This is a genomic window from Pseudovibrio sp. Tun.PSC04-5.I4 (assembly GCF_900104145.1).
In the GTDB taxonomy this organism is placed as follows: Bacteria; Pseudomonadota; Alphaproteobacteria; order Rhizobiales; family Stappiaceae; genus Pseudovibrio.
In genome coordinates this window covers 288,357-346,027 of record NZ_FNLB01000008.1, presented here as the reverse complement: position 1 = coordinate 346,027, position 57,671 = coordinate 288,357, and the positions used below count along the sequence as shown (strand labels likewise).

The following is a 57,671-nucleotide window of genomic DNA, read 5'->3' as shown; positions in this document are numbered from 1 at the left end:
GTCGGCGTTCCAAATTTGAATTTGTTCCATAACTTCCAGATTGCACAATTGCTCCCGTTGGTCCGCAGGATCAAACAAAACGAGTGAATCCAGCAGTTCCTTGTTCTCCGGTTCCGCCAATATTCTACCAAGTTGGAATTTGCGGGCGACGACCCGTTGTGGTGCCTGGTCTGTCTCGATCGGTGGGACGGGAGAGGGCAGTTGCTTTGGCTCCACCTGAGGAACAATCGGTCCTGAGATAGAGGCCGTCGGAATGTCCTCAACCACAGGCTTTGCAAAGAGCTGATCTAACTGTCGGCCGGTAATAAACTCGACCCCAATGCTTTTGATGGGAAGTGCACGGCGACCACGTGGCAAACTGGTCATAAAGAGAAACCAGTAGGCAACTAGGTGTATCGCAATAGAAGACACAAGCAAAACAGCATAAAACCGACTTGATCCAGCCTCCGAAAACTCAACTCTTTCTGCCTTTGATATTTGCAGTGAATCGCCCACGTCCATGTCTTTCAAAAACCCGGAGTTTTGAGGTAGAAAACGGCAAAAATCAGACATCCGGACAATGTCCTTCACTTTACCCGCAGCTCTTTTCAGCTGGCAGCTCCAAAGGTACGTGGGGGCGCTTAACTGCCTCGTCTGCTCACGAAACCGTGACCCGATAATTACAAAATGCTTGTCCTGCGACAATTATGAGTTTTATTCTCATGTTTATAAGGAGTAATAGGTTGGAATAATTCTTCTCGTAACTAGGAGAGTAACGAGATCGAAATTCGACAAACGCTATAAGAATAGATGAGTGAAGGCTGAGCCTTTGCCGACTGAGATGAGTTAGATGCAGCAGTCACAAACGATGCCGAACCTTCCAAAGCCCAAGGCTGGCTTTTCCTGGGAAGCGTTTTTATCCCTCGGATTTCGCCCGTTTTACATTGCCGGTGCTGCTTATGCTGCCATCAGCGTTCCTCTATGGGTTGCCTCCATCTTCGGCCTTGTCGAAATCAACGGCCCGTTAGAAGGCGTGCTTTGGCACTCTCATGAGCTGATCTTCGGGTTTGCCGCGGTCATACTCGTCGGGTTCCTCTTCACTGCCGTTCAAAACTGGACAGGCCGAAAAACTCCAAATGGCCTTGCTCTTGGCGGACTGCTAGCGCTGTGGCTGGCTGCTCGTGTTCTGTTGTTTGTGGGCGGTGGACCTGTTGGGCAGGTTCTGGATCTTCTTTTCTTGCCACTGGCCGCAATTGGCATTGCAGTTCCGCTGTATCAGGCAAAAAACACACGTAACTACTTCACCGTTGGCTTGCTGCTGGTTTTGACGGTTGGAAATGGCGTATTCCATGCCATCGCGCTGGACCTGATCAACGTAGACCCAGCTGATATTTTCCTGTGGTCCGTTGATGTGTTTGCCATTTTCATCAGCGTCATTGGTGGTCGTATTATTCCGCTTTTCACCAACGGGGCATTGGGCGGAAAGCGGGCGCAACGAAACCCGCAACTGGAAAATGTCATTGCAGCTGGCATGGTACTTCTGCTCGTCAGCGATATTTACTTCGGCATGAGTTATGAGGTTGCAACTCTGCGCGCCGTTGGCATGCTGGTTTTGGCAGGTTTGCATATTGTAAAAATTGGGCTGTGGCGTCCACAAATGACTTGGGGCAAGCCGATCCTATGGATCCTGCCTGTGTCTTATGCGTGGATCCCCATTGCACTACTGCTCCGGGCTGCCGCCTTGCTGGACGCTCCGGTGGATCAGGTGCTTGCCATTCATGCCATCACCGTTGGTTCCATAGCAGGAATGATGCTTGCGATGATGACCCGCAGCGCTCTTGGGCACTCCGGTCGTCCGCTGAAACCAACCATCGTTGAAGTGGCGATTTACTACCTCATTGTGTTGAGCGCCGTGGTCCGGGTGTTTGGCGTACTGCTCTACCCACAAGCCTACTTCGCCATCCTCGCCATCTCCGCTCTGTGTTGGGTCGGCGCGTTCGGGCTCTTTACCGGCAAATACTGGAACATTGTCACACGCCCTCGCATAGACCAATAGAGGCATCCTTATGGACAGTTCGCGTGCCGGAACATCTCCCTTTGCACGCGAACGCAGTCCCTCTACCCCATGGCCTGTAGTGAGATCCATAGGGGGAGGCTGATGCAGGACAACAGGGTTGATTGGGCGATGAGCGTGGCGGGTTGGCGGCAATCTGCGCCGAAGGCGGCGGCAAGAATGTGTGCGGCTGATGCGGTGGGCAAAGCTGCAAACAGCACCAGAACAGAGGCTTGTTCCTTTGGGATGTCCAGCATGTCAACGGTTGCCCATGCAAAGAAGGGCAGAGCGAGCAGTTTGATGACGTTCAGCCCACCTGTGTAAATATCCAACTTCATCAATCCTTGCCAATCCAGCGTCGCTCCGATTGCTAAGAGAGCCAGCGGTATGGCAGCCAGTGCCAGTTGATTGAGACCTTGCATTAGGAGTGATGGGAGCGAAAAGCCGCTTAAACCCACTGAGACACCGGCGAACGCGGCAAGAAAAAACGGGTTCAGGACCACTTTGAGAATGATCCCCTTAAACCCAAGCTCTTTGCCCATGGATAGGGCTGTGACCGCCATGAGGTTGGCCAGCGGAACGGCAAAGCCGATTGCAATTGCCATCAGCGATGCGCTGTCTTTGTCCAGTGCATTGATGGCAACAAATGCAATTGCGGTATTGAAACGCCAAGCGGTTTGCCATCCCGCGGCAAAGTCCAGAAATTTGGCCGGGCCGAACGGACGAAGAAACCAACCCAGTACTAATCCCAGCCCAAGAATGCCCCAGACCCCAAAACCGATGATTGCTGCATCCTCAAATTGAATGGGTCGGGAAGCCGCTGCAGAAAACATAAGCGCGGGGAAAAGAAGCTGGAAGTTGAGCGTATCAATCCCGCGCCATGTGGCTGGGTCCATGCGTTTTCCAAACACACCACCGAGCGCAAGCAGGCCCAAGCTTGGCAGCAAAGCCATTAAAATCCCCAAATATCCTTCTCCTCAAAGTCCTGCTGGTTTTTCCTGAGGAGAACCTCTAAACTAATGGCTATCAATAGAATAATAAGCTCAGCTTATGCGAGCAGGATACCTTGCACCCATGCCGAAGACTGATCCATTCCCTTGGGGTGGGTTGAGGATACATGTGAATGCCGGTCATAAGGCCCTGTGTGCCAGTGAACGGACCAATTTAATTGTCATTACCGATGATGCCTCTGCTTGCTTTTTCCTTAATTTTCCCTTCGATTTGATGGACGCTGTGGGCTGTTTTTGCGCCAAGACGTTCGATTTCTGTGAGAATATGGGGTGAGACGGGTGGGTGACCGAGCTGATGCCCCGGGACTTGCAGACGCGCATTCCGGCAGTCACGCGCTCGCTGATAAGCGAAGGTTCAAGTTCTGCCATTGCCCCGTTGATTGTGAGCATGGCAGGGCTCATGGGGCTTGCTGTGTCGATTTGATCCTAGACGCTGATGAAGCGCACACCAAAATGATCGAATTCCTCCAGGGCATTCAGAAGGTGGCGGGTTGAGCGAGCAAAACGGTCGCATTTCCAAACGAGGCTCTTGGTGCCGTCGGTATCGATTTGCCCCCGTTCCGCACCTTGGATAGGCTGGCTGGTCATGTGCGCATGCAGATGTATGAAGCTGTGATGGAAGTCAATGATCTTCTGGATGTGAGCTAGCTTGGTAAGCGCTACACCCAGTTGCTCAATCTGATCCGACAGGCTCGCGCAAAGTGTCGCGACGAGTTGACGGAACCGTTGCTGCAAAAGGTGCGGGGGAAGCAGGCTGCGGCAAGGAGGAAGTTGAAGGAGCTTCAGGAAAGCCAGCGCGATTTGGAAGAGAGGCTGATCGCAGTACTGGTGAGAGCTCTCCAAGCGAGCTGCATCGAGGAGCCCGATGCAATAGTCGGACACCGGATCCGCACGGTATTTGCACAAATAGGCGGGATCGAAACTTTGGTGGAGCAGTGCGAGACGGCTCTCAGCCGTGCACCAAAACAATGACCTGCCGCTCCTCTGGCCAATCCATGCCAGGACCCGTGGTCTGCTGTTTAACGTGCTCGAGATGATTGATATCCGTTCGGCGACGCAGGACGTCAGCCTGCTGGACGCTCTGGAAATAGTGATAGCTCATCGCAACGTGCGGCGCACTGAATTGAAAGACGAGGTCAACTTTGACTTTGCGTCCCAACGCTGGCAGAACTTTGTTATCAAACGCTGCTCCGGCCGTGACCTTATCGATCGGCGGGCTTTCGAGGTCTGCTTTTTTATCCACTTGGCGGCTGCCTTGTAGTCGGGCGATCTCTACGTCGTGGGTGCCGAAAGCTTTGACGATTATCGTTCCCAACTCCTGCCCTGGGCGGATTGCTTGCCGCGATTGCAGGACTATTGCTGCGCCGTCGGCATGCCGGAAGGAGGCGCGGCGTTTGTAGCCGGATTGCAAGCTCAACTCTCTCAAGCCGCTGAGGAGGTTGATGCCGGTTTCCTAGACAATGCGATTTGACGTTTGCCGCCACCGGGCAACCCCATCCCAAACAAACACTTAGTAAACCGCAGTCTGAAGGGTTGGGTGCCTTTGAAAAAGAGGTTCACAGCCGTATGGGTGAACGGCATTTGCTCGATATTCTTAAAAATGCCACGTGCGAGACCAGCTACACCCGTCATTTTAGACCGCCATCTGGCACGAGTCCAAAACCTTCCAACGCGGAACAACGCTATGTTCTCACGGTCTTCGGCTATGGCTGCAACCTTGGTCCCGGGCAAACCGCGCGTCACGCACCCGATATAGCAAGCTGTCAGTGCTGGATGTATTCTCCCCAAAAGCGCTGGTTGAAAATTCCCCACTTTTTCAGCTTTGACTTTTGTTTGAAGGGGCATGCCCCTTCAAACAAAAGTTGGCCAAACTCTCCTCTACGTTCCTGTTGGAAAGAAGGGGTGTGGAGGAGTGGTCAATCTAGGGAAGATCGTAATGATCCATAATTTGAAGCAGCAGGGACTGTCTGTAAGTGCCATAGCGCGCAAAGCCGGGCTGGATAGAAAGACGGTCAGCAAATACTTACACCAAGGCCTTGAAGCTCCTGTCTACGGCCCCCGCCAGCGTGACGGGCGTGTACTGGAGGAATACAAAGGCTATTTACTTGAGCGACTGGAGCGGTTTCCCGGTCTATCTGCCCGGCGCTTGCTTCGTGAGCTGAAGACACTGGGGTTTAAGGGCGGTTACTCCACTGTAACGGAATATCTTCGCCTGATCCGTCCAGCTCCTCCGCATGCATTTGAACGGCGCTTTGAGACAGCACCAGGCCAGCAGGCACAGGTAGATTTTGCTGAGTTTCAGGTGGAGTTCACCAGTGAACCAGATGTGGTGCGAAAAGTCTTTTTGTTTTCAATGGTGCTGAGTAATTCACGGTTTTTGTGGGGGCGCTATTGTGCCAATCAAAAACTAGAGACAGTCCTGCGTTGTCATATCGCGGCCTTTGAGGTCTTCGGCGGAGCGACACTGGAAGTCCTGTATGATCGCATGAAGACAGCCGTTCTGGGAGAGGAGCCAGATGGCACTGTTCTTTTTAATCCTGCTCTTGTCGCTCTTCTGGACCATTATGGCGCTCAGCCGGATGCCTGCCAGCCCTACCGGGCCAAAACCAAGGGCAAGGTGGAGCGGCCATTTCGTTACATCCGGCAGGATTTCTTCCTTGGTCGTACGTTCCGCGATCTGGACGATCTTAATGCCCAGTTCACACGCTGGTGCAAGGAAATTGCCAATGCCCGTGTTCATGCCACCACCAACCGTGTGGTGGGCGAGGTCTTTGGAGAGGAACAGCCCGCTCTGATCCCTTTGCCAGCGCACCCTTATGATGCTGTTTTACTGGTGGAGCGGCGGGTCACGCGTGATGGCATGGTCTCCGTTGGAGGTAATCTTTATTCAGTGCCGGACACCGTTAAGAAACGGATGGTCGAAGTCCAGCATCACCCGCAAGAGGTGCGCATCTATGAAAACGGTCAGCTCATCGCCACCCATCCGGTCATGGAGGGAAAGAACCAGCGCCGGGTTGATCCATGCCATCGCAAGGCTCCTCCACGGGCAACACAGCGCCGTCGTCTGGCTGCGGAGCCAACCAAACACAGCGGTGTAAACCAACGCCCACTGGAGTTCTATGAAGCGGTAGGCCAACGACTTGCCAGTACTGGAGGTAAGCCATGAGTTCGCTCAGTAAACGCATTCAGTCTTCACTGGTAGGCTTAAAAATGCCGCGGGCTTTAGAGGTGCTCGACCACACGCTGAGCCAATTGGAACAAGGGGAACTCACGGCACTGGAGGCCCTGGATTCTCTGCTCAATGAAGAATATTCAACACGCGAGGGCCGCCGTATCGGCGTCGCCCTGACGACAGCGCGGCTTACTCCGATAAAAACACTGGAAAGCTTCGACTTTACCTTCCAGCCCTCGCTGGACAGGGATCGCATCATGGCTCTAGCCGAACTGGAGTTCATCACTCGCAATGAAGTGGTACACTTTCTCGGTCCACCTGGTACAGGAAAGAGCCATCTGGCAACTGCTCTTGGGGTTGCAGCCGTTAAAGCGGGTAAACGGGTGTATCGCATTGCTTTAGCTCACCTCATCGAAGCCTTGGCAAAAGCTGAAAAAGAAGGGCGGTTGACTGAGAAACTACGCTTCTTTGCACGAACTTCACTGCTAATCGTCGATGAAATCGGTTATCTGCCAATTACCAATGGGGGAGCAAACTTGTTCTTCCAGCTCGTCAATGCCAAATATGAAAAGGGATCCATGATCCTCACCTCAAACCGTGGCTTTGCGGAATGGGGTGAGATCTTTGGTGATCGCGTTATTGCCACAGCCCTTCTCGATCGGCTTTTGCATCATGCCGTCGTCATCCAGATCGAAGGTGCTAGTTATCGGTTGCGCAGCCATGCGGACCTCATGCCAGAGCACGTACGGGCTAACGCTTCAATAGCTCCACCTCCACCACCAAAACGACGCGGCAGGCCACCCAAAAAGGAGAGTTAGACCCACAGACAAGGCTGGTCACCAAATACTCAAACTGAGGACTTTCCGTCCAGCACATGTGGGGAAATTTGACTCAGCATTGACACAAGCGCCGGGGCGCTTCGTCGTATCAATGCTAAGCATATCGATGCGCCCAAGCTAGAGGCCGCCGCCACCGATCTGGTCAACGCATATAGCCGCTTTACATTGCTGCGACTTCGGGGCGCCGGCAGCGCCGCGATCACCAACAAGCTCATTCTCGCCTGCTCCACAGTTGCTGGCTGGCTACAATAAGCTGAGATTGGCAAGCAGACTACAATTCTCAACGACCACATTCATCCTTGGGAAACATAACACTAGCGGTATTCTCAGCGAAAAATGGGTTGGAAAAACTGGCCGCACAATTACTATCGACGGATCCACTTAACCACCGGGGGTGAAGTTGGGGGCCAGGCCAGAATTATTCAATCAAAATCCACAGGAAAATAAATCCTATGGGATTAAATTGGTTTGAGTCTCTTTAGATATTCCTAAATCGGCCGTTTTGAAAAGCGAGAACGAATTGATAAATCTGCAGTAAATTCCGTTCACAGATTAATGATAAGTTTTGCATACAAAACCCTACGGGAAATTCGATAGGCTTTGTACTCTTGCATCCTCGGAATTACGAAGTATCTATGAGAGAGAAAAAGTAGACGGTTTTTTCGCATAGTTTGAGTGCAGAGAATATTTCTTCGAATATAGACGGATTGAGAATGACAAAACTGAGTAAAGCCACGCTGGAGCTACTAACCGATAGCGACGCTTGTAAAGGCCTTGCTGAACTACGTGTGGGCATCGAAAAAGAAGCCCTGCGCGTGGGCGCTGACAATTATATTTCATTGCGTGACCACCCAAAAGCGCTCGGGAAAACTCTCACGCACAAATTCATTACCACTGACTTTTCCGAGGCTCAGTTGGAGTTCATCACTCCTCCACTTCACTCTGTGAAGGAGAGTCTTGATTTCCTGAAAGAGCTGCATGCCTTTACTGCGCGCAACGCGGCAGCTGGCGAGTACATGTGGAATGCTTCCATGCCACCAGAAATTGCGGGGGATGAAAGCATTCGGATTGCCGAATACGGCAGCTCCAACGCTGCGCAGATTAAAACGCTTTATCGCAAGGGATTGGCGCACCGCTATGGAAAGCGGATGCAGACAATCTCGGGCATCCACTACAATTTCTCGCTCGCTGATAACATGTGGCAAGTCTTTCATAAGCAGTGCACAGCCGGTGTAAGCCTTCAGGATTTCCGCAGTGCAGGATACTTGGGTCTGATCCGGAATTTGCAGCGCCATGGCTGGTTAATTTTGTATCTGTTTGGTGCATCCCCAGCTGTTGACCAGAGTTATATGTCTGGCGCGCATCCAACCCTTTCCATGTTGGGTGAGGACACTTACTTTGGTGAGTACGCCACATCTTTGCGTATGAGTGATCTGGGTTATACCAGTGTCGTGCAAAGCGAGCTGGACATCCATTACAATTCCATTTGTGACTATCTGGAGGGGTTACGCACCGCACTTGCAACCTCTGAGCGTCAATACGAGCAGATTGGTGTGTTTGAGGAAGGCGACTACAAACAGATCAACACGCACCAGCTCCAGTTGGAAAACGAGCTTTACGGCTCCGCTCGCCCAAAGCGGAACACGAGAGAAGGCGAGCGTCCAATCGCGGCACTTTGTCGGCGCGGTGTTGAATACATCGAGCTTCGCTCTCTTGATATCAATCCACTCAATCCAATTGGGATCTGTGAGCAGCAAGCCTACTTCCTGAATACCTACCTCACCCATATGGCACTGGCCCCTTCTCCCTGCATCTCCTCAGATGAACAGCAGGCATTGAATGAGCAGCAACGTCTTGTTGCCTGGCAAGGCCGGTTGCCAAACCTTGTGTTGCCGACCTACGGCCCGGAAGGGAAAGAGCTGAAGCAGGTTGGGCTTGAAATTCTTGAAGATATGCGTGCAACGGCAACAATTATGGATGGTGTTTACGGCTGTACAGGCCATACCGATGCCCTGAATGCGCAAGCGGCCAAGTTTGAAGACACGAGCCTTACACCATCTGCAAAAGTGCTGGAAGGCGTTAAGAAAAGCGGCTCCTTTACCGGGTTCATTTCGGAGCTGTCCCGTAATCAGACAGATCATCTGATAGCAACACCATTGTCGGCAGATCGGGTGAAATTCCTGGAGGCTATGGTGTCACAATCCAACGCTGCCTATGAGCAGGTGGAATCTCTGCAAGGCTCTCACAGCTTTGATCATTTTCTGGACACACAAAACACAGAGGTGCTGCCTCCAGAGTGTCGTGACGATCAATAAGCCGAAGGCTCGGAGTTGAGCCAAGCGACTTTTCAGCCAGCACATCATGGTGTGCTGGCTGGCGGAATGTATGGGGTTATCTAGCATCCACCCAACAAGGCGACCTAGGTTGATTTGGCGGGTTTTTCTCTATCCTTAGTCCCTTTAGTTTCAATCATCTGGAATTTGAGGGACAACAGTTGATAGGCAGAACAGCTAGAATCACATTTGCTCTGTGTGCATTTACACTTGCTGGGTGTTTATCTAACGAAGAGCGACTGCCCAAGGCCTACACACCCACCGTTGAGATCCCGGAAGGTGCGACGCTGATTACGGTGAATACAACGCCGGATGGTGCTCTTTGCTATCTGCAGGGTCACCGCTCTTCTATATTCGTGACGCACACACCGGGACCGATGGTCGTTCCGGCTGGCTATGAGAAGAAATCCCTAATTTGCAAACTGGAAGGCTTTAAGACCACACGCGGTGCTGTATTGCCCGGCACACCTTCGCCCGATAGTCGGGAAATTATCATTCAACGCGTGTTTATTCCCGTTGGCGTTCAAGATCCTAACTCCGGCCCTTCAGGCGCACTGGTACCAGATGGATTTGTCGGCACCTACCGCCGTTAACGCAAAATTTCCTGATAAAGCCTGCCAAAATTTGAAGCCAGAAAATTCATCAGCTCACGCACACGATGGAGCTGGTGGCGCGTGGGAGGACTGACCAACCACAGGGGCGTTGTCTGGTTCCACCCAGCGAGAACCTCCGTCAAATCTCCATGTTTAATCGCAGAGTCCGTGTAAACGTCAGAGAGCCGGGCAATTCCCAGCCCGGCGCAAGCAGCCCGGCACATCACACGCCCATTTGAGATCTGGAAACCACTGTCCGCCTGTACAACAACCTCTTCATCAGCGCGCACAAATATCCAATCCTGCACACTGCCGGAGATGAACGCCAGCTTCTTCAAATCGGAGGGATGTTTGATCTTGGGGTGAGCCTTCACAAAACTTGGAGAGGCTACATATCGCGTGGTGATGGTGTGTAATTTCCGCGCAATGAGCGTGCTGTCCTCCAGATCTCCCATTCTCAACACCAGATCATAATCACTCTCCAACAAATCGACCCGGATACTGGAGAAATCCAGTTTGACCTCAATGCCAGGATTTTCCTTCTGATACTGAATAACCAGTGGGGCAATGAGGTCTTCACCAATCATCCCGCCAACGGCATTCATTTTGATGGAACCGGTAAGACTATCAGTTGCTTGTGACGCTAGGTCAGAGGCATCCTGGATCTGCTTCACTCCGGTTTTGCACATCTCATAATACCGCTCTCCAATTTCGGTGAGCCGTAATTTGCGTGTGGTCCGGTAGAGCAACTGCACATCCAAATGCGCCTCAAGCTGGCTGACTTGTTGACTTAAACTCGCTTTTGACAAGCCTGTTTCATCCGACGCTAAGGTGAAACTGCCATGTTCCGCTACGGCCAAAAACGAACGCAAACCATTCCAATAGATATTGTTCATTTAAACCTAACAATCATTTCGAATTACCCCCATTTATCAGAACGATCCTTCTCGTACAATTGCTGCAACACAACGCAAGGCAAACTTGCTCAACGAAATTTTAGCTAGGCAGGATAATAAAATGACAAAGCCACTCATCGTCGTCACAGGTGCAAGTTCTGGTATTGGTGCGGCAATCGCGAAATCATTCAGCGATGCAGGTCATCCCCTGTTGCTCGTTGCACGTCGTGTGGAACAGATGGAAGCACTTGGCCTTCCAAACGCTTTGTGCCGCGGTGTTGACGTAACCCACCGCGACCAGCTGGTTGCTGCCGTCAAAGAAGCCGAAGAAAAATTCGGACCAGCAGATGCAATCGTCAACAATGCAGGCTGTATGCTGCTGGGTGAGCTTGCAACTCAGGACCCATCCGAGTGGGATCGCATGATCGACCTGAACATCAAAGGTGTTCTCAATGGCATCCATTCCGTTTTGCCTGGCATGAAAGCCCGCCGTGGTGGTTCCATCATCAACGTCAGCTCCATTGCTGGCCGTAAAACGTTCCCGGCCCATGCTGCATATTGCGGAACAAAGTTTGCTGTTCACGCAATCAGTGAAAACCTGCGTGAAGAAGTTGCTGCTGATGGCGTCCGCGTCATGACCATTGCTCCCGGCGCAGTGGAAACTGAACTGCTGTCTCACACCACATCGCAGGACATCAAAGATGGCTACGACCAGTGGAAAAAAGAGATGGGTGGTGTGCTGAACCCACAGGACGTCGCAAATGCAGTGATGTTTGTTTACCAGCAGCCGCAGAACGTCAACATCCGTGAAGTTCTTCTGGCAGCAACTGGTCAACCAGCATAATCACAGCTTTCATTTTCAAGAAGAGGGTTGGCTTCCCAGCTGGAGCCAACTTACCGAACGAAGAGGCTGGAACACCAAGTTCCAGTCTATCAGCACAAAAAAGGCGATGTTGGCAAGCATCGCTTTTTTTGTGGTTCCAGACTAAAAATTATAAGCTACGCCGAGAGAAAATAGATCTTGGCGGCCATCAACGCGGAAAGGGGTGAAACCATCAAACTGATAAGTTTCCTCGCTCATTTCTAAATGCTTGTAGTCAATGCGTGCTGAAATGTAGTCCGTGATCTTGGCTTCCAACCCTGCGCCCGCGACGAATCCGACATGTGTATTATCTGCTTCCTGTCCATCAGCGAAGCGTGTTATTTCATAGCCAGCAAGCCAATACCAATAGAGAGATAAGGCAAGATACCACCAACATCGTAGCCAATGCGAGCTGTACCGATCGCGTTCCACTGTGCTTTTGATCGGGAAGCATTCGTTGAACTTGTGAAGTTGGAAAGGTTTACATCCGCTTCCAAGCCGACGACTACGCGATTAAATGAATGGCTATATCCCGCAAATACACCTGCGATGCCAGAACTAAGCGACTGCTCATTTCCGATGTCATCACTGCCCGACATAATCCCGATGCCGCCGCTTATACCGAGTTGAAATCCGTCCCAATTTCCATTGCCTGTGCCATCATCAGCAAAAGAAGTAGTTGGGGCAAGCAGTGTGCATACAAAAATTATATACTTGAGCATTTCAAGTCTCGATCATCTCTAGTAATGAATGTGTGTATTGTTATAATTACCAATTACTTTATTTTAACAATTTATTAAATTCATTAACTTGGATCAATCAGCGAAATATATTAATTCAACAGATTAGTTACTTGAGAATTAGCTTGAACATTTAGGGTGGTATTTCTAATCTGATGCCTGCTCGCACCGAGCTGTGTTGTGCGAACAGGTCTTGAGATCTAATACCGACTGGAGTCAGCCTTCTTTAAGAATTCGGCACATCACTCAAATGTCGGGCGATCGCCTGAAACAAGGCAATTGACTTCAGCTTGATCATTTCTTTGTTGCCCTGATAGTCTGGGAACGTGGAGGTTTTTGCAATCACGACGTTTCGGGCGGGATTGACGTAGATGAATTGCCCATGGATACCGATTGCAACAAAGTCGCCTTGATCAGATTCCAACGGTAACCACCATTGATATTTGTAGCCGAGCGGTGACTCGCTTTGCGGGTTGTTAAAGCCCGGCATCAAACGTGGATCATCCGGCGTTACAGAGGTCTTGATCCACTCTTGGGAAACGATACGCTCGCCTTTGTGGTTCATGCCGCCACGTGCCAGAACCATTCCAACCCGAAGCATATCTCTGAGGCGAATATTAACACCACCGAAAACAACAGGCTGGTCTTCCTGATCAACCATGATTTCCGCAGGCGCTTCTGGACCAATCTTTGACCAGAGCTTTTCGCGGAACCATTCTTCATAGGGCTTGCCAGTCGCCCCCCTCAGCACCCAGCCAACGACGTGCGTGTCAATTGAGGAGTAACGATTGTAGGTTCCCGGTTCAAATTCACGCGGAACGTCCTTCGTGAACTTATCTTGAGAGCCAAGCAGAATGGCAACAACAGATTGAACAATGTCTGACTTCAGATCAGCGTAATCTTCGTTCCAGCGCACACCGGAGGACATCTCAAGGACATCCTTCAATCGAACCCCGTCATAGGCGGTGCCTTTGAGTTCTGGAACATATTTCACCACCTGGTCATCGACGCTTTCAATGAGCCCTTCATCCAGCGCAACACCTACTAGAATGGATGCCATCGATTTGGAAACAGACATTTGAATGGCGTGGGTTTCCGCAGTATTACCTCGATCATAATACTCGTGGATCAGCCTACCATTCTGCATGATCGCTAAACCTGTGGTGTGGGAATCGAGAATAAAATCTGAGGTAGATGCCATATTTCCCTTGTAAGCAAAGGACGCTGGCATCGGGTCCGCCCGAAATTTGCGCGGCAGTTCATAAACCGGGCTTTCTGGCTTTACAGAAACACTGGCGTATTCTTTATAAAGACTGCGGAATTTCTGATCGATATTTTCCGGTTTAAAAGCATCAGCGTATGCCATCACCGCTCTAATTTCGGCTATATCCTGCCGAAAGTAAAAAGCCCCAGCTGCTAACAAAACAACAACAGCTAATACCCCATAACCAATCTTTTTCAGCATGCCCCCTCCGTTTCTCGCCTGATAGGTGTACCCATCTTCCCGTGGCGAAAGCCAAACTTACGCATAGGTTAACTAGTTGTAAAGGACGCAGCACACCATCTGGCGCATGTATATCTTACTTTGTTACGGGGAATTGAAAGTATCGTACACACTCTACCTTACGAATTTTGTTGTTTAATCAATGCATTATGATTACTGCACAAAAAATCGGAGTGAAAGTCATGCGCGGCAAGTTTCGAATACTTATACTAACGAGCCTTAGTTTTATGCTGATGGCCGGTCTTGTTTATGCCCAGACAGACAACTCTGCCGACGTTTTGGGAGCTGACGCAGATGCTGATCCGCTAAAAGGTGACTACCCGGATATCGTAAGTCCCATGACTGATTGCCCGGATATTGCAGAGAAATACCGTTCAGGTGGCGCGAATGCTGATCCGCTCGGATATGCACCCAATTTTGGTTTTTCAAGTTTATCTGCAGCAGACCAACAGGCATGTATCAAAGAGATCAACAAAGACGGCGACATAAATGAAAAGCAAGAGACGCAGGAAGAAGGTAATATTCTTCAAAACTAGTTTGTCTTGCAAAGCACCAGCGCGAATGACATTTAGTCATTCGCCAGCAGCTCTAATTATGCCAATTGCAGACAGACGTCGACGATAAGGTCTTCCGGGGCAGTGTTGGTTGGGCTGTTGTGAAAGATGTCGTAACAAGGAGTATTTGCCGCCTCCTCGCCTGAGGACGGGAGCCATTCTCCGAATAAATACATGTAAGCAACTTTGAGGCCCGCATAGGGTCCTTTGTGTCTTAACACTGCAAAACGGCCAGCTGGAATACGCAGAGTTTCAAACCCGTCATGCGTTTCCGGCAGTGTTTGGAAAATAGCGCCAGCATGTGAGCGCAGCTCCTCAGCTGGCACGATGCCCGGGTCATCATAGTAGATACCGGCAAATGGTCCTGCTTGACCGATGAGCCCACGAGAAACCAGCATCGCGACAAGATTCCCAAACGTCATGCCGAGATCGTGGTAGGGCCCTTTATTGGCCAGTGCGAGCATTGTTTGCTCTGGCATTTCTTTTATGTGAATCTGGTGCATTGAAAATACGCCTTCATCCTTGGGGGCAAAAACAATAGGTGCATTCCCGTTATCTCGGAACCCTCCCGGAGCCAAACCATATTCGGCTTTAAACGCCCGCGTGAAGCTCTGAGCAGTTGGATACCCATAGCGAACCGAGATTTCTGCAATCGCATCATTCGTTTGCAGGAGATCAACTGACGCACGGCTCAATCTGATCCGGCGGATAGCAGCAGCAAGTGGTTCTCCTGTCATTGACTGGAAAACACGGTGCCAATGGAAGCGAGACATGCACGCGACATCTGCCAGTGTATCCAGACTCAAATCTCCATCTAGATTGTTGAAGATGTATCTAAAAACCCGTTGTATTCGCTTTTCATAGGCCGCTTTATTCTGGTCCGCTCTCACTTGGAGATTCCTTGTTTCATCTTCTGCGTTCCATTCTTAATCACAGGAGGACTGAACATGTCTTGCTCTCCTGCAACTTATATGTACGTAAAAACCCAGTAAACCAAAGCTGGTATTGGCGCCAAATAGCGCTCTTTGTATCAAATTTCAGATAATTTACTTACAAGCCTGTTGCCATCCCTCCACTTGCTCGGATAAAGCGAAGGCAACAATTGGCCAAGCATCGGGACTTTGGCCCAATCAAACATTCTAGGGATTGCAAATGAGCGACACAGTGTTGGCCCCAGCTCCTGCGCTTGAGCAGGACGTTAAGACCGATTTCCCCACTCCTGCAGGTGTTTTCGCCGAGAAAGTTGTCTCGGTAAAGCATTACACGGACCGCCTGTTCAAGTTTCGCATTACGCGTCCAAGCTCTTTCCGGTTCCGGTCCGGCGAGTTTGTGATGATTGGCCTGCCGAATGCTGAAAAGCCTGTTTACCGCGCGTATTCAATTGCCAGCCCGTCTTGGGATGAGGAGCTTGAATTTTTCTCCATCAAGGTGCAGGACGGTCCTCTGACTGAACACCTGCAGAAGATCCAGCCGGGCGACACTGTTTTGATGCGCAAAAAATCTACCGGCACGCTGGTTAATGATGCCTTGATCCCTGGGAAACGCCTTTACATGTTCTCCACGGGCACAGGTATTGCACCGTTTGCATCCCTGATCCGCGACCCAGAAACCTACGAGAAGTTTGAGGAAGTCATCCTCACGCAGACTTGCCGCGAAGTGGGCGAACTGGCCTACGCAAAAGAGCTGGTGGAAGAAGTAAAAAACGATCCGCTCGTGGGCGAATTCGCGGCTGGTAAGCTCCGTTTGCACACGGCTGCGACGCGTGAGCCATACCCCTGTCAGGAACGCATCACGACCCTGATTGAAAGCGGTAAGCTTTTTGAAGATCTGGGCATTCCAGCTCTGGACCCAGCTGTTGACCGCGGTATGATCTGTGGTTCCATGCATATGATCAACGATACCAAAGCAATTTTGGAAAAGCACGGCCTTGAAGAAGGCTCAAATGCATCCCCATCCACATTCGTGGTTGAGCGCGCATTTGTTGGCTAAGCCATTGCTGGTCTAACGAACTTTGAAAGCCCGCTGCATTTTCAGCGGGCTTTTTTGTTCCATCTTTTGGGGGGCGTCAGGCATCAAGATCAAGCGCCTCTTGGATGCGCGAGATCTCATTGGTCCAACTCGCTTGAAGGTGAGGGGATTGCCGATTAAGGCGCCGAGCCAAATCAGCCTCCATCAGCTCTTCCAACTCAATCAACCGCTCCAGCATATCATCTTCATTCGAAGGGACGGGCACAGAGACCTCGTCTTGCGCAGGCGCGGTCTTAGCCGGCAGCTTGGTTCCCCGTTTTGGGGCTTGCACCGGTTCCGCAGTGATCAACTCATAGGCCGCATCTACATCGTTGACTTCTTGCAAGCGGCCTTTTTGCACCACCCAGAAGCGATTGCAGGTTGCTTCCACCAAATGCCGATCATGCGAGACCAGAAGAAACGCCCCATTAAAGGAGCTGAGCTGGTTTGAGAGCTCATTCCGCCCGTAAAGGTCCAAATGGTTGGTGGGTTCATCCAGCATCATCAGGTTGGACTGCACGCGAGACAAAGACAGCAACAACAGCCGAGCCCGTTCACCGCCGCTAAGCTGCGAGACCTTCTGGCTCAGCTGGTTGTATTTGAAACCCGCGCCCAAAATGGTTTTCTCACAATCAGATGGCAGGAGGTCCAGTCCAAGTGATTCTCCAACGGCAACCATCCCGTCTGTGAGGTTAACAGCACCCGGAAGCTGTTGCAGGGTCTGATCGTAAAACGCGATGCGGCAGCGAGGGTGAACACGAACACCGCCTTCTTCGCTGGTTCGCTTTTCCCAACAACACCGCAGAAGGCTTGATTTACCGGTCCCGTTTGCGCCCATGATCGCGATGCGGTCTCCGGGCCGCACTGTCATATCCTCAACATTGTAGAGGAACACATCAGCTACCGGCGGCGTCACATCAAGGTCCGTCAGCCGAACCAAGCGGTCAGCCTGAATGGTTTGTCCGGCAATGGACAAGTTCCATGGATAAGCTTCAACGGCATCGGTCTGATCGTCCTTCATCCGATCAACCATTTTCTCCATGGACTTTGCCTTACGGGATAAGTCCTCGTTGTCGAAAGTTCGGCCCCATTCAGCGATCCGCTTTGCACTTGCCTCGACGCGTTTGATTTCTTTTTCTTCTGTCTCGCGACGTGCAATGCGGGCTTGCTTCAGCTCTTCATGCGCTTTAAGCGCGGCGGTGCAGGGCAGGTCAAAACAATGTAGCTTACGATCCTGCATGATCCATGTGCGGTTGGTTACGTGATCCAGCAGTGTTGCATCATGCGAAATCATCAAAAAGCTGCCCTTCCAATTTTTCAGGAAGGTTTCAAGCCACAGAATAGTCGGAAGATCCAGATGGTTGCTCGGTTCATCAAGCAGTAGCAAGTTTGGCTCATTCATCAACGCCCGCGCCAACATCAGTCGCGTCATTTGTCCGCCGCTCAGGTCCTTGCAAAGCACTTCGGCTTGATGTGCCTCGAACCCCATCTCGGGAAGAGTGACGTCAACCTTCCAACCCATCCAGTCCCGTTTGTCTTCAGGCAGAGCGTCACGCACGGCTTGCGCCAGTGTTAGATCCATCAAGCGCTTTGGCAGATGCTGCTCAACGCAGGAGACAACCGCAGCTCGTGATACAGATATACCGCCTTCACTTGCCTCAGCCCGGCCAGCGAGAATATTCAGAAAAGTAGATTTTCCGCAGCCATTGTGGCCAACAAGGCCGATCCGGTCGCCTGCGTTCAGGCCAAGCGAGATGTTTTCAAACAAGACACGTTCAGGCGATTGCTGCCATAAACCACTACCGGTGATCAGGGGCGAACTGCTGGGTTTAGCCATGATAGCGGGTACTCCGGAACAAACTCAACTTTAACTGTCCGAAACTCATAGATGTAAACTGCAAAAGCTCCAGTGGTCATTCTACTGTGGGACCCAAACCCCAATATTTTTGTGAGGTCCGAGGGTTTTAAGTCACAATATATTCGTAAAAACCAGCAGAATCCCTTTGATAACATCGTATCTCTAAGGGGTTGCACGCATAACACTGCATCCAGCTATAGGTTAGATTGCGCAGGAATTGGGCAATTGTAGAATTGGCCCTCACCGCACCACCTACTCAAATCAGAAGTTATTCAAAGCCAGATGCATAATAATAAAGGGGCGACCCCTAATACCACACGTGATGCCATCACCTATCTTTGCATAATGGCATCGGCCTTCGGCCTCCTAGCAGTTGTTGGTATTGCATATTTCACCCGCACCGAGCCGGTACAACTGATCCGCACTGCAAAGGTGGAAATCTCACACTGCACTATTGAGGGCGCAATTGCAGTAAAAGGGCAACGCGGCAGCTGGAACTGCTACGCACCTAAATAGCGGTGAGCAGGCAACGTCTTTGTCTTTGCTCACATCACCATACCAGCTATTTGCTGTTTTGAGCCAACATCTCGTTATAGGCTTTTGTAAAGCCAGTTGCTGAAAAGTTGATGGCAACTTTTTTGCCTGCTCGGGACATCATGACAAAGCGGCCTTGATCTGTAGCAACTTTCATAGCATTGATGAATCCGTCTTCTGTTTTGCCTTCAACAATGCATCCCTGCGCTGTACAGCGATTAACGCGCGCAACAGACTGATAGTCTCCAACATTAACGCCGACGCCCGGGCCCAAAAGAAAATCCAGCGGCAAGACATATTGAACGATGTCGCTCTTGTCTTTCGGATTATGGGCCAGAGTCATCATCAAAATATTTTGCCCGCTTTCATTATGAACAACACGCTGCTTAATCTGACAGCTGATACCGTTGACAGCAGGATCATAACATTCCAGCAACCAGTCGCCATGTTGCTGGGTGGTTACTTTAGGGCTGCTTTGAACAGCTGCCTCCGTATTCGCTGACTGCGCAAAAGCCGAAATAGGACTTGCCAGAGCGAGCACACCTGAGGCACTAGCAAAAAGTACATTACTCAAAAAACTTTGTTTCATCATATCAATATCTTGAACTTCATAAAAACAACGGTTGAACTGGGTCTAGATATCTCACCAATCCAATGTGGTTGCAATAATCAACTTCTACAGTCTATCGAAGACTATCCAATATCTTAGTTTTGATTTTTTGAGTTATTCTCAAGATCGAACTTTTCTTCGGCGGTTTTTTGTTCTATTTTTGTTCTAATGCTCAAAGGAGAGACCATATGAACAAATCTGGCACCATTAATTACATTGAACTACCTGCTGTTGATCTAGAAGCGGTCAAATCATTTTATAGCAAAGCTTTAGGCTGGACCTTTGAAGATTACGGCCCGGATTATGTCGCCTTTAACGATGGTTCGTTTAACGGAGGCTTCTTCAAGTCGGCGCAATCCTCGTCCACAGCAAACGGCGCGGCGCTCATAGTGCTATATGCAGATGAGCTAGAGGCCCTGCAGGGAAAACTCGTTGAACAGGGAGCTAAGGTTTGTCGGGAAATATTTTCGTTCCCCGGTGGACGCCGGTTCCACTTTCTGGATCCAAACAACAATGAACTGGCAGTCTGGTCTGACAAATAACGTAGGAAGGGCACCAGCGTGATGCTCGTGCCCTCTACCGACATCTTATTCAGCTCACACACTCTGAACTCGGTTCAGGAAACTCTCCGTTTCCAGATTGAGCTGATTGATGTGCTCAGAAATTGCATCGGCGTTTTTGTGAAGTTCTTCTGCTTGAGTACGGGACTGCCCGGCTGCATTTGCAACTGTTTCAAAATTCGCAGTCGCAGCTTCAGCCCCCTGAGCAGAGACCTGCGAGCTTCTGCTGATTTCTTCGGTTGAGGCCTGTTGCTGCTCAATGGAACAACTAATTGCGGTCATGAAGCTCACCACCTGCTCGACTTCCTCGCCAATTTTTTCAAGGGAAGCCACGTTGCTTTCTGTACGGCTGGATGCTGACATTACATGCGCTTCGAGCTCACCCGCCGCCTTCTCGGTCTGCTCAGCAAGGTCTTTCACCTCCGATGCCACAATAGCAAATCCAGCTCCATGCGATCCTGCACGCGCGGCCTCAATGGTCGCGTTTAGCGCCAACAACTTAGTCTTGTTGGAGATACCTTTAATCTGATCAAGGAACTCACTCACATCCATGTTCAACTTCTGCAACACAACAGCATCTTCCTGACAGGTCGCAGCGCTGGATTTGGTGTTGTCAACAAAACCAACTGTTCGGTTCACTTGATCGCGGATCTCTTGGATTGATGCGGAAAGCTCTTCAGACGCGGCTGCTACACTTTGCACACTCGCAGAGGCTTGCTGCGCACCAGCGGACGCTGATACCGCGCCTTGTTCAGAGTCCTTTGCAAAGGTTTGGAACGATTCAGCAGTTCCTCGCATTTTCTCTGCAAGGCTATTCAAAACAGTGACAGCACCTTCGTAAGTGTTGCGGAATTGGGTGACGGCTCCCATCACAGCCTTCTCACGCTCAAGGTTCGCCTCATAATTTTTACGAGTTTCGGCTTCCATCTCCTGCTGCTTTTGCGCCTGATCTCGGAATTTTGTTAGTGCGCGAGACACATCACCAAGTTCATCCTGAGAATTGTTGTAGGCACTTTCAAAATTCAGATCTCCTGCTGAAAGTTTAAGCAGGCTGGAACAGAGCCAATCAACAGCGGTAGCTACGCGTTTTCCCAACACCAAACCGATGAGAAGAGATAGTAAAAGTAAGGGGCCAAGAATGAGGAGCGGCTTGGAGAGTGCATCTCCCAGATTAGCGAAAAGCTTACTCTTTAAAACACCGGTGCCAATCACCCACTTCCACTCTGGAAAGCTCTCAACATAACTAAGCTTTGGGCTCGCTTCACCGTTTTCGTTGATGTAGTTGTAGGTTACGTAACCATTCCCATCACGTTTTGCCGCATCCACCATAGTGCGGATGAAGGGCACACCGTCACCGTCTTTGGTATTGCGTTGATCAGAGCCAATAAAGGAGGCATTGAATGGATGCATGACCCCTTTGTAGTTATAGTCGAAAACGAAAACGTACTCTTCGCCATCATAACGAAGAGCCTTGAGAGCTTTTGAGGCCGCCGTTTGCGCTTGTTCACGACTGAGAGAACCGTCTACTTCACCTTGATAAAATTGACGGACGACTGAGTTAGCAGCCGTGATAATAGATGTAAGTTCACTGTTTTTCGCGCTCAGTAAACTTTGATAGAGTACATAGGATTGGAATGAAGTTCCGATCAGGAAACTCATAAACAAAATTCCTATGGCACCCCAAATTCTTACCCTTAGGGTACGCGGCATTAACGAGGCCATTACTAGCTCCCTCAGTCTCGTGAAGATCCGAAGAATACTGTAGGCTTTTGATATTATTCTGAAATTAATGAAATTGTCGCAGCCATTTACAACACAAAACTAAGTAAAGTGACGCTAGATTTCATGAGGTTGAATACTTAATTTTTGCAATAATAATATGAACTGCCGCTGTAGTCCAATCTTCCGAGCAAGCCTAATTGAGGCGCATTCCTCTTTCTTCAACGGCAGTCCTGACAAGATAATCTACATATAAAAATCGATAGAGTTTATCGATTTTGCCAATATAAGAAATTGAACCTCTATAACCTTAAAATCGATTTTTCAAATCTTCCTCTGACCTTGAAATATTACAACTAAAAGTTGCTGATAAGATAATTGCCCAAGCAATAATTTGTATTCCATACAGCGGCCTGAATAGATTAACTAAAGGATTGTGAGAATTTGCATAAAATTGTAATGTTAATTTCAGAGAACCTGCATTGATAGCGAAGAGGTGTAGCCTCCTGTAGAGTCTGCATTTAGGGAGATCCTTGTGCAGCGCTCCAATACAATACGTAGGTTCTTAGTCGGAGGTGGCTTCAGCTATAAAGCACTCACGTCTAGAGCCTGAGGGAGCTGTTTATTCATGAAGAATATAAGATGCACAGATTTCATGGGTAAGGGTACTACCAAAAAAACAGTAGGTCTGTCGGAAGGCGCATAAATGAGCCTTCCTCATCACAGTCCAAACTCTTTAGAGGACTGCTTCTACAGCAGGCCTATTTGCTGCTGCCCGCTTTTCTGCCTTTTGCGCACGGGAGCCAATTATCACCAGAACTAATGCAACGCTCCCAAACACGCAGAACGCAAACGAAAGCGGTAGAACTGTCTGATTATAGAATCGCCCTACAAGCACGGAAAGAATAAGTGCGATGAACGTTGTTGAAGCCCCGATGAAGGTCGCAGCCAGACCCGCAATATGCCCGAGTGGTTCCATAGAGAGTGCATTGAGATTACCGTTCAACATTGGCTGGCAGAAGAAAGCCAAGGTCAGATAGGTCATGAACAACCACAGTGCAGGAGTTGTGTCCACAAACCGCATATACATGGCAAATACCAGGCTAACGACAATTTGAATAATCAGGGCGCCGCGACACATGTTTTGCAGGCCGACCGTCCTGACAATACGACCATTCACAACAGACGAGATGCCGAAAACAACTGCAATTCCTGAGAAATACAACGGGAAGGTCTCGTGAATATCATAGACATCTGCAAACATGGGCTGGGCAGTACTTAGATACGTCATCATAGTGCCAAATACGAAACCAGAAGCAGCTGTGTAATACAGCGTTGCCTTGTGTCCGGTCACATCCTTAAAACCGTCCCAAAGAAGTTCTCGGGTGATTGCCCGGCGATTTTCCGGCTTCAACGTCTCTGGCTGACGGATACCAAGCCAGCAACATCCTGCCAACGCCATCACAAGCATGATGACAAAAATTGCACGCCAGCCGGCTGTGAACAGGATGCCCTGACCGATCAGCGGTGCAAACGTTGGCACCGTAATAAAGACGGCTGTGACAAATGACAGAATTCGCGCCATATCCGCACCAGCGTATTTATCGCGAACAATTGCCATTACAACAGTCCGGTGCGCTGATGCGCCCACGCCTTGCAAAAACCGGCCAAAAATCATCACCGGAAGCGATGTTGCGGTTGCGGCGAGAACCGCACCAATAGCAAAAACGACTGAGCCAGCATAAACAGCTGGTTTGCGGCCAAAGCGGTCCGAGACAGGCCCGAAGATAAACTGACCAAGGCTCAACCCCAAAAACAATGCAGAAATAATCAACTGCGTGTTGTTTAAGTTGATGACGTTCAGGTCTCTACCAATCTGCGAAAAAGCTGGCAGCACGGCATCGATTGAAAGGGCGGTCAAGCTTGTGAGCGCAGCCATGAGGGCAACAAATTCAACCGTTCCCAGGCCATCACCTGCGGTTTTGGAAGAGTCCGACATTGGGGTATTCCTGTTTCAATCTCAGCAGCATCCGGGCCAATAAGGAAGCCTAAGCGCTAAAGATCGTCCGTGTATTACGGTTAGTCCAGAGGGAGCAACATCTTCCACCTAACAGGCATATCCTTCGAAATCAAGAAATTACATAAGCTCCGAAATGCTGTTCGCCAATGGTTTGGTCGCAGCAGTTATTCAGTGCATGACAATCCAGAAGAGGTTGTGGGAGCTGTTGTTACAACTTTTATTCTGTTCTAGGGCAAACTTAATAAGACACTAGGATGCAAAGTGTTATTACTCCGCTATATTTGACGGGGGCATAATGTATTTGATTGAACGGGTAAGAGGCACCTTATTGCCTCTGTTATTAACTGGCTTGGTATTCATCCTGTTGGCAGCAATAGCTTTTCGGCTGCTGGGAGAACAAGCAGGCAGCAATTCCTACGCTTTACTGGCAGACGCATTTTTGAATGGCCGCTTTGATGCGGCACGTTGTTTTGATCAGGATTGCGCACTTTACCAGAAGAAGATCTTTGTCATCTTCCCACCTGTTCCTGCGTTGATCGCATTGCCGTTTGTTGCAGTGTTTGGAGAAGAGTTCCATCACTTCATCGCGCTTGGGGTTCTCTGTTTTGCAATTACCGGGGTGGTGTGGTGGCAAATCACACGAGAGTATCAACCTGACTTCAAGCTGGCGTTGTTGCTGGTTGTTGCCTTTTTGTTTGCGACACCCCTGCAATACACAGTGCTTCGCTCAGATGGTGTCTGGTTCTTTGCGCAAGCGGTGGCTGCTATGCTTACCTCTTTCGCGATTTGGTCGGCGCTCATTAAACGCAATGCTTGGTTGGTCGGGCTCTTTATCGGTCTGGCGTTTCTGACACGGCAAATGAGCATTCTTTACATGCCGTTCTTCTTTGTATTGATGACGCCGGCAGATCAGTCAATTTTCGCGGTGAATTCAACGAGCTTGAAGCGGCTTTTCAGACTGGCGATTTTCCCGGCTATCGCCATAATAATCTACTTTGTCTATAACTACGCCCGCTTTGGCGATCCTATGCAAACCGGGTACGCCTATATCTTCCCGCCGGAATGGGAGACCGGCCTTACAACTTCAGGAGATTGGCTTGCCTTCCGAGTACGTGAACTGGGGTTATTCCATCGCGATTACTATCTCTTCAACCTGCTGCATTTCTTCGTGCAGGGACCAGATGTGCAGTTTGCCGGGAAGTACCTGACAGAACTCAGCGGGTTTGGGGACAAAGGCATTGCGTTGTTTATCGGCGCGCCATTCTTGCTGTTCTTCTTTCTGGCAGGGTGGAGCAGAGCCTATCTCTTTGCCATACTCACCATCCTTGTGATCGCCGGTATCACACTGTTCTACCACTCCAACGGATTCTCTCAGTACTCCGTACAAAGATACGTTTTGGACTGGTTACCGTTGATGATGCTGTTTGTGGTGAGAACAGTGAAGAAGGAAAACCTTGGGATCTTTGCACTTCTGGTCGCTCAGGCCTTGTTTCTGAACGTTGCTATGCAAGCGCTCGCCTTCGCGGCGAACTCCTAGGCTTTGCGAAACGTGATTGCCTTGTGGCCGAGATAGTTTGTCACGGCTCCAATGGCAATCGCGGTTCCATGTGCCAGAGCTTGTGCAAAAAAGAGTGGAAGCACTCCAAGCAGAAGTTCCCTTAGACCAACCGAAAGACCCAGCACGATCATTGCAGACAATAAATTGACGCCGAGAAATATGACAATTTGTCGTTTAACGCTGTCCGGCTCTTCTGCACCAACAAACACAAAGCGCTTGTAGAGCGTGTAGCCAATGCTCATGCCGATGAAATAGGCTAGGAGGACCGCCAACCAAAACGGCAGGAAGACGGATAGACCTATGCGCAGAACCCAGTTCACAAAGGCGGCAAATCCTCCAGCGAACAAAAACCGTACGATCTGGCGAAATTCTGCGCTGGTCTCATAGGACTGGCGCAAAGCGGCGATACGTGCAGCAACCATTAGACCAACCTCCCGCCGAACCATGCTCCAACAAACAGAAGAACCAAAAACCCGCCCAGCATCAAGCTTTGTTTATCCTTGAGCGCGAACACGACCGGGTCATCATTCAGTTCCAACCGCTGACATTTGAGCCAAATGCGCCCAAGCCACAAGAACAGGATAAGCGGCATCCCCCAAAGAACGGCGGGAGCAGAATAGAACTGCGCATTGAAGGCTTCATTGGTTAGATAAAGCACCATCACCAAGGTTGCGGCCAATCCGCTTGCAGAGCCGAGCGATAGGAGAACAGGCAAATCGGTATCACGGTAACCTCGACCAGACATATTACCATCCCCACCGGCTTCAAGATATCGCCCTAGTTCTGTGTGCCGCTTCGCGAGGGAGAGAGACAAAAATAGATACATGGAGAATACGAATAGCCAAGGGGAGGGAGGAACACTAACCAGTGTCACACCAATGCCGAGGCGCATTGTAAACAGTGCCGCAAGAACTGCGGTATCAAGCAGCGGAATACGCTTCAGGTAGAACGAATAGGAAACCGTCACCACAAGATAGACCAGAAAGCCAGCCAATACGAAGGGCCCGAGAGTGGCCGCAATCACGAGCGAAAGCCCAATGCCCAAAGGGATCGCCATAATAGCATGTACGATCTTCAACCGGCCAGAAGCCAGAGGCCGCTTCTTTTTGCTCCAGTGGTTGCGATCAGCTTCAATATCCCAGAGGTCATTGAACAGATAGGTTGAAGACGCCAGAATTCCCAGCGCAACGAAACCAATAAGCGCAGTAAACCATGCGCTGGCATCAAGAGCTTGCCCGCCAAGGATAAGCGGAACAAACACTAAGGTATTTTTAGCCCACTGATGTAAACGCAAGCTCTTTACTAAGGGCGCTGCCACTCCTTCAGGGCGTTCAAAAGTCATTTCAATTGCGCCGCATTCTTCTGCCCGTCGTAACAGGCTGGAAGAGGGATGCACAAGGAGCGACTGAACAGCACTGGTAAACACCGGCAGATCTGAACTGCTGTCGCCAGCGTAGGCAAATCCGTTTGGAAACCGCTTTTCAAGATGACTGGCTTTGTTGCCAGCTTTCAGATTTGTATGGCCATTGCTCGCATGCACCTCATCAATAAACCCTAGACGCTTTGAAATTCCGATTGCCAGACTCTCATCTGCTGCAGTTGCCATATGAACTTCACGACCGCTCGCAGCTTGTTGCCGAGCGTAAGCAACAACGTCCTCATTGAGCGGAATTTAATCGATAGTCAGTTCAACACTGTGTGCAAGCTGTCGTTTTAAAAAGGCTCGACCGCGTAACAACCAAATAAATACCACAAAGATATTCAATGGGTTTGCTTTGAGAAACAAAACCAGAGCTTCGAAAAATAAATCTGTTTTTATAAGTGTGTGATCAAGATCTAAAACAAGCGGAAGCTGTATAGTCTCGCTGTCCAATGATCGTTCTTCCTGAATAGTGTCCATTTCCCCACCCAAAGACTCTGCCCAATATACTATGGGGTACCAATACCTAATCAATTACTCGCTAAATTGATTAATATTGAAACTATGGGATTGAGATATTTTTTCTTGGATATCTAATACAACAACGAACTGCTGTAATACCTTGTAATCCGTCGGGTTGTGTAAGACTCATGCTGTTTCTGCCCGCAAGATTTCCCCCACCATATTCCGCAAGGGTCATTTCCCCGAAGAATACAATTGAATAAGCCAAAAACTACGTTAAAGTGCGTATCGGGATACGCATATATGCCAGCGACGAGGGGAACTGAGCATAAAGCCACTCGTGGGGAGCTTCTAAAACGCAAATAATTTCAATTTCGCGTTGCTCTTAGGAAAATATGCATTTTTTTGGAGATCACTTTTCAATTGAGGTGAGCTCTAGATCCTATTGAGAAATTTGTTCAAGTCGGCACTGTTGGGGAACAGGTGACCGATTTTATGTGAGGAGATTCCTAGATGAAATTCAGCAAAAGCTTTCTTATGGCGAGTGTAGTCGGAACTGCACTGCTTTCTACCTCTGTATTTGCTGCGGGTGTTCATCCAGAAACTGGCGAGAAACTCGCTGACGACCAGACTTTTACTTATCGTATTCTCGATGAGCATTCATCTGTTGATCCAGCAATCGTAGAAGATGTATCTGGTTCTGAAGTCGTCCGTAACTTGTTTGAAGGTCTGTACAACCAGGATAACCTGGGCAATCTCGTACCAGGTGTTGCACTGAGCCATGATGTAAGTGCTGACAAGCTGACTTACACTTTCAAGCTCCGCGATGATGCAAAGTGGTCAGATGGATCTTCAGTAACGGCTGGTGATTTCGTTTACGGATGGCAGCGTGCTGCTGATCCTAAAAACGCATCTCCATACGCATGGTTCATGGAACTGATGTCCATTGAAAATGCAAAGGCGGTTATTGCGGGTGAGAAAGAGTTGTCCGATCTCGGCGTTAAAGCGCTTGATGATCACACTCTGGAAGTGAAGCTGACTCAACCACTGCCATACTTCGCGTTGATGACAACGCACAGCACAACATTCCCGTCTCCACAGGCGGTTGTTGAAAAACACGGCGCTGCATGGACAAAGCCAGAGAACATTGTCTCCAACGGCGCGTACAAGCTGACCAAGCATGTTCCGCAGGAAACCTTGGAGATGGTGCGCAACACCAATTATTGGGATAATGAGAGCACCATTATCGACAAGGTTCAAACCCTCGTCATCAATGATGAGAACGTTGCTTTGACCCGCTACCTTTCTGGTGAGATGGATCGTACAGAGGTGCCTGCTGGGCAGTTCCCACGCCTTCAGAAAGAATACCCTGATCAGGCAATCGCTTTCCCGCGTCTTTGTTCTTACTACTACACTTTCAACGTTTCTGATTCCGGTCCAAAAGAATTCAAAGACGTTCGTATTCGTCAGGCGCTGGCCTATGCGATTGATCGTCGTGTCATCACAGACGCTGTATTGCAGGGTGGCCAGTTCCAAGCGTACACCTTCACTCCCGCTGTAACCGCTGGCTTCGATGTTCCAAAAGTAGATTTTGCTGGTTGGTCTCAAGCCGAACGTGATGCAAAGGCGAAAGAATTGTTGGTGGCTGCTGGCTTCAGCGAAGGCAACCCACTTGAATTCAACATGCTCTACAACACATCTGAAGCTCACAAGAAGATCGCTATTGCGATGTCTCAAATGTGGAAGCAGAAGCTGGGCGTGAAAGTCAACCTCGAAAACATGGAATGGAAAACATTCCTCAACGAGCGCGGACAGCAAAACTTCCAACTCGCTCGTGGAGCTTGGTGTGGTGACTACAATGAAGCCTCAACCTTCCTCGATCTGCTGACGACAGAATCCGGTTATAACGACGGCAAATACAGCAATGCTGAAGTTGATGAGTTGATGGCGGGCGCTAAAACCTCTGCAAATCCACAGCCGAACTACACACGTGTAGAAGAAATTATGGCTGCTGAAATGCCGGTTATTCCAATTTATCATTACACCAACGTGTACATGTTGAATGACACACTGAAAAACTGGCCGATCAAAAACGCTGAACAAAACTGGTATGCGAAGAACCTTTATAAGGTTGCTAAGTAATTTCGCGATCAAGAGCACCGGTGTCCCAGACGCCGGTGTTTTTGCATCTTTTTGTTGCTGAAACACCCGTTCTTCATACGAGAAACTAATAACAATGATCAGCTACATCCTTAGAAGAGTAGCCATCGCAATTCCTACATTGCTGCTGCTCATCATCATCTCATTTTTACTCATGCATGCGGCTCCCGGTGGCCCATTCACCTCTGACCGCGCGCTTCCTCCTACTGTTCTCGCCAATATCGAAGCTAAATACGGCCTGGATAATCCAATCTATGTGCAGATTGTGAATTACATCGGCGGGATCGTTACTGAGTTCGATTTTGGCCCGTCCTTCAAATACAAAGACCGCACTGTAAACGAGATCATAGAGAGCGGGTTCCCCGTTACATTAACCTATGGATTTCTCTCGTTTGCTGTTGCCGTTATCGTAGGTGGAGCCCTCGGAATTGCTGCTGCCCTGAAGCAAAACAGTTGGCTGGACTACATGGCCGTTGGTATTTCCATCGGTGCTCAGGTTCTGCCAAACTTTGTCATGGCGCCAATTCTTGTGCTCGTCTTTACGCTGTGGTTGGGCTGGCTCCCCGGTGGAGGTTGGAATGGTGGGCAATGGAACCATCTCATTCTGCCAGTTATTGCGCTCTCAACCAGCTATATGGCGTCAATCGCGCGTTTGACCCGCTCCTCCATGCTGGAAGTTCTGCATACCAACTTCATTCGCACTGCTATGGCTAAAGGTCTGCCATATCATGTGATTGTTTTCCGTCATGCTCTCAAACCAGCTCTGCTTCCGGTTATGTCTTACCTTGGCCCTGCGTTTGTATCCATGATCACTGGGTCCGTTATCATCGATATCTACTTCTCAACCGGTGGCATCGGGCAGTTTTACGTTAACTCCGCCCTCAACCGTGATTACGCCGTCATGATGGGCATTACAATTCTCATCGGAGGCCTCACCATCCTCTTCAATCTCATAGTCGATATCCTGTACGCATGGGTCGACCCGAAGATTAGATACTGAGGGCTGAGCACATGAATGTAGACGTTCAAAAAATGGAGCAGTTCGCAGATAATCTGGCTGCTCAGGAAGAGGTGCAGGGCCGTTCTTTGTTTGCCGACGCTCGTCGCCGGTTTTTCAAAAACAAAGCCGCCTTGGTTAGTCTCTTTATTTTGACAGGTGTCATTATCTTCGCGGCTTTCGGTCAACTGTTTACCGGCTGGTCGAATGAGGAAATCGATTGGGGAATTTTGGGGCAAGTTGCAGAACTTGGCGCACCCAACGCGGAAAATGGTCACTACTTCGGTGCTGATGAGATGGGGCGGGACCTGTATTCCCGTGTCATTCAAGGCACCCAGATTTCTTTGATGGTTGGGGTGGTCGGCGCACTCATCGCGGTGGTCGTAGGAACACTTTACGGAGCAATTGCTGGTTATGCCGGTGGACGTGTCGATAACATCATGATGCGTATCGTTGATATCCTTCAGTCCATTCCTTACATGTTTGTTCTGATCCTGCTTCTTGTGGTGTTCGGACGGTCCATCTTCATGCTGTTCGTTGGCATTGGGTTGATCTCATGGCTGGATATGTCGCGTATTGCGCGTGGTCAAACGCTCACGCTCAAAAACAAAGAGTTTGTGGAAGCGGCAGTCGCTACCGGTGTAAAGCCGATGACGATAATTTTACGCCATATCGTCCCCAACTTGCTGGGCGTGATCGTTGTTTATGCGACGCTTCTCGTCCCGCAGATGATCCTGACCGAGAGCTTTATCTCATTCCTAGGCCTTGGTGTTCAGGAGCCGAACACGAGCTGGGGCGCGTTGATTGCTGAAGGCGCTGGAACGATGCAGTACGGCACATTGTGGCAACTGATATTTCCAATGTTCTTCTTCATCATAACTCTGTTCAGCTTTTTCTTTATCGGCGACGGTCTGCGCGATGCGCTTGACCCTAAAGACTATTAGGAGGTGAGACGTGGCACTCTTGGATATCCAAAATCTACGGATCACCTACGATACGCCGGAAGGTGTAATCGAGGCCGTAAAAGACGTTAGCCTTACGATCAGTAAGGGTGAAACTCTGGGAATTGTGGGCGAGTCTGGTTCAGGTAAAAGCCAAACAGCTTTTGCGACCATGGGCTTGCTTCCCCCCAACGCGAAAATTTCTGGTTCTATCAAGTATCAGGGGCAGGAGATTATCGGCCGTTCTCATAAGGAAATGAACAAGCTTCGTTCCAATGAGATTGCTATGATCTTTCAAGATCCAATGACATCCCTGAATCCTTACATGCGCATTTCAGAGCAGATGGCTGAAACGCTGATTTATAACGCGCCAGATGGCAAACGCATGAAGAAGAGAACTGCGATTGCTGAATGCGTGCGGATGCTTGAAGCTGTGAAAATTCCCGATGCGAAGAACCGCATTCACATGTATCCGCATGAGTTTTCCGGCGGAATGCGGCAGCGTGTGATGATTGCGATGTCGTTGCTGTGTCGTCCAAAACTCCTGATTGCAGATGAACCGACAACGGCACTTGATGTGACGGTGCAGGCCCGCATTATGGACTTACTGGTGGAACTACAAGAAGAGTTCCAAATGGCGATTGTTCTGATTACTCATAACCTTGGCATTGTGGCAGGCTCCTGTGAGCGGACCATGGTGATGTACCAGGGCGAGGTGATGGAACACGGTTTGACAACAGATATCTTTGCCAATCCAACCAACCCTTACACAAAAGGGTTGCTCAGCGCGGTTCCGCGTCTGGATCAGGATGAAGAGCGCTTAATGACGTTGGACCGCAGCATTGAAGCCCAGATGGCGGAGGAAAAGCTTTGAGCACGAAAGAGCCAATCTTGTCCGTCCGCGATATGCGGGTGGAATTCCAGATCAAGCAACAAAACGCACTCCCCTGGCATAGGCCGGAGATTCTGCGTGCGGTTAAAGGTGTTTCCTTTGACCTAGCCCGCGGTGAAACGCTTGGTATCGTAGGCGAATCCGGCTGTGGCAAATCCACACTCGCCCGGGCAATCATTCGGATGATCCCAGCACAGGGTGGTGAGGTTTTCTGGGAAGGCCGCGACCTGATGAAGATGAATCCGAAAGATCTTTTGGGAATCCGCAAGGAAATCCAGATGATCTTTCAGGATCCTCTGGCTTCCTTGAACCCACGCCTCACTGCCGGGCAAATTATCGCAGAGCCGCTAAAAACGCATTTTCCGAAAACATCCAAGGATGAAGTCAAGAAAAGCGTTCGTCAACTCATGGAAAAAGTTGGATTATCCGCTCGGATGATCAACCGGTATCCGCATGAGTTTTCAGGTGGCCAGTGTCAACGTATTGGCATTGCCCGCGCTTTGATCACCAATCCGAAGATGATCATTTGTGATGAGCCCGTTTCTGCCTTGGATGTATCCGTTCAAGCACAGGTGGTGAACCTGTTGATGGATTTGCAGAAAGAACTTGGCCTGTCCCTGCTGTTTATTGCCCATGACCTCAGCGTTGTAAAACACATCAGCAACCGCATTATGGTTCTGGAGTTTGGCAATATCGCGGAAATGGGTGACGCTCACGACGTCATCAACAACCCGCAAAGTCCTTACACCAAGGAGCTGATCAAGGCAGTCCCTATTCCGGACCCAATTGCAGAGCGGAAACGTATTGCAGCGCGCCGGGCCTTGGAAGCCAGCGCGTAAGAAACCAGATGTATCTATGATACAACGCGCGGCGGGGCTTTTTGCTCCGCCGTTTTTACTGGTACTTTACCCATTGGTTCTCCCTTTTACCTCTGTGCTTTAGTGGAGAAATACGACGAATTACCCAAATAGGGTGAACATATAAGGAGGTCGTGACTGGTCTTGTCAGGAACTCCTGCCTGTTTGCAAAGAGGCCAAAGTTTTTTGCTTCCGATCCAACCAAAGCTTCAAAGCAATGCCAACCAAAAGCCCCCAGAATGCACCACCAATCCCGAAGAATGAGAGGCCTGATGCTGTGATCAGAAAGGTCATGATTGCCGGTTCTCGGCTGGTTTCTTCCGTCAGCATACCTTGAACTGAACCAACAAGGGTCCCGATAAGTGCCAAGCCTGCGACACCGCCAATGAGTATGCGCGGCGCCAGTTCAACGATGCCAACAAAGCCAGCTGCAAACACACCGAAAACGAAATAGACGAGGCCCGCAACAACGGCTGCCCAGTACCTGCGCGCAGGATCTTTATGAGCATCTTCATTCGCACAAATTGCCGCTGTGATCGCAGCTAGGCTCACGCCATGTCCGCCAAACGGCGCGCTCAATATTGTGGCAACGCCGGTCCAGCTAAACAGAGGGCCCGGAGTTGGTTGATATCCAAAAGACCGCAAGACGGAAACGCCCGGAATATTTTGGGAGGCCATCGTCACAACATAGAGCGGGATACCGATCCCAACAATTGCACTCAGTGTAAACTCCGGCATTACAAAAATGGGAGACTGCACCAGTTGCATCGAGCTGAGGCCGGAGAGGTCTGCGTGGAAATACAGGGCGACCAGAAAGCCGAGTAACGCAGCGGGGACAGCTAGTAACTTGTTGACTTGGCCCGCAATAAACCATGCAAGCACTATTGGTAGCGCCAGAGTTGGCAGCTGAGCTACTGCCTCGAATGGGACAAGGCACAATGGCAGGAGAACACCTGCAAGCATGGCCTGTGCCAGAGTCACCGGGATAAACCCGATCAAACGCCCAAGCGGGCGCCACATGCCGGTGATAACAACAAGCAAACCCGCCACTATAAATGCACCGACTGCAACCGCAAAACCGCCCTCTGGCACGCCGGAGGTTGCCAGAAGTGCAGCGCTTGGTGTTGACCAGGCAACAGATATTGGAATGCGCTTCCAAAGGCTGAATACAATTCCGCAAAAGCCCATCGCGATAGAAAGAGCCATAAGGCCGGAAGCCGCCTCGCTCTGCGTTGCCCCGACACCGCTCAGACCTTGCAGAACAATAGCAAAAGAGCTTGCAAATCCAACAAATGCCGAGAGAAAACCGGCGCTGGTTGCGCTAAGAGAAAAAGAAGAACGCATTTACAGTCCTGCAATGGGATGGTTCAGGCTCTCAAAGTTGGGGAACAGAGAGCCTGAAGAAGCTGAGGATATCCATGGGATATGCTAACAGCCTCAAATCTGAGAGCAAGCCTGTGCGGGGCTCTGATATTTGAGTTTAGCTCAATAGATGAGCTGCACGAGTTGAAAACGCCACAAGCCTGTATAAATAGGGGGGCTTTTTTCATTGTTTACGTTTGGGAGCAGACTGTTAGGCTTTCGCTTAGTCTCCATAATTTCCCGGACAAGAGCCCATGTTTTCACTTGATGATCGGCGTAGAATTCTTGTGACAGGAGGTTCAGGGTTTCTCGGCTCATATCTTTGTGAAATGCTGCTGGATGCAGGGCATGAAGTGTTGTGTCTCGATAATTTCTTTACGGGCGCGCGCATGAATGTGGAGCACTTGCTGGACCACAAACGCTTTGAGCTGTTGCGCCATGATGTGTGCCAACCCCTGTTTGTTGAAGTGGATGAGATTTATAATTTGGCTTGCCCGGCGTCTCCCGTGCATTACCAGTTCGATCCGGTTCAAACCACTAAGACAAGCGTGCTTGGTGCCATCAATATGCTCGGGCTTGCCAAACGCGTTAAAGCCAAGATTTTGCAGGCGTCCACCTCCGAAATTTATGGTGACCCTCAAGTTCACCCGCAGCCGGAGGACTATTGGGGCAACGTTAATCCCATCGGCGTGCGTTCTTGTTATGACGAAGGTAAGCGGTGCGCGGAAACGCTTTTTTACGATTACCATCGCCAAAACAACATCAACATCCGCGTGATGCGCATTTTCAATACTTATGGGCCACGTATGCACCCCAATGATGGGCGAGTGGTTTCGAACTTCATTATGCAGGCGCTGCTAAATAAACCAATCACGCTGTACGGAGATGGTCTGCAAACCCGGTCTTTCTGTTATCGCGATGATTTGGTGGAGGGTATGATGAGATTGATGAATGCCCCCGATCACGTTTCCATGCCCATCAATATTGGCAATCCAAAAGAGTTCACGATCAAACAACTTGCAGAGCTTGTGCTGGAGCTGACTGGGTCCAGATCCCGGATTATCAGGGAACCTCTTCCTCAAGATGATCCGCTCCAGCGCAAACCAAATATTGAGCGAGCGCGGGAGTTTTTGGGCTGGCAACCAACAACTGAATTGCATCAAGGGCTCACAAAAACGATTGCTTACTTCGAGGGGCTATTGTCCTCGCACAAAGCTGGGCAGCCAACAGAACTGGTTCCTGCGGAATAGCGCCGTCTTACCAATCAATTTGGGCCTGTTGTTGGAGAACCCGCTTTGCACGCGTCTAGAGCGTGGTGCTAGCTATGCGATTCAGAATTTTCATGAGTTCTGATCTGTGATTTCCTATCCGCGTAGCCGATTTTGGGGGTGTGTGATGGGCAGAACACATCCTCTGGCACTTTGTGATCTTAAAGCGTGAAACAGGTGGTCTGGAGCCGCTGGCGCAGGGCAATGGCGGAGGTCATGGTAAATTTGTCAGCCTTAGGGGCTGGATCGAAGCACGGATGTTCACCAAACTAGATTTGACGCTGAATTACTTGGTATCGGAGTTTGCAGATCACCACAATGTCGCGGTCCACCGTGTGTCGCTCTGGTGGGTTCTGCGCAGTCGTGACCTGGCACAAAAAAATGACCTCCAAGCAGCAGAGCAGAAGCGACCTGATATCTGGCAGTCTCGGGATATCTCGATTACACACCGTCAATTTTTTATGCGTAACTTGTTGTCACGTATAGGATTTATCGACGAGATTGCGTTGAAGACCAACATGACTAAAACCATGGGCTGGTCTCCCAAAGGGTCACGTCTGATTGATTACGCACCCTTTGGACACTGGAAAACACGGGCCTTTATCGCCACCCTGCGTCATGATCGACTGGAGGCTCCTTGGGTTCTTGAGGGGGCAATGAACGGCAAATTGTTCGATTTCTACATTGTGATCCATATGCACTATGGCAGCGCGGATCAAACGAAAACATCAACCGTTTGTTACGCCAGTATTTACCACGTGGCACTGATTTGTCTGTACATTCCCAAGCAGAACTTGATGCAATCGCAAGACAGTTCAACGAGCGGCCACGCAAGACCTTGCAATATCAAACCCAGCTGAGAAGTTTGCCGAGCGTGTAGCCGCGATTGGTTGAATCCACCTCCTATCTAATGAAAACGCCCTCTCCGGTGACTGTATTAAAAGTCGACATAGTGGAAACTGGTGGTACTCAGATTGAACGGGTGTCTGACATTCTGCTGTCGTTGGTAATAGCGCATCCAAAAGGTTTTCGGCGAGTAGTCTCAACCCTTGATGGAACCAACTGAATGACTGCTGATAGCCCCTAGTTCCATGAACAAAATATTGTCCGCTCCTGCAGACAACTTTCTCAACAATATGCCGCTCAGGATTAGATAAGGAAATGAAGCCCATTTGCAGTGTGCCCTGCCTTCAAAGCGGGATCCACATCGAATTTACGATCCAGGACAGCTCATGTTTTCTGACGGGTTGAAACCTGTCATGTGTCAGGTTTCAACAAGCCGCGCTTCTGTTCATTTCTCTATGTCGTATTCATTTGAGGGGAAACTGCTCTTCCTAGTTTGCATCTGCTCACCCGTTTTTTTGGCAAGAAGAATGAAACGGACCTTGCAGGGAGCAAATCAAATGAACATCAGCCAAAACCTCCTCACCGATATTAAAATCTTTATGAATGAAGCAGGCGCAATACCAATGCCTGAAGAAGGCTCCTTTGAATGGATCTTTGAAATGGTTCGCGATGCTGCGACCGGCGCAGCCCCTAAGGCGCTTGCTGCATGTAATGACCATTCTGACTGCTGATCTGCGCGGGTGGTTATCCAAGATGCTCGTTCGCAGTTCGTGCGTTATTTGAAGGAGCAAGGGTAGGGAGAACGCCACTTTGAAGGAGGATGGAAGATTTCAGTGTGTGGTGGAATGAGGGTTGAAACACGCATCATCTATGATGAAGGCTGCCGTGCCTTTGTAGAGGTATTGGAGCAGCTCTGGATTGAGGCTTGGGTTTACAGCTACGCAGATTGAGGGTGCTGCAGCCCTCTCAGCTTGCCCACATCCCAACGCACAAGCTTTCCCAAAAGGCTGCAGTCCATCGAGCGCTTGTTGAATGGTGCTCCCCTATGGTGGACAGCAAAGCTTTTTTGGTAAGCATTGGAACGATCAAGATTATGCGAGAATTTACCAAGCCAGTTTGTGCTCACGAGTGCGTATTTGAAAGAGAAATAGATCTATTGAAACCGACGACCAGTCAGGCAGCCCAGAAATAATCCAAAACACCTCGATTGAACGAAAGCACCATGACGAAAAACAGACAAACAAAACTAGCACAGAGAGAACAGGCGATCTTGAACGCAGCACGAAAAATAGTCGTTGACGGAGGGCTTCTGGCCTTTCGTATGCCCGACTTAACAAAGAGTGCAGAGGTGTCTGTGGGTACGCTTTACCGACATTTTCAGAGCCGGGAGGATGTTATCGCCAGTCTAGCAACAAACTCCCTAATTGTCCGGCATACCAAGCTGGTTATGGTGATGGATCAATTCCAAGGCGCTTTGGAAAGAGCCTTGGTAATACCTATGCTGGATTTTATTTTCAATGTTGCCCATCCAGAAGCCTTCCTTATTGAGACAACCTGTACGACCTCCACTATCTGGAAAGAAGTTTCCATCCTGCAGCGGCAGCAATACGATGCGATTTGCGAAAAGATTACAATATTGATGCAGCAAGTTGCAGCCGGGATCGAAGGTTTTGCCTCGGACACCCACTATGCATCAAATGCAGACATAACACTGGGCATATGGGGACTGATCACAGGAATGTCGTTCGTCTGGTTTAGCATTCTGGACAATGAATTCAAGACGCCAAGAGAAGCGTTGAATTTCTTCCGACCGCACCTCGTCAACTTTTTAAGAGGATACGGACCGCAGCTCGATATTCCAAGCGACACCATCGCCCAACTAGAGCACCACTTACTGGACAATACTGAACAATGGCTCTGGGTTTTAGAAGGAAACCAAACGGATGAAACACATTAAAACAGCCTTACTTGTTCTGATTGCCGCCATTGGCTTTCAGCAACCAGCCCTGGCGGAACAGCCTATGGCAACCATTTACATGGTGACAATCCATACCGCCAATTTTCCAACAATGAAGGCTTTCTTTGAAGATAAGATGGAAATGGAAATTGTTATGGAGACTGGCGAGTTTGTCGAGTTCTCTTCCAGGGGGATCAGGCTGTCTCTGGCCAGCTATGCAACACTCGGATCATTCTTGAAATCAGACAGTCTGACAGGGGAACGGGTCGGTTCGGCGATTGGAGTCGGTTTCAAATATGTGTCAACAGCAGATGTGGACGCTGCCTACGCTGACCTGCTGGCAAAAGGTGTTGTAGGCGTTGCCCCTCCAAAGCAGCAAGTCTGGGGTGAGTACACCGCCTTTTTCGCAGATCCAGATGGCAATATCCACGAACTCGTTGCCCAGACGAACTAACCCCTCTTTTAGGGGTATGTTGAGGGGAAGGCGAAAGCTACCCTTTTTTCGCTCCTGGAGTCACCTTCAAAATAGCTTTAATCCAAGAGCAACGGGCGGTCAGGTTTGTGTCGCAAAGTTTGGTCGATTTGCAGGTTACTCCTCTTCAGTTTAAAAGAGTACGCTCCAAATCCACGATCCAAGGTTTCCTGTATCGTGCCCCTGATAAACAAAGCAAAACGGTTGATTTTATGCTCTCAAAGAGACGCGATGAAACGGGGGCAACCACCTTTTTCGAGATCGCCATTGGCAGCAAAGTCCTGCCGGAGAAAGTTGTCATGGACAAAAGCGGTACTAACCGGGGGGAGCTGACAAATATCAACTTTATTTGTTCCTCACAGGCTACTGGTGGGCGTTCATCGACATCCTTTAGGTTAAATACCTCAACACTATCATTGAGCAGGACCATCGGTTCAGCAAGCGGTTAACCAGACCGATTATGGGGTTTAAGGCCTTCCAATCTGCCAAGGCCACGCTTGATGGAATTGAAACCGCCCACATCATTAGAAATGGTCAACTGGGGCAGCAAGGCGTTCCTGCATACCGCCAGTTCATGGTGCTCGCAGGATAATTGTATCTACGCCATAGGTGTATTGCCCCCAAACAAAAAGTTTGCGACGCAACCCCGCGGTGGGGCACCCATTCCATCAAAACGTTGCTGGCTCTGCTATTTAGAAACCGCCAGTCATCACAATGTTTTCGCCTGTCATGAAGCTGCAGGCGTCACTGGCAAGGAAAAGTGCAGCTCCGACCATTTCTTCCGGGGTCCCTGCGCGTCCCATCCAATTGAGAGATTTGGTGTAAGTCTCCCACCCTTTGGGATCGCCTTCTTTGCGATCTTTATTGCGGTCCGTATCAATCAGGCCAGGGGTGAGCGAGTTAAGCAACACGCCGTATTTTGCATAGGCCCGAGCCTGACTTTGAACGAGGTTATGTTGCGCAGCTTTGGTCGCTGCGTAAGTGGTCACAATTTCCTTGGGCCGAAGCTGGTTGATAGAGCCGATGCTGACAACACGGCCCCAATTACGCTCTGCCATTTTCGGTAGGCTTTCCTGCAGCATTTCAAAGGTAGAGCGTACATTCACATCAAGCTGAAAGTCAAAATCTTCATCGCTCACGTCAGGGAGTTCAGCGTTGATTTGGGCCGATGCATTGATGACCAGAATATCCAGTTTGCCAAACTGGTCTTCAATTTTTTGAACCAGTTGGCGTCCTGCTCCGCGTGCAGAAAGATCTGCGCACAAGGCATGTGCTATGCCACCTTCGGCAAGGATTGCAGAGCGGCGGGCATCTGCTGCATTTTGGGACTGGCCATGAACAATGACTTCTGCTCCAGCCTGTGCCAATCCATGTGCAATGGCAGCACCAATGCCTCGGCTTGACCCTGTAACCAAAGCTGTTCGATCTGTCAGGTCGAACAGGGCTGAAGGTGAAAGGGGATGCGAAATCATTGGATGTCCTTCACTAGGAATGGTTCATTGGCAATGCCGGTTTCGCCCGGCGTACAGGCAAACACACCGCCGGAAAGCGGGGCTTCAGCTAATGTTGCAGCTGGTAATCTTGTTCTTGCGCTGGTGATGTAAAGCGTAGTCAAATCCTGACCGCCAAAAGTGACACTCGTTGGCCGAGGAACAGGCAGGTCGATCACGCGGTCCAAAGACCCATCAGGGAGATAACGATTGACGCGCCAGCCATCCCAAATCGCAACCCAGACCCCGCCCTCAGCATCAACGGTGAGGCCATCAGGACGGCCTTCGCTTTCTGGTATTGTGGCAAAGACACGTTTATTGCTCAGCTCTCCAGTGCCCGGTGCCGTGTCATAGGCAAGAATGACACCGATAACTGTATCTACGAAGTAGAATGTTCTGGCATCCGGGCTCCAACCCAGACCGTTGGAAACAGCAATTCCGGTTTCCTTCACCTCAAATGAACCGTCACTGGTCACACGGTACAGCCCACCAGTTGGTTGGCTGGCATCAAGGCGCATTGACCCAACCCAGACAGACCCACCGGGCCCAATTTTGGCGTCGTTCAGGCGGTTGCCTTCGATGCCACGTTCTGGATGAGCAAACGGGGTCAGGCTCGAGGAGGCAAAGTCGAACCATTCTAGCCCATCTTGCGTTGCCAGCAGCAAACGCCCATCATCTGCAGGCATAACAGCGCTCACCAATTTGCCGATATCCCAGCTGTCATTCTGACCCGTTTTAGGGTCAAACCTGCAAACGGAAGGCTTTAAAATGTCCACCCAATAGAGTTTGTTTTCGTCACGGTGCCAAACTGGGGATTCGCCCAGTTGAGCCCCCCACGGCAACACGCAGTGCAGTGTCTTATTCATTTTGGTTGCATTCGTTCTTGGACGGGGCTGCGAGCTAATTGCGACGGCTCCAGCAACTCCGGTAATGCGCCGTGCCGCGGCAATCAATTCCCGGCCAATGGGATGAATGAGGCTCTCTGTCATACGAGAGGACGGGCCGAGGATTGCCAAGGACCCAATGGGCTGGCCTTCTTTACCGGTGATTGCCACCGCTACCGAATTCACACCCTGAAAATGTTCTTCAAATGAGACTGCATATCCACGTGCTCGGATCAGCGTCAAATCTGCTTGCAGCTGCTCTTCATTGGTGATTGTGGTCTCTGTAAAGCTCGTAAGTTCGATATTTTGTAGCAACCTACGCAGTGTCGTCGGATCTTGAAAGGCCATGAGGGCTTTACCTGCTGCGGTTGCATGCAGTGGGACGCGCTGACCAGTGGCAATGCGCACGCCAAGTCCTTGCCCTGAGCGCTCATCCAAATAAAGCGCTTTGTCGTTATCAAGACGGCAAAGGGCAACGGTCTCATTTAGCTCCTGAGACAAACGTTGCAACTCGGTTCCCGCCACAGAGGTCAGGTCGAACGTGTCCCAAACTTTATGGGAGAGCTCCATAAACCGTGGACCAAGAGTATAGATGCCTTTATTTTCGTCCTGTCGCACCAAACCAAAAACGATCAGCGTGCGCAGGATGCGCGCAAAGGTTGGTTTTGGGAGGCCGGATAACTTCAGTAATTCGGAAAACCGGGTTGGTTCATCTGCATCAGCGATGATGTCGAGCAATGTTAATCCTTTTGCCAGAGCAGCGGTCCCGGCAGGTACTTTGGATTTTCCGTCTTGCTCGTCTTTGGCTGTATCGCTTTGCATCATCAACCGTAGTCCTTGTTATTCATTCTCTCTGAGAATCATAGTTTAGTGCCTAAGTCGAAAATAGCGGACTGGCTCAGCATCGCAAAGCCAGTCCGCTTTGCCATCAACGACTGCCTGCAACAAGATCCGGAAGCGAGAGAGTAATCGCCGGAACGAAAGTGATAACGATCAGTGTCACCAAAATCGGCAGGTAGAAAGGCATCATCGCTTTAATCAATTTTGCGTAACTGATTTTTGCAATGTCCATCATGATAAAGAGGATCACGCCAAAGGGTGGTGAAATTGCACCAATCAGCAGGTTGAAGATCATCATCACACCGAACTGAGTTGGGTCCATACCAATGGTCTGCACCAGTGGAAGCAAAGTAGGAACACCAATCAGCAAGATCGCAGTTGTTTCCATAAACAGCCCGGCAATGAGCAACATCACATTGATCATCAGCAGCAGCACAATTGGGTTATCTGAAATTGCCAGCAGTGCGTATTGAAGTGTTTCTGGAACGTTTAAGATCGAGATTAACCAGGAGATCGGTGCGGCACAGGCGATGATGAACACCATGGCACCAATGGTAAAGGTGGTTGAGCGCATGGCATCCAGCACATCCTGGAAGCTCATCTCCCGAGAAACTGTTCCAAGGATCAACGCGTAGACAGTAACAATAGCACCCAGTTCGGTCGGTGTCGCAACACCCATCAAAAGCCCGGTAACCAAAAGGATTGGTGCGAGCAATCCTGGCAACGCACGCCAACCTGCAACCATGATCTCGCGGAATGTTGCCCGAGGGACAACTGGAGAGTGGATTTTGCCCGTAACTGCCATGAAGTAGATGAGCACCATCAGGACAAAGCCAAGGAACAAACCCGGGACAATACCGGCAAGGAACAGGCGTGCGATGGATTCGCCGGAAAGCACCGCATAGATCACCATAATCACACTTGGTGGGATAATCGGACCGATGATGGACGAGGTTGCGGTTACAGCCGCGCTGAATGCTTTATCAAAGCCAGCGTCTTCCATAGCCTTGATTTCGATCGTGCCAAGCCCTGCTGCATCGGCTTGCGCCACGCCGGACATGCCTGAGAATACAATAGAGGCAAGGATGTTTACGTGAGCCAGACCGCCATGGACATGAGCGACCAGTGTTTTGGCAAAAGCAAAGATGCGATCAGCGATCCCCGAGACGTTCAGCAAATTGCCTGCGAACACAAACAAGGGGATGGCGAGCAGCGGAAAACTTTCCAGAGAAGGCGTAACACGTTGCGCAATGATCTTCAGGCCAACGACGGAAAACAGCGGCGATGTGCCTGCGATTTGCTGGATTATGATGAAGATAGCCGAAGCAGCCAACATCGCGAACGGAACAGGCATACGTAGGAAAATCAGACCGAATAGAATGCCAAGTAAAAGTAGTGCTTCCATCGTTAAACCAAAGCCTCCTGCTCGTCTTTGCGCTCAAAGATCACGTCGTAGACAATCGACAGAATGATGGAGCTAAAGCAGTAGATGAGAGGGATCGAGTTATAAAACGCGACCGGGAAATTGAAAGGCAGGGAGATCGTATTGCGACGCAATTCGACAGTCAGCACCGGCATGATGTTCAGCAGGATCGCAGCCAGAGTGAGGATGGTCACAATCGCCATCATCACACCCAACGTTCTAGCTACAGGTCCACGCGGAAAGAGGTCCACCAGAATGTGTCGTTTTTCTTTGGTGGCGACAGCGGCTGCAAGCATGGTGAGTATAATGAAAGCGATGGTCACGACTTCTTCCATCCAGGCAATGGGAGAGTCAAAAACGTAGCGCAGGATGATCTGGAAAGAGATGGTGCTGACAATGAGCGTAATCAAAGCCATACACGCTGCCATTTCTATCTTTCCAAGAATGGTCACCACGGTCGACAGGAAACTTTTCATCGAAAAGTCCTCAAAATGCGGCTGGTGCCGCGGTTGAGATTAAGGGAGGTGCGGGGAGCCCCGCACCTCGTAGTTTGGGTGTTATTGTTGCTGAACTAATTCATACAGGCCTTCGTGCCATAAGCCTTCTGCCTCGACAGATTCAACGGCAGAAAGAGCTGCTTCACGCAGTGGTGTTGCATCTATTTCGCGGATGATTGCCCCGCCTTTGCGCATTTCATCCAAGACGCTTTCACGACGCTCGGTGGAGTAGTTGTAAACCCACTTGGAAGAATCTTCCGCGGCTTTGGTCAATAGGTCCTGATGCTCTGAGGAGAAGCTCTGGAATTTGTCCTCATTGATCATGATGGTGGACGTTGCCCATACATGGTTGGTCATGTAAACGTTCGGCGCAGCCTCATGAAAACGCTGAGAGATTGCAGCGCTTGGAGGACCTTCTGCTCCATCAACAATCCCGGTCTTCATTGCAAGGAACACTTCACCCCATGCAACCTGTGTTGGCTGAGCGCCAATCGCTCCCCAAAGACGCAGATAAGCTGGGATCTGTGGGATACGCATTTTGCGACCGCTGAAATCTCCAGTTTCATCCAGCTCTTCAGTGAGGAACACAATACGTGGTTCAGTTGGCCCTGCAGAAAGAGGACGGATGCGGTTGGTTTCAATCATGTCCCTGGTCAGACCGTCAAACAAGTCGCTCTGGAAGAAGTTGAAGACATGCTCTGCATCACGGAACGTAAAGCCCCATGTTAGAATTTGTGTATCTGGGGCAACGCTGGAGAGCCAGGAACCAGCAGTTCCAAATGCATCCAGAGAGCCAGCAGAGAGCTGATCCATGACTTGCGGCGGTGTGCCCAGCTGTGTACCGGTGATGTAGTTGACGTCGATCTCGCCGTTGGAGCGTTCTTCAACCAATTCAGCAAAATGCTTATTCATCAAATCTACTGGAGAGTTGATAGCATCAGCATTCACCAGCACAAGGTTTTCAGCTTGTGCTGCAAATGTAAGACCCACGACGGCGGTTGCGCCGAGAAGCATGGTTTTAAACAAGGATTTCATTGAGCTTTCCTCCCGAAAAAACAAATTAGAGCGGCTTAAGAAGCTTAAGCGCTTCCTTGGATGGTTCGACCCCGAGCCCATGCCCTTGAAGAAGAGAATACTTTCCGGATTTACAGTCCATATTCCCGACTAGCAAGTTGCGATTTGGTTCAAAGATCGAATGTTGGAATTCGTGCCCGCGTGTTGCCGGCAACACAGCAGAAGCCTGAAGGCTTGCTGCCAGAAAGATCCCCGCGCCAATGGTGGCATGAGGAATGACGTCAATGCCGAGCTGACCGGCAAGCTGACCAATCCGCACAAAGCTGGTAATGCCCTTGTGGCCCATTTCCGGCTGAACTATCGAGATTTTGCAACTGTCAACACGGTGCTGCATATCCCACACGGTTCGCCATTCCTCACCAACCGCAATTTTCTGAGCGGTGTTGTGAGTGACGTGAGTCAGAGCTTTAATATCTTCTGTTCGCACTGGAGCTTCAGCAAACCACAGGTCGTGAGCAGCCATACCTTCAATCAGGTTCAGTGCTTCCCCTGGGGTTTGGTTCCAATGCATGTCCGCTGCAATTCGGGCTTGCGGCCCAAGGGCCTTGCGCAAACTTTCAATTTCAGCAACTGGACCATCATCTGCAACTGGCGTGGCAAACTTGAAAGCGCTGAAGCCTTGCGCCTGCCAGGAAAGTGCCAGCTCTGCGCGGGCTTCACTTGTTGGTTCAGGTAAGCCGGAAATGTAAGCCGGTATGGTGTCATGCACCGCACCACCTAACAAATCGGCAACAGATTTCTCTGCCTGGCGACCAGCGATATCCCAAAGGGCGATATCAAGTGCGGCCAGCGCATCAACATAAAACCCGCCGGTGTATCCACGAACGCGCATCAGATCATAAAGATCATCGAAGATACCAGCCGGGTCTTTTGGGTCCCGGCCAATGGTAAAGCCAGCAAGCAGGTCATTGATGATGGCGCCAACAGCGCCCGGCGCTGCAAGGCCGTAGGTCTCGCCCCATCCAACAACGCCGTTCCGTGTCTCGATACGCACAAGCACAGAGCGATCAAAGATCGGGTATACGGTGCGATTGCCTTTCCGCACAAGATAACCTTGCGCGTTTGGCTCTTCTCCCGGGCGCGCTGCCCCAAGATAAGGGGTATCGCGTGGTTGGGTTAGAGTGAAAACCTCAACTTTGGCGACCCGATCAGTCATTCTGCAGCTCCTTGCAAAGCGACAGCCGGGATGAGACCGAGTTCGACAAGGTTCCCGTCAATATCTGCAACCGCGGCTTTGTCCAGATTAGGCGTTGGCGCACGCACACCGATATGGGTGATTACGCCACGCTTCATCAAAGTATGTTTTGTCAAACGCATGCGGTAGAGCGCCTGCAAAGCCAAAAGCGGAAGCGTGCGGACATAAAGATCACGTGCCTTGGCACGATCACCACAGCGCCACGCTGCATCCATTTCAACATGCAAGTCTGCAATTTCAATGGCTGGCATCGCTGCGCAAGCGCCACGCTGATATTCGTCCAGAATATAACGAGCACCGCCACCGCCGATAACACCCTTCAGATGAGCAGGAGCATTGGCAAGGATATGTTCAATTGCCGGTCCTGCTGGAAGGGTTTCTTCCTTTACGTAGGTAACGGCGGGCACCTGTTCCAAAATATCCAGAATAGTTTGCGGAGACAAGTCATCGCCACGCGGTGCAGGTGCGTTTTGCAGGATGATTTCAACGCCGGGCAAACCAGCTGAAACTTCCGCCATAAACGCAGCTACATTTTCCGCACCCAGTTCCTTTGGCGGCTGCACCATCAGGTGGTTGACGCCCAGGTCCATGGCGACACGCCCATGACCGATAACTTGCTCTGGCGTCGGCGCGCTCGCACCAGCCACAATCGGGATCCGACCGTTGACTGTGGTCACGACGATTTTGAGCAGCTCAGCCCGTTCGTCTCCAGTAAGGGCTTCTACCTCACTTGCGAAACCAGGATATACCACGCCATTCACACCGCATTCGAGCGCGAAAGACACGACGGATTTCAATGCTGTCAGGTCGACACCGCCCTCTGGAAGGAAGGGGGTCGGTAACACCGGCAATATGCCATTTAGATTTGCTAGGGTCATAGGTCCACATTATGATACAATGTATTATGAATTGATACTAAACGCTTTTGGGTGCATATTGCAATAGTGTTTAATCGTAGAAGTCGAGGAATATTGAAAATGACAAAAACACCGGCCGGAACGAAGCATCGGATTGTCATTGACTGGGGCACAACCAATTTTCGCGCATACCTCATTGATAATAAAGGGGTAACTGTCGATGAAGTTGAAGCAGGGAGCGGAATTCAGCACCTGTCAGAGGGCGAATATGAGCCCGAACTCTTGCGCCTTGTGGGCAAGTGGCTGAAGGAACACGGTGCATTAAAAATTTATGCATTGGGCATGATTACAAGTCGCAATGGTTGGGTTGAAGTGCCTTATGTTGCCTGCCCGGCGTCCTTAAAAGATTTATCCAAAGGAACTATTCGCAAGATTTTGAGTGATGGCTCTGAGATTATCTTCCTGCCAGGGATCACGAATACTGGTAGCTTCCCGTACCCTGATGTGATGCGCGGTGAAGAAACCCAGATCATCGGGCAAGTGATCCAGATGAAGCCAGATGACGAAAGCACGATTGTGCTCCCTGGAACTCATAGCAAGTGGGCAAAGGTGGAAAATGGAACCATCGTACAGTTTCAGACTTTTGTGACAGGTGAGCTCTTTGCTTTGCTCACGACACATTCCTTCATCGCCAAGGTAGCAAAGCCAAGCACGCAGATAAATGTTGATGCCTTTGAGCTGGGTGCACGCACAGCAACTGCGAATAAGCCTCAATCTAATGCCCTACCAACTCTTCTCTTTTCCGCACGGACTGGCATGCTGGCCAATCAACTCAGTCCGGCAGACTTGCAGGACTATCTCTCAGGTGCGCTGATCGGTCACGAGTTCCAGATGGCGCTCGCCTCAGGCTGGGTTCAGCCCGGTGGCCAGGTCACGATCCTCGGCAATGACGGACTGAACGATCGCTATGCCCGCGTTGCAAAACTTATTGGACTGAAGATTGCAGAAATGGCAGACGACACTGCGCTAGCCGGAGCAACTGCCATTGCCCAGGAACTGGAAACACTGGATCAAGTTGCGTGATAGCGACCTCTGGACTGATCCGGGAAAAGTGGAAGGGAAAATAAGCTTAAGAAAACTACAGACAGCCACCATATCAAGCTTGTGGCTCGCAATCTGCTGGTGCAGGATTTTACCTGCACCAGACCTCGTTGGAAGTGACAACACCGGTATAACGACCTGATAATTAGAAAAACAGTTAATCATCAAGTTGTTATGGGGTGCCTACTTGTCGGCCGTAGTCAATGGTCAAATATTTTGAAAGTCGCCGTGACGACCTGCTCCATCTCTAAAACGTCCAGCCCCATTAACCCCTTGATTGCGAAGCGATGCCAATCCGTTTGCCCATTCGTTTTGCAGTCCAGCCCGCACGGACATCCCACGGGATTCAATAATTGTACGGCGGTCAGCACGGACGGCCTCTTGCGGGAAACGAGCAATTTCATGGGCCAGAGCCTCAGCCTCGATCCGCGCCTGACCATGGGCAACAACCCTCTCCGCCAAACCGATACGTATGCATTCTTCTGCTTCGACTTTTCGGCCTGTCATGGCGATCTCAAGGGCCTTGCCTTGCCCGACCAGACGAGGCAAACGCACGGACCCTCCATCCATCAACGGGATACCCCAACGACGACAAAAAACGCCCATATATGCGGTTTCTGCCATCACCCGGATGTCCGCCCATAGAGCCAACTCCATGCCTCCAGCCACGGCAGCACCTTCGATGGCAGCGATAACGGGCTTTGACAGCTCCATTCGTGACGGTCCAAGCGCGCCGGGTGCGGTTGGCGCAGACCCTATGGGCATCGCGAGCATGTTTAAGTATGGGTCACGTGTTTCAGGGTCAGAGAGCGATGCCGCAAGTTTCAGATCCCAACCCGCGCAAAAATGATCACCGGCACCACAAAAAACCGCGACGTGGGCATCGCTATCCTCAAACTGTTGAAATGCATCGACCAATGCGTAGGCGTGCTCGGTATCAACAGAATTGCGTGCCTCCGGGCGGTCGTGGATTATTGTCCAGACGGAATCGTTCTTCTCAATATGTACAGTCATTTTTTTCCCTCAAATCAATAACAGTGTTACTGATTTGATAGGAAATTAGACAAGATGGTGTCAAGAAGATTTTCCGCATTGGTTCCCAAAGACTGGTCGCGACGTAACGTTGCCATCATCGAGATGCCGATCAACGCGCTAAAAAGAGCAGCCGCATTGTCTTGCGATTTTTCGTGATTACCTGACAATGCGAAAAACAACTCCTCGAATATTTTGACTGTTTGAGACAATTGAGAATTCAAACGCGTATCAACGTGTTTGCCAAAACCAGTTTTGTGCTCGCTCTCGAACTGGTAGAGGCCAAGTTTTTGTTCGAACTGGTTAGTGCGATAGTGGTCCAAAAATGCGGTTGCAGACGCTCTGAGAGCGGCAGCTGGGTTGTCGGGTCTTTCATGTGCGGCGCTGGAAACTGCCCTAAACAAACGGTCAAGGCTCTGTCCTAGAAGGGCCGCCAAAATTTCATCCTTACCCTTAAAGTGGTTGTATATCCCACCTGTTGTCTGATTTGTTCTGGCGGCTATTGCGCGAAGACCGACGTCGATCTTTCCCGTTTCTTCAAATATTTCGCGCGCAGCGGTTAGTATCCGTAACCGCTTTTCGTCTTTGTCTATCCGCGTCATTTGGCCTCCGGCGAATTTTTGGCCAATTTGTCACGTTACATTGCAACGGTGTCAAGGGATGTCTAATGAACGGAGGGATGTTTTGTCAGCGTGTATGATTAGGTTTGGACACCCCTGGAGCAATGGGTTGCCCACTGTCACGTTCAAAGACCGCCTGCTTGAAGCCGACCTCTTGCGCGCGTTCCCTGAACCACATGCCTTCGGGAGAATGACGCGATACCCCGTCAAACATGGTCGCAAACATCTGAGTATGGTTGATACCCATGTGTTCATAGGCCTGGTTGACCACCATTTTGGTCATCATTAATTGATTGCGAGGTACACCTGTTAAACGCCCTGCGAGCTTGTTGACTGCGTCATCTAGTTGGTCCTCGGGAACTGCATCAAAAGCAAGACCCATGGATTTTGCTTCGAGTCCTGTCAAAAGCGATCCTGTCATCATCATGTATTTGGCTTGCTGCATTCCAAGGCGGTAAACCCACATGGACGGAGTGGGCACTCCCCAGACGCGTGCAGGAGGATATCCGATACGTGCGTCTTCAGTCATGATAAGAAAGTCGCAGCACAGAGCGATATCCGAGCCACCTGCAACCGCTGCGCCATGCACCTTGGCGATTGTTGGCTTTGTCGCGCGCCACAGTTTCATAAAGTCCTGCGTGTTCTTCCACATGAAGTTGAAATCAACGGTCGGATCCCATGGCATTTCCTGTGATCCGTTAATCTCGCCATCCGCTTCGGCGTATGCCACCAGATCGTACCCACCACAGAAGCCTTTTCCTGCACCCTGAACAACAATGGCGTGAACACCATCATCTGCCTCTGCTCGCGCCACTGCAGCCGCAATTTCCTGAGGCATTGGATCTACGATGGCGTTCAGGCGTTCTGGTCGGTTTAGCGTTATTGTTACGATCCGACCGTCGGTTTCATAGGATAGCGTTTGATAGGGCACAAGCAGCCTCCCTGATGCGGTAAATTTCATTATTGAAATTAATCGCATCATTCAAGACACTTTTCAAGGTACTGCGTCCAAAGTTCCAATCCGTGTACCTCATACGTGGCCAACGTTGTTGAAAGTTCCCGCAAGTTTGCGTGGTTGCCGTAGGGCTCGGGAAGTCTTGGGTTTTTTAGCACCGACTTCACTGCACAACGCCCTACCGAGAGCACCTCGGCAACAGTCTCTCCAGTGATCTCGCCCCTTGTTTTTAATAGGCTGTCATTCAGCAAACTTACAATGTTGTCGTGGTTCTGAACGCTATCGTTCCAATGGCTCATCAGATGTGTTTCCAGCTTCATCTCAACCTGGCGCATTTCAGAAAACTCGAATTGATCCGCCGCAGACCAGGTCGCAATGCGCTGGCGCATCGCAGGTAGCCCGCCCGTTATATTATCTGGTCTGATGAATAACTGAGGTCGCCATTTGCGAAATCCGTACCTGTGCAGCAGATCTTCTTTGGAAAGCGACTCGCTACGGGAAAGTTTGGCGTTGTTTGACCAGCTAGCCAACACCCAATGGCCAGACCACTGGATGATTTCTTCGACATAGTCTCGCCAACTACGGTTAAAGCTCCACTCAATCATAGGCTTTTCGGGAAGCCCATAAATACCACGGCCCAGATTGCGTAGCTTTTCGCGTTCCTTCAATCTTGACAAGGCCGCACGCATTGTCGCGCTCGAATAACCAAATGCACTCCCTGCATGTACGGCCTGCGCGGGCGTAAAAATCCCCCATCCAACATACCCAAAATATCTAGGATCAATTCAGATGCCGTTGGGATATCTTGCGTCAGTGCAGGATCGGTATTGTTCATTTCATCACCGTGTTGAACCATCGTTAGAATTTAGTGGCAGTGTCGCATAAACAGAATTTGGCATATATTTTCCCAGCCCCATGAATCTGGGCGTCATGAAACGCGCTGGAACGTCGGGCGCACCAAGGTTGTCATCCTATTAAGAACGGAGACGCCAATTTTGCCTCCGTCCTCTGATTGTCAACCTCTCGGGACCTGAGGATAGGCCCTATCACCTGCTTATAGCGCCCCATTACTGTCTCATCCCGCGACCGCCGGCCGCATCCGGTTAATTTATGCCAGTTCTGTCCGGGTCGGATCACCATCACAGGCATCACCTCCGAAAAATATGGCAACCGGGTCTTCAATTTGATCCAGCAGTCCAGGCAACGCTATCTTCAATCACCAAGGCCAACTCACCGCGACTACGCAAGCTTTCGTTATACCCCGACCGGTTGGTCACTTTGTATCTAACTTCCGGAAACTGTGTCGGCGATTGGTATTGTTTTAAAACGACATAGAAGGGATTTTTAGAGAAGGATATTTCAGCCAAGATTATGCCTAAGGCCGAATTACGCAACAGCGCCATGCGCCGCAACCATCACATCATGCAGGTGCATAATTTTGCGCGACTGGCTGAAAGTGTAGTGAAAGTCCTCATCTGAAGGAGGGGAGAGTTGTTTCTTCAAGCGAACTCATGCAATCTGCGATTTTTGTGATCCAAATACACCTGAGGCCTTGATGACTGAGACAAAAGATGGCCGTCAAATTGCGACAATCGTAGATGTGGCTGAACGGGCCGGCGTGGCTGTTGGCACGGTATCTCGGTTTATTAATGGCCGCGAAGTACGCAAAACCAACGAGATGCGTATTCGGGAGGCAATCAAAGAACTGGGCTACCAGACCAATACTTTTGCGCAGGCCATGAAGACCGATGTAACCAAAACGATTGCGCTTGTTATGGATGGGTTTGATGAGTTTCACACGCAAGTGCTGTCGAACGCCATTACTCGGTTTTTTGATCACGGTTATCAAGTAACAACCTACCATCTGAAGAATGAGAGGGGCGGGCTAGACAATCTTATGTCCATCATGAACGCCCGCAAGTTTGACGGTGTGGTAATGAGCGGCACATTCAACAACACCATCTCGCTTGAGCAGTTGCGCACATTACAAAAGCCCATTGTTCTGTTCAACGACGAAGCAACAGGCATCGATATTGACCGGGTGCTGGTGAACAATCGTGAAGTCTCAAAACGTGCTGTTCAACATATGGTCGAGATGGGCCATAAGCGGATTGCCATCGTCAAAGCCAGTGACAAACAATCCTCCTCGCGTGGGCGTTTTCAGGGTTTTTGTGATGCAATGATGGACGCTGGTCATGAGGTGCGGGATGAATACATCTGCGAAGGTGATTGGAAGCTTGCGGATGGGTATTTTGCGCTGAAGGAATTGATGGACCTCCCAGAACCACCAACAGCACTGTTTTCAGTAAACTACGAGATGACCATGGGCGTACTGGAAGCTATGAAGGAGATGGGGCTGGAAGTGGCAAAAGACCTGTCCTTGGTAAGTTTCGATGACCCCTATTTCTTCCGCTTGCTTAACCCAAGTATCACCGCAATTGCACAGCCCCATGAAGAGATAGCTTCTCGATTAGTGGATATGATGCTGACTCGCCTCAACAAAGACATATCCTCCTCCTCCCGCAAGATGACAGTTGCTTGTGATGTAATCCTACGGGATTCTGTAACTAAGATTCTCTAATTTTTCTCAGTGGTGGATTTTATCGAAACCTCATAAAAATCAAATGGGATAGCTCCTATGTTCCCGATATTTCACGCGCACACTCCAAGTTGACGTTGTTGATATTAGTTGACAACGGTATCAACTAAGTGAAAACTCTGCCTTGAATACGGGATCTCGATGGGGAGAGATGCTGTTTATCTGGGGGGATATTATGAAATTTATTAGATTCGCGGCTGTGGCCTCGATATGTGCATTTTCAAGTTTATCTGCAGCTCATGCAGAGACAGAACTCAAAATCTGGAACCTTACAAGTTCAAGCGATGCTGTAAATAAACATTGGGAAGAGGTGATTGCCAGTTATGAAAAGGCCAATCCCGATGTCACGTTAAAATTTGAAACCTTTCCTAATGACGCCTATAAAACTAGCCTTCAGGTTGCTTTGGCTTCAGATGCCGGACCTGACGTTTTCTTCAACTGGTCTGGCGAAGATGCAGCTGTTTTGAGCCGTAACGGTTTGACTGCTGATCTCTCTGAAATTGGAGCAAAGCCGGGCATGTGGGGTGAGAAGATCGCACCGGGCATGTTTGATGCATTTAGCGTAAATGGGCAAGTACATGGTGTGCCAACGCACATGATCACCAAGTATATGTTTTTCAATTCAAGCTTTTTTGCAGACAACAACCTCAAAGTTCCGGCAACTATTAGCGAGCTAAAACAATCTTGTAAGGCCATTCGCGACATTAACTCACGTATGTCCCCGATCTCTCTGGGCAATGCAGAGAAATGGAAGGGTGTGCACTATATTTCGACGTTGAACCAAAAGATCGTGGGTGAAGCGCAGGTCGCTAAAGATTATGCGCTGGATGGCGAAGCCACAGCGTTGTTCTCTGATCCAGGTTATGTGGAAGCTCTTCAGACTCTTGTCGACCTCAGTCAAGCTGGTTGCTTCAACAAAGCGCCTAATGCAACTACAGCAGATGCTTCCCGCAGCCTGTTTGCAGCGGGTCAGGCGGCGATGATCTATTGCGGCAACTGGTGTCCAGGTACGTTTGATTCAGAAGGCTTGGAAGGCGGATATGACCTTGCCCGGTTCCCAGCTGCTGAAAACGGAAAGGGCAATCAGGGTTACAATTTCGCACTTCTTGAAGGTTTTCAGATTTCTGCCCGAACAAAAAACGTAGATGCTGCAGCCAACTTCGTGAACTTCCTCGTTTCCGGAGAAATTCAAGCCAAGCGCGCCCGCGACTTTGGTCGGCTGCCGGTCAACGCCTCTCATATGAGCGAAGAAGATGGAACACCAATTTTCCGCAAGATCGCGGCAGATGCTGGCAGCTACACCGGGCTGGTGCTCATTCTGGACGTAGGGTTGGACAAAGCAGTTTCAGAACATTACCTCGCCATCATTCAGGAAGTGTTGAACGAGACCAAGACTCCAGAGCAAGCCATGAGCGAAATTCGTGAGCGTGCCCGGAAAGTAAAAGAGCAGCAAGGATAACCCCTTCCTCTCAACAGAGTCTCATCTATGACAGCAATATTAGAACAGGAGAGCGCGGCCCTCGGTCGCGCCGCTCCGACCACGCACATCCGCCGAAGTTCCATTTTTGGCTGGATGATGGTGTTACCAGCACTCAGCATGTTTGCCCTGTTTATCTTGGTGCCGTTTGTCCAGACGCTGGTCTACTCGTTTTATAAGTTCGGGTTAACGTCTCCCACCAGAGAATTCGTTGGCTTCTCACATTACGTAGAAATTGCACAGGATGACATCTTCTGGATTGCGTTTCAGAACAACATCATCATTGCAATAACAGGCATCATTCTGCAAATCGGTATGGGGTTGCTGCTTGCCGCCATTCTGGATCGTGGGATCAAGCGCGGTAAGAGCGTTATCAGCGCCATCATTTTCATGCCAATCGTTATCTCCACCATCGCCATCGGGATGCTGTGGCGACTGGTGTTTGATCCCAATACCGGCATGATTGAAGAGCTGTTCCTCCTCTTGGGCTGGGCAACGCCTTTACGCGGGTGGTTGGGTGATCCTGACATCGCGCTCTTTGCCGTCATCTTTGTTGGCTTCTGGCAGTACACCGGTTTCATGATGAGCATTTTGCTTGCGGCTATGCAAGGCATCCCGCGTGAGCTTTATGAAGCCGCTAAGCTGGATGGGGCAGGGCCATTCCTGAGTTTCTTCAACGTGACGCTGCCCGAGCTGCGTAATGTGCTGATTGTATGTGTGTTGATCACCGTGATCAGCGCTTTCAAAGTGTTTGACCTTATTTATGTTCTCACTTCAGGCGGGCCGGGAAACTCCACGCAGGTGATGGGCTCCTATATCGTTCAAAATGCCTTCACTATTGGGCGCATGGGGTACGCCAATGCGGTCTCGGTAATCCTTTTGGTGATTGCTTTGGGTCTTGGCATTGTTCAACTGCGTACAAGCCGGAGGGACAGATGATCAAGTTGCCCTTCAGTACACTCAGGCTGCTCATGTACACGTTCATTGGCGGGTACTGCATTTTCATACTTACACCGCTCAGTTGGTTGGTCTTCACTGCCTTTAAAAAGCGCGGAGAGATCTTTGCCAATCCGTCGGGCCTGCCAAGTGAGCTCTACTTCGGAAACTTCGAACGAGTGTTTTCATCCGGCATAGGAACCTACTTCCTCAACTCGCTGATTACCTCCGTGGTCTCAGTGACTGGTATTGTCGCGATCTCAACTTTGGCTGCTTATGCGTTAGCGCGAATACCTTTCAAAGGGCGGATGTGGGTCTACATTCTCATTGTCGCCTCTTATGCCGTACCACTGCATGCGGTGTTGGTGCCCATGTTCCAGATGCTGGATGATTTCGGGCTTCTCAACTCTTTGGCTGGGCTCATCCTGCCCTACACTGCCTTTGGCATCCCGTTCACGGTGATCCTGCTGTACGCATTCTTTCTGGAGTTTCCGACAGACTTGGAGGAGGCGGCAATACTGGATGGTTGCTCGCAACTGCGCACCGTCTTTTCCATTGTGTTGCCACTGTCCAAACCGGCTCTTCTCAGCGCAGCGATTTTTCAGGTTGTGTTTGTCTGGAACGAGTTCCTCATCGCATTGCTAATTTTGACGTCCAAAGAAGTAAAAACGTTACCGCTTGGTCTCACTTCTTTTCAAGGTCAGTACTCCAGCGACTGGGGCGCAATTATGGCCGCGGTTCTTCTTTCAGCATTGCCAATTGTCGGGCTGTATTTGGCCATGCAAAAGCACTTCGTGCGTTCGCTTACAGGAATGGGAAAATAGATGACAACACTCGCGATCTCAAATCTCTGTAAGAGTTTCGGTAATGTGGACGTACTGCATGATATTGATCTAGCCGTGAAAACTGGTGAGTTTGTTGTTCTCGTCGGGCCGTCTGGCTGCGGAAAATCAACCCTCCTGAGGCTGATAGCTGGTCTTGAAGACATTGTTGATGGAACGATCCAAATCGGGGATCGTGTCATCAACAATGTGGAGGCCGACAAGCGTGGCATTGCCATGGTGTTTCAGTCCTATGCACTTTATCCGCATATGAGCGTGGAGCAGAATATCGGTTTTTGCCTACGGGTTGCCCGTCAACCAGCTGCACGCATCAAGGAGAAGGTGAGCGAAGTCGCCAAAACCTTGCAGATAGAGCAACTCCTTGCCCGCAAGCCGGGAGAACTCTCCGGCGGCCAACGCCAACGCGTTGCCATAGGTCGTGCGATTGTGCGTGATCCGGATGTGTTTCTGTTCGACGAGCCGCTTTCCAATCTGGATGCAGAGCTTCGTGTGCAGATGCGTCTTGAGTTGATGAAGCTGCACAATCGCCTGAAGGCAACCATGATCTACGTGACCCACGATCAGGTGGAAGCGTTGACCATGGCAGACAAGATCGTGGTGATGCGGGATGGAGTGATTGAGCAAGTTGGCACGCCCATCGAACTCTTCAATAACCCCTGCAATAAGTTTGTGGCTGGCTTTATCGGCACACCAAAGATGAACTTCCTTTCCGGTGAACTTACTTCCGTCTCTGAGCAGTCCTTGACGTTGGACTTAGGCAAAGATGTGACTCTTGAACTCCCCAACAACTGGCAGGGCAATCCCGCCGTTCAAG

At 50.1% G+C, this 57,671-nt stretch carries 56 protein-coding genes and 2 pseudogenes (2 of these 58 cut by a window edge); 29 read left to right on the top strand and 29 right to left on the bottom strand.

Going from position 1 to position 57,671, the window contains the following annotated elements:
• Window positions 1-552: the 5' portion of a DUF930 domain-containing protein gene (locus BLS62_RS29165; protein WP_208991297.1), read on the bottom strand. Its footprint begins 225 nt before the window's first position; only the first 552 of its 777 coding nucleotides appear in the window; it begins with the start codon at window positions 550-552; its stop codon lies beyond the left edge, outside the window.
• A 277-nt stretch (window positions 553-829) separates the two neighbouring features.
• Here BLS62_RS29165 and BLS62_RS29160 point away from each other — a divergent pair, with 277 nt between their 5' ends.
• Complete coding sequence (locus BLS62_RS29160; protein WP_208991296.1) at window positions 830-2,035, top strand: NnrS family protein; 1,206 nt, start codon at window positions 830-832, stop codon at window positions 2,033-2,035.
• Window positions 2,036-2,097: 62 nt separating this feature from the next.
• On the opposite strand, the gene BLS62_RS29155 is transcribed toward BLS62_RS29160, so the two are convergent.
• The 4 genes and pseudogenes from BLS62_RS29155 to BLS62_RS32420 all read right to left on the bottom strand — a co-directional run bounded on the left by BLS62_RS29155 (window position 2,098) and on the right by BLS62_RS32420 (window position 4,887).
• Window positions 2,098-2,985, bottom strand: a complete 888-nt coding sequence (locus tag BLS62_RS29155) for an AEC family transporter (RefSeq protein WP_208991295.1) — start codon at window positions 2,983-2,985, stop codon at window positions 2,098-2,100.
• Between the two features lie 177 nt (window positions 2,986-3,162).
• Window positions 3,163-3,924: pseudogene (locus BLS62_RS32860) on the bottom strand (recombinase family protein).
• 67 nt (window positions 3,925-3,991) lie between these two features.
• Window positions 3,992-4,453: a hypothetical protein gene (locus BLS62_RS29140; RefSeq protein ID WP_093190832.1), complete on the bottom strand. Its 462-nt coding sequence runs from the start codon at window positions 4,451-4,453 to the stop codon at window positions 3,992-3,994.
• 11 nt (window positions 4,454-4,464) lie between these two features.
• Window positions 4,465-4,887 (bottom strand): hypothetical protein, encoded by a 423-nt coding sequence (locus BLS62_RS32420; RefSeq protein ID WP_093190829.1) that lies wholly within the window; start codon window positions 4,885-4,887, stop codon window positions 4,465-4,467.
• A gap of 67 nt (window positions 4,888-4,954) precedes the next feature.
• Between BLS62_RS32420 and istA the strand changes: the two genes are divergently transcribed.
• The 4 genes from istA (at window position 4,955) to BLS62_RS29115 (ending at window position 9,979) form a co-directional block, all read left to right on the top strand.
• Window positions 4,955-6,208 (top strand): IS21 family transposase, encoded by a 1,254-nt coding sequence (istA, locus tag BLS62_RS29130; protein WP_093176930.1) that lies wholly within the window; start codon window positions 4,955-4,957, stop codon window positions 6,206-6,208.
• Window positions 6,205-7,032: an IS21-like element helper ATPase IstB gene (gene istB / locus BLS62_RS29125; protein ID WP_093175407.1), complete on the top strand. Its 828-nt coding sequence runs from the start codon at window positions 6,205-6,207 to the stop codon at window positions 7,030-7,032. Before istA ends, istB begins: the two co-directional genes overlap by 4 nt.
• Before the next feature lie 734 nt (window positions 7,033-7,766).
• A complete protein-coding gene (gene gshA / locus BLS62_RS29120; RefSeq protein WP_093190825.1) occupies window positions 7,767-9,368 on the top strand; it encodes a glutamate--cysteine ligase in 1,602 nt (533 codons plus the stop codon).
• Window positions 9,369-9,547: 179 nt separating this feature from the next.
• The gene (locus BLS62_RS29115; protein ID WP_093190821.1) at window positions 9,548-9,979 is read left to right on the top strand and encodes a hypothetical protein; all 432 of its coding nucleotides are present in this window, start codon (window positions 9,548-9,550) and stop codon (window positions 9,977-9,979) included.
• Here the strand turns inward: BLS62_RS29115 and BLS62_RS29110 are convergent.
• Entirely contained in the window at window positions 9,976-10,875 is a 900-nt protein-coding gene (locus BLS62_RS29110; protein WP_093190817.1) for a LysR family transcriptional regulator, read from the bottom strand. The two genes, BLS62_RS29115 and BLS62_RS29110, sit on opposite strands and share 4 nt — an antisense overlap.
• A gap of 121 nt (window positions 10,876-10,996) precedes the next feature.
• On the opposite strand from BLS62_RS29110, the gene BLS62_RS29105 reads away from it, so the two are divergent.
• Complete coding sequence (locus tag BLS62_RS29105; RefSeq protein ID WP_093190812.1) at window positions 10,997-11,719, top strand: SDR family oxidoreductase; 723 nt, start codon at window positions 10,997-10,999, stop codon at window positions 11,717-11,719.
• A gap of 356 nt (window positions 11,720-12,075) precedes the next feature.
• On the opposite strand, the gene BLS62_RS29100 is transcribed toward BLS62_RS29105, so the two are convergent.
• Together BLS62_RS29100 and BLS62_RS29095 are read right to left on the bottom strand one after the other, a co-directional pair.
• A complete protein-coding gene (locus BLS62_RS29100) occupies window positions 12,076-12,459 on the bottom strand; it encodes an outer membrane protein (protein ID WP_093190807.1) in 384 nt (127 codons plus the stop codon).
• Between the two features lie 244 nt (window positions 12,460-12,703).
• Window positions 12,704-13,942: a serine hydrolase domain-containing protein gene (locus BLS62_RS29095; RefSeq protein ID WP_093190803.1), complete on the bottom strand. Its 1,239-nt coding sequence runs from the start codon at window positions 13,940-13,942 to the stop codon at window positions 12,704-12,706.
• Window positions 13,943-14,163: 221 nt separating this feature from the next.
• Here BLS62_RS29095 and BLS62_RS29090 point away from each other — a divergent pair, with 221 nt between their 5' ends.
• Window positions 14,164-14,517, top strand: coding sequence for a hypothetical protein (locus BLS62_RS29090; RefSeq protein WP_093190799.1), 354 nt, complete (start codon window positions 14,164-14,166; stop codon window positions 14,515-14,517).
• Between the two features lie 56 nt (window positions 14,518-14,573).
• On the opposite strand, the gene BLS62_RS29085 is transcribed toward BLS62_RS29090, so the two are convergent.
• Window positions 14,574-15,425, bottom strand: a complete 852-nt coding sequence (locus tag BLS62_RS29085) for an AraC family transcriptional regulator (protein WP_093190795.1) — start codon at window positions 15,423-15,425, stop codon at window positions 14,574-14,576.
• Window positions 15,426-15,687: 262 nt separating this feature from the next.
• On the opposite strand from BLS62_RS29085, the gene BLS62_RS29080 reads away from it, so the two are divergent.
• Window positions 15,688-16,524, top strand: a complete 837-nt coding sequence (locus tag BLS62_RS29080) for a ferredoxin--NADP reductase (RefSeq protein WP_093190791.1) — start codon at window positions 15,688-15,690, stop codon at window positions 16,522-16,524.
• A 76-nt stretch (window positions 16,525-16,600) separates the two neighbouring features.
• On the opposite strand, the gene BLS62_RS29075 is transcribed toward BLS62_RS29080, so the two are convergent.
• Window positions 16,601-18,379, bottom strand: coding sequence for an ABC-F family ATP-binding cassette domain-containing protein (locus BLS62_RS29075; protein ID WP_093190787.1), 1,779 nt, complete (start codon window positions 18,377-18,379; stop codon window positions 16,601-16,603).
• Window positions 18,380-18,682: 303 nt separating this feature from the next.
• Here BLS62_RS29075 and BLS62_RS29070 point away from each other — a divergent pair, with 303 nt between their 5' ends.
• Window positions 18,683-18,916: a hypothetical protein gene (locus BLS62_RS29070; RefSeq protein ID WP_093190783.1), complete on the top strand. Its 234-nt coding sequence runs from the start codon at window positions 18,683-18,685 to the stop codon at window positions 18,914-18,916.
• Between the two features lie 46 nt (window positions 18,917-18,962).
• Here BLS62_RS29070 and BLS62_RS29065 read toward each other — a convergent pair whose 3' ends face one another.
• Window positions 18,963-19,526 (bottom strand): invasion associated locus B family protein, encoded by a 564-nt coding sequence (locus BLS62_RS29065; RefSeq protein WP_093190778.1) that lies wholly within the window; start codon window positions 19,524-19,526, stop codon window positions 18,963-18,965.
• A gap of 206 nt (window positions 19,527-19,732) precedes the next feature.
• On the opposite strand from BLS62_RS29065, the gene BLS62_RS29060 reads away from it, so the two are divergent.
• Entirely contained in the window at window positions 19,733-20,086 is a 354-nt protein-coding gene (locus tag BLS62_RS29060; RefSeq protein WP_093190774.1) for a VOC family protein, read from the top strand.
• Window positions 20,087-20,140: 54 nt separating this feature from the next.
• Here BLS62_RS29060 and BLS62_RS29055 read toward each other — a convergent pair whose 3' ends face one another.
• Both BLS62_RS29055 and BLS62_RS29050 read right to left on the bottom strand, forming a co-directional pair.
• Entirely contained in the window at window positions 20,141-21,763 is a 1,623-nt protein-coding gene (locus BLS62_RS29055) for a cache domain-containing protein (RefSeq protein ID WP_093190769.1), read from the bottom strand.
• Between the two features lie 796 nt (window positions 21,764-22,559).
• Window positions 22,560-23,822, bottom strand: coding sequence for a multidrug effflux MFS transporter (locus BLS62_RS29050; RefSeq protein ID WP_093190764.1), 1,263 nt, complete (start codon window positions 23,820-23,822; stop codon window positions 22,560-22,562).
• Between the two features lie 349 nt (window positions 23,823-24,171).
• Here BLS62_RS29050 and BLS62_RS29045 point away from each other — a divergent pair, with 349 nt between their 5' ends.
• Window positions 24,172-25,380 carry a hypothetical protein gene (locus BLS62_RS29045; protein WP_208991294.1) on the top strand — a complete coding sequence of 403 codons (1,209 nt, stop codon included), beginning with the start codon at window positions 24,172-24,174 and terminating at the stop codon, window positions 25,378-25,380.
• On the opposite strand, the gene BLS62_RS29040 is transcribed toward BLS62_RS29045, so the two are convergent.
• From BLS62_RS29040 to BLS62_RS29030, 3 genes are read right to left on the bottom strand one after another with little or no spacing between them, the layout of a single operon-like run.
• Window positions 25,377-25,823, bottom strand: coding sequence for a GtrA family protein (locus BLS62_RS29040; RefSeq protein ID WP_093190756.1), 447 nt, complete (start codon window positions 25,821-25,823; stop codon window positions 25,377-25,379). The two genes, BLS62_RS29045 and BLS62_RS29040, sit on opposite strands and share 4 nt — an antisense overlap.
• Window positions 25,823-27,073, bottom strand: a complete 1,251-nt coding sequence (locus BLS62_RS29035; protein ID WP_093190752.1) for a UbiA family prenyltransferase — start codon at window positions 27,071-27,073, stop codon at window positions 25,823-25,825. The genes BLS62_RS29040 and BLS62_RS29035 overlap by 1 nt, the downstream gene beginning before the upstream one ends.
• Complete coding sequence (locus BLS62_RS29030) at window positions 27,074-27,301, bottom strand: hypothetical protein (RefSeq protein WP_093190748.1); 228 nt, start codon at window positions 27,299-27,301, stop codon at window positions 27,074-27,076.
• Window positions 27,302-27,796: 495 nt separating this feature from the next.
• On the opposite strand from BLS62_RS29030, the gene BLS62_RS29025 reads away from it, so the two are divergent.
• The 5 genes from BLS62_RS29025 to BLS62_RS29005 all read left to right on the top strand — a co-directional run bounded on the left by BLS62_RS29025 (window position 27,797) and on the right by BLS62_RS29005 (window position 33,112).
• Entirely contained in the window at window positions 27,797-29,425 is a 1,629-nt protein-coding gene (locus BLS62_RS29025; protein WP_093190743.1) for a peptide ABC transporter substrate-binding protein, read from the top strand.
• Window positions 29,426-29,519: 94 nt separating this feature from the next.
• On the top strand, window positions 29,520-30,443 hold the full coding sequence (gene oppB / locus BLS62_RS29020) for an oligopeptide ABC transporter permease OppB (RefSeq protein ID WP_093190739.1): 924 nt from the start codon (window positions 29,520-29,522) through the stop codon (window positions 30,441-30,443).
• Window positions 30,444-30,454: 11 nt separating this feature from the next.
• Complete coding sequence (locus BLS62_RS29015; protein ID WP_093190735.1) at window positions 30,455-31,384, top strand: ABC transporter permease subunit; 930 nt, start codon at window positions 30,455-30,457, stop codon at window positions 31,382-31,384.
• Between the two features lie 10 nt (window positions 31,385-31,394).
• Window positions 31,395-32,255 (top strand): ATP-binding cassette domain-containing protein, encoded by an 861-nt coding sequence (locus tag BLS62_RS29010; protein ID WP_093190730.1) that lies wholly within the window; start codon window positions 31,395-31,397, stop codon window positions 32,253-32,255.
• Complete coding sequence (locus tag BLS62_RS29005) at window positions 32,252-33,112, top strand: ATP-binding cassette domain-containing protein (RefSeq protein ID WP_093190725.1); 861 nt, start codon at window positions 32,252-32,254, stop codon at window positions 33,110-33,112. Before BLS62_RS29010 ends, BLS62_RS29005 begins: the two co-directional genes overlap by 4 nt.
• A gap of 165 nt (window positions 33,113-33,277) precedes the next feature.
• On the opposite strand, the gene BLS62_RS29000 is transcribed toward BLS62_RS29005, so the two are convergent.
• Complete coding sequence (locus BLS62_RS29000; RefSeq protein WP_093190720.1) at window positions 33,278-34,474, bottom strand: benzoate/H(+) symporter BenE family transporter; 1,197 nt, start codon at window positions 34,472-34,474, stop codon at window positions 33,278-33,280.
• Between the two features lie 272 nt (window positions 34,475-34,746).
• Between BLS62_RS29000 and BLS62_RS28995 the strand changes: the two genes are divergently transcribed.
• The 7 genes and pseudogenes from BLS62_RS28995 to BLS62_RS32685 all read left to right on the top strand — a co-directional run bounded on the left by BLS62_RS28995 (window position 34,747) and on the right by BLS62_RS32685 (window position 39,627).
• On the top strand, window positions 34,747-35,742 hold the full coding sequence (locus BLS62_RS28995) for a UDP-glucuronic acid decarboxylase family protein (protein ID WP_093190715.1): 996 nt from the start codon (window positions 34,747-34,749) through the stop codon (window positions 35,740-35,742).
• A 703-nt stretch (window positions 35,743-36,445) separates the two neighbouring features.
• Window positions 36,446-36,654, top strand: a pseudogene (locus BLS62_RS31150) (IS30 family transposase); the annotation flags it as partial.
• A 509-nt stretch (window positions 36,655-37,163) separates the two neighbouring features.
• Window positions 37,164-37,337: a hypothetical protein gene (locus BLS62_RS31145; protein ID WP_159436604.1), complete on the top strand. Its 174-nt coding sequence runs from the start codon at window positions 37,164-37,166 to the stop codon at window positions 37,335-37,337.
• A 491-nt stretch (window positions 37,338-37,828) separates the two neighbouring features.
• A complete protein-coding gene (locus BLS62_RS28975; protein WP_093190701.1) occupies window positions 37,829-38,563 on the top strand; it encodes a TetR/AcrR family transcriptional regulator in 735 nt (244 codons plus the stop codon).
• A complete protein-coding gene (locus tag BLS62_RS28970; protein ID WP_093190697.1) occupies window positions 38,550-39,017 on the top strand; it encodes a VOC family protein in 468 nt (155 codons plus the stop codon). Before BLS62_RS28975 ends, BLS62_RS28970 begins: the two co-directional genes overlap by 14 nt.
• 107 nt (window positions 39,018-39,124) lie before the next feature.
• Window positions 39,125-39,484, top strand: coding sequence for a DDE-type integrase/transposase/recombinase (locus BLS62_RS32690; RefSeq protein WP_143521636.1), 360 nt, complete (start codon window positions 39,125-39,127; stop codon window positions 39,482-39,484).
• Window positions 39,448-39,627 (top strand): DDE-type integrase/transposase/recombinase, encoded by a 180-nt coding sequence (locus BLS62_RS32685; RefSeq protein WP_093190690.1) that lies wholly within the window; start codon window positions 39,448-39,450, stop codon window positions 39,625-39,627. The genes BLS62_RS32690 and BLS62_RS32685 overlap by 37 nt, the downstream gene beginning before the upstream one ends.
• A gap of 100 nt (window positions 39,628-39,727) precedes the next feature.
• Here BLS62_RS32685 and BLS62_RS28955 read toward each other — a convergent pair whose 3' ends face one another.
• The 7 genes from BLS62_RS28955 to BLS62_RS28925 form a co-directional block, all read right to left on the bottom strand.
• Entirely contained in the window at window positions 39,728-40,507 is a 780-nt protein-coding gene (locus tag BLS62_RS28955) for an SDR family NAD(P)-dependent oxidoreductase (RefSeq protein WP_093190685.1), read from the bottom strand.
• Window positions 40,504-42,234 (bottom strand): SMP-30/gluconolactonase/LRE family protein, encoded by a 1,731-nt coding sequence (locus tag BLS62_RS28950; RefSeq protein WP_093190680.1) that lies wholly within the window; start codon window positions 42,232-42,234, stop codon window positions 40,504-40,506. The genes BLS62_RS28955 and BLS62_RS28950 overlap by 4 nt, the downstream gene beginning before the upstream one ends.
• 103 nt (window positions 42,235-42,337) lie before the next feature.
• The gene (locus BLS62_RS28945) at window positions 42,338-43,654 is read right to left on the bottom strand and encodes a TRAP transporter large permease (RefSeq protein WP_093190675.1); all 1,317 of its coding nucleotides are present in this window, start codon (window positions 43,652-43,654) and stop codon (window positions 42,338-42,340) included.
• 2 nt (window positions 43,655-43,656) lie between these two features.
• A complete protein-coding gene (locus tag BLS62_RS28940) occupies window positions 43,657-44,148 on the bottom strand; it encodes a TRAP transporter small permease (protein WP_093190671.1) in 492 nt (163 codons plus the stop codon).
• Between the two features lie 81 nt (window positions 44,149-44,229).
• Window positions 44,230-45,204 (bottom strand): TRAP transporter substrate-binding protein, encoded by a 975-nt coding sequence (locus BLS62_RS28935; RefSeq protein ID WP_093190668.1) that lies wholly within the window; start codon window positions 45,202-45,204, stop codon window positions 44,230-44,232.
• 25 nt (window positions 45,205-45,229) lie between these two features.
• Window positions 45,230-46,399 (bottom strand): mandelate racemase/muconate lactonizing enzyme family protein, encoded by a 1,170-nt coding sequence (locus tag BLS62_RS28930; RefSeq protein WP_093190663.1) that lies wholly within the window; start codon window positions 46,397-46,399, stop codon window positions 45,230-45,232.
• Window positions 46,396-47,316, bottom strand: coding sequence for a dihydrodipicolinate synthase family protein (locus BLS62_RS28925; RefSeq protein WP_093190658.1), 921 nt, complete (start codon window positions 47,314-47,316; stop codon window positions 46,396-46,398). Before BLS62_RS28925 ends, BLS62_RS28930 begins: the two co-directional genes overlap by 4 nt.
• Window positions 47,317-47,415: 99 nt before the next feature.
• On the opposite strand from BLS62_RS28925, the gene BLS62_RS28920 reads away from it, so the two are divergent.
• A complete protein-coding gene (locus tag BLS62_RS28920) occupies window positions 47,416-48,378 on the top strand; it encodes a 2-dehydro-3-deoxygalactonokinase (RefSeq protein WP_093190654.1) in 963 nt (320 codons plus the stop codon).
• A 225-nt stretch (window positions 48,379-48,603) separates the two neighbouring features.
• On the opposite strand, the gene BLS62_RS28915 is transcribed toward BLS62_RS28920, so the two are convergent.
• The 5 genes from BLS62_RS28915 to BLS62_RS30895 all read right to left on the bottom strand — a co-directional run bounded on the left by BLS62_RS28915 (window position 48,604) and on the right by BLS62_RS30895 (window position 52,406).
• The gene (locus tag BLS62_RS28915) at window positions 48,604-49,410 is read right to left on the bottom strand and encodes a crotonase/enoyl-CoA hydratase family protein (protein WP_093190650.1); all 807 of its coding nucleotides are present in this window, start codon (window positions 49,408-49,410) and stop codon (window positions 48,604-48,606) included.
• Window positions 49,411-49,436: 26 nt separating this feature from the next.
• Complete coding sequence (locus BLS62_RS28910; RefSeq protein ID WP_093190646.1) at window positions 49,437-50,030, bottom strand: TetR/AcrR family transcriptional regulator; 594 nt, start codon at window positions 50,028-50,030, stop codon at window positions 49,437-49,439.
• 85 nt (window positions 50,031-50,115) lie between these two features.
• Complete coding sequence (locus BLS62_RS28905; protein ID WP_244283685.1) at window positions 50,116-50,979, bottom strand: crotonase/enoyl-CoA hydratase family protein; 864 nt, start codon at window positions 50,977-50,979, stop codon at window positions 50,116-50,118.
• A 47-nt stretch (window positions 50,980-51,026) separates the two neighbouring features.
• Window positions 51,027-51,692 (bottom strand): hypothetical protein, encoded by a 666-nt coding sequence (locus BLS62_RS28900; RefSeq protein ID WP_093190636.1) that lies wholly within the window; start codon window positions 51,690-51,692, stop codon window positions 51,027-51,029.
• 489 nt (window positions 51,693-52,181) lie between these two features.
• Window positions 52,182-52,406 (bottom strand): hypothetical protein, encoded by a 225-nt coding sequence (locus BLS62_RS30895; protein ID WP_143521635.1) that lies wholly within the window; start codon window positions 52,404-52,406, stop codon window positions 52,182-52,184.
• 152 nt (window positions 52,407-52,558) lie between these two features.
• On the opposite strand from BLS62_RS30895, the gene BLS62_RS28895 reads away from it, so the two are divergent.
• The 5 genes from BLS62_RS28895 to ugpC all read left to right on the top strand — a co-directional run.
• The gene (locus BLS62_RS28895) at window positions 52,559-53,584 is read left to right on the top strand and encodes a LacI family DNA-binding transcriptional regulator (RefSeq protein WP_093190632.1); all 1,026 of its coding nucleotides are present in this window, start codon (window positions 52,559-52,561) and stop codon (window positions 53,582-53,584) included.
• Window positions 53,585-53,777: 193 nt separating this feature from the next.
• The gene (locus BLS62_RS28890; protein WP_208991293.1) at window positions 53,778-55,061 is read left to right on the top strand and encodes an ABC transporter substrate-binding protein; all 1,284 of its coding nucleotides are present in this window, start codon (window positions 53,778-53,780) and stop codon (window positions 55,059-55,061) included.
• A gap of 27 nt (window positions 55,062-55,088) precedes the next feature.
• Window positions 55,089-56,018, top strand: a complete 930-nt coding sequence (locus BLS62_RS28885; protein ID WP_093190622.1) for a carbohydrate ABC transporter permease — start codon at window positions 55,089-55,091, stop codon at window positions 56,016-56,018.
• Entirely contained in the window at window positions 56,015-56,839 is an 825-nt protein-coding gene (locus BLS62_RS28880; RefSeq protein WP_093190618.1) for a carbohydrate ABC transporter permease, read from the top strand. Before BLS62_RS28885 ends, BLS62_RS28880 begins: the two co-directional genes overlap by 4 nt.
• Window positions 56,840-57,671 carry the 5' portion of an ABC transporter ATP-binding protein gene (gene ugpC, locus BLS62_RS28875; RefSeq protein WP_093190613.1) on the top strand. The gene runs 278 nt beyond the window's last position, so 832 of the gene's 1,110 nt are visible here — the first part of the coding sequence; it begins with the start codon at window positions 56,840-56,842; its stop codon lies beyond the right edge, outside the window. It begins immediately after the preceding gene.

Coding starts and splice junctions, on each gene's coding strand:
- BLS62_RS29160 (WP_208991296.1), top strand. CDS start 830: ATGCAGCAGTCACAAACGATGCCGAACCTTCCAAAGCCCAAGGCTGGC.
- BLS62_RS29155 (WP_208991295.1), bottom strand. CDS start 2,985: ATGGCTTTGCTGCCAAGCTTGGGCCTGCTTGCGCTCGGTGGTGTGTTT.
- BLS62_RS32420 (WP_093190829.1), bottom strand. CDS start 4,887: ATGCCCCTTCAAACAAAAGTCAAAGCTGAAAAAGTGGGGAATTTTCAA.
- istB (WP_093175407.1), top strand. CDS start 6,205: ATGAGTTCGCTCAGTAAACGCATTCAGTCTTCACTGGTAGGCTTAAAA.
- gshA (WP_093190825.1), top strand. CDS start 7,767: ATGACAAAACTGAGTAAAGCCACGCTGGAGCTACTAACCGATAGCGAC.
- BLS62_RS29110 (WP_093190817.1), bottom strand. CDS start 10,875: ATGAACAATATCTATTGGAATGGTTTGCGTTCGTTTTTGGCCGTAGCG.
- BLS62_RS29105 (WP_093190812.1), top strand. CDS start 10,997: ATGACAAAGCCACTCATCGTCGTCACAGGTGCAAGTTCTGGTATTGGT.
- BLS62_RS29100 (WP_093190807.1), bottom strand. CDS start 12,459: ATGCTCAAGTATATAATTTTTGTATGCACACTGCTTGCCCCAACTACT.
- BLS62_RS29095 (WP_093190803.1), bottom strand. CDS start 13,942: ATGCTGAAAAAGATTGGTTATGGGGTATTAGCTGTTGTTGTTTTGTTA.
- BLS62_RS29090 (WP_093190799.1), top strand. CDS start 14,164: ATGCGCGGCAAGTTTCGAATACTTATACTAACGAGCCTTAGTTTTATG.
- BLS62_RS29080 (WP_093190791.1), top strand. CDS start 15,688: ATGAGCGACACAGTGTTGGCCCCAGCTCCTGCGCTTGAGCAGGACGTT.
- BLS62_RS29075 (WP_093190787.1), bottom strand. CDS start 18,379: ATGGCTAAACCCAGCAGTTCGCCCCTGATCACCGGTAGTGGTTTATGG.
- BLS62_RS29070 (WP_093190783.1), top strand. CDS start 18,683: ATGCATAATAATAAAGGGGCGACCCCTAATACCACACGTGATGCCATC.
- BLS62_RS29065 (WP_093190778.1), bottom strand. CDS start 19,526: ATGATGAAACAAAGTTTTTTGAGTAATGTACTTTTTGCTAGTGCCTCA.
- BLS62_RS29060 (WP_093190774.1), top strand. CDS start 19,733: ATGAACAAATCTGGCACCATTAATTACATTGAACTACCTGCTGTTGAT.
- BLS62_RS29055 (WP_093190769.1), bottom strand. CDS start 21,763: ATGAGTTTCCTGATCGGAACTTCATTCCAATCCTATGTACTCTATCAA.
- BLS62_RS29050 (WP_093190764.1), bottom strand. CDS start 23,822: ATGTCGGACTCTTCCAAAACCGCAGGTGATGGCCTGGGAACGGTTGAA.
- BLS62_RS29040 (WP_093190756.1), bottom strand. CDS start 25,823: ATGGTTGCTGCACGTATCGCCGCTTTGCGCCAGTCCTATGAGACCAGC.
- BLS62_RS29030 (WP_093190748.1), bottom strand. CDS start 27,301: ATGGACACTATTCAGGAAGAACGATCATTGGACAGCGAGACTATACAG.
- BLS62_RS29025 (WP_093190743.1), top strand. CDS start 27,797: ATGAAATTCAGCAAAAGCTTTCTTATGGCGAGTGTAGTCGGAACTGCA.
- oppB (WP_093190739.1), top strand. CDS start 29,520: ATGATCAGCTACATCCTTAGAAGAGTAGCCATCGCAATTCCTACATTG.
- BLS62_RS29015 (WP_093190735.1), top strand. CDS start 30,455: ATGAATGTAGACGTTCAAAAAATGGAGCAGTTCGCAGATAATCTGGCT.
- BLS62_RS29000 (WP_093190720.1), bottom strand. CDS start 34,474: ATGCGTTCTTCTTTTTCTCTTAGCGCAACCAGCGCCGGTTTTCTCTCG.
- BLS62_RS28995 (WP_093190715.1), top strand. CDS start 34,747: ATGTTTTCACTTGATGATCGGCGTAGAATTCTTGTGACAGGAGGTTCA.
- BLS62_RS31145 (WP_159436604.1), top strand. CDS start 37,164: ATGAACATCAGCCAAAACCTCCTCACCGATATTAAAATCTTTATGAAT.
- BLS62_RS28975 (WP_093190701.1), top strand. CDS start 37,829: ATGACGAAAAACAGACAAACAAAACTAGCACAGAGAGAACAGGCGATC.
- BLS62_RS28970 (WP_093190697.1), top strand. CDS start 38,550: ATGAAACACATTAAAACAGCCTTACTTGTTCTGATTGCCGCCATTGGC.
- BLS62_RS28955 (WP_093190685.1), bottom strand. CDS start 40,507: ATGATTTCGCATCCCCTTTCACCTTCAGCCCTGTTCGACCTGACAGAT.
- BLS62_RS28950 (WP_093190680.1), bottom strand. CDS start 42,234: ATGATGCAAAGCGATACAGCCAAAGACGAGCAAGACGGAAAATCCAAA.
- BLS62_RS28945 (WP_093190675.1), bottom strand. CDS start 43,654: ATGGAAGCACTACTTTTACTTGGCATTCTATTCGGTCTGATTTTCCTA.
- BLS62_RS28940 (WP_093190671.1), bottom strand. CDS start 44,148: ATGAAAAGTTTCCTGTCGACCGTGGTGACCATTCTTGGAAAGATAGAA.
- BLS62_RS28935 (WP_093190668.1), bottom strand. CDS start 45,204: ATGAAATCCTTGTTTAAAACCATGCTTCTCGGCGCAACCGCCGTCGTG.
- BLS62_RS28930 (WP_093190663.1), bottom strand. CDS start 46,399: ATGACTGATCGGGTCGCCAAAGTTGAGGTTTTCACTCTAACCCAACCA.
- BLS62_RS28925 (WP_093190658.1), bottom strand. CDS start 47,316: ATGACCCTAGCAAATCTAAATGGCATATTGCCGGTGTTACCGACCCCC.
- BLS62_RS28920 (WP_093190654.1), top strand. CDS start 47,416: ATGACAAAAACACCGGCCGGAACGAAGCATCGGATTGTCATTGACTGG.
- BLS62_RS28915 (WP_093190650.1), bottom strand. CDS start 49,410: ATGACTGTACATATTGAGAAGAACGATTCCGTCTGGACAATAATCCAC.
- BLS62_RS28910 (WP_093190646.1), bottom strand. CDS start 50,030: ATGACGCGGATAGACAAAGACGAAAAGCGGTTACGGATACTAACCGCT.
- BLS62_RS28900 (WP_093190636.1), bottom strand. CDS start 51,692: ATGCGTGCGGCCTTGTCAAGATTGAAGGAACGCGAAAAGCTACGCAAT.
- BLS62_RS30895 (WP_143521635.1), bottom strand. CDS start 52,406: ATGGCGCTGTTGCGTAATTCGGCCTTAGGCATAATCTTGGCTGAAATA.
- BLS62_RS28895 (WP_093190632.1), top strand. CDS start 52,559: ATGACTGAGACAAAAGATGGCCGTCAAATTGCGACAATCGTAGATGTG.
- BLS62_RS28890 (WP_208991293.1), top strand. CDS start 53,778: ATGAAATTTATTAGATTCGCGGCTGTGGCCTCGATATGTGCATTTTCA.
- BLS62_RS28885 (WP_093190622.1), top strand. CDS start 55,089: ATGACAGCAATATTAGAACAGGAGAGCGCGGCCCTCGGTCGCGCCGCT.
- BLS62_RS28880 (WP_093190618.1), top strand. CDS start 56,015: ATGATCAAGTTGCCCTTCAGTACACTCAGGCTGCTCATGTACACGTTC.